Annotated in this window: 40 protein-coding genes (1 of these 40 only partly in view); 18 read left to right on the top strand and 22 right to left on the bottom strand. The window is 73.6% G+C overall.

The annotated features are described in order from the left end of the window. From ABTY59_RS12420 to ABTY59_RS12410, 3 genes are all read left to right on the top strand, one after another. Window positions 1-96 (top strand): acyl-CoA dehydrogenase family protein (locus ABTY59_RS12420; RefSeq protein WP_157849844.1); only part of this gene is annotated, 96 nt, incomplete at its 5' end. Between the two features lie 28 nt (window positions 97-124). Further along, a complete protein-coding gene (locus ABTY59_RS12415; RefSeq protein ID WP_352018863.1) occupies window positions 125-910 on the top strand; it encodes an electron transfer flavoprotein subunit beta/FixA family protein in 786 nt (261 codons plus the stop codon). A gap of 33 nt (window positions 911-943) precedes the next feature. Beyond that, window positions 944-1,900: an electron transfer flavoprotein subunit alpha/FixB family protein gene (locus tag ABTY59_RS12410; RefSeq protein ID WP_352018862.1), complete on the top strand. Its 957-nt coding sequence runs from the start codon at window positions 944-946 to the stop codon at window positions 1,898-1,900. A gap of 73 nt (window positions 1,901-1,973) precedes the next feature. Here ABTY59_RS12410 and ABTY59_RS12405 read toward each other — a convergent pair whose 3' ends face one another. From ABTY59_RS12405 to ABTY59_RS12385, 5 genes are all read right to left on the bottom strand, one after another. Further along, window positions 1,974-2,357, bottom strand: a complete 384-nt coding sequence (locus ABTY59_RS12405) for a zinc ribbon domain-containing protein (RefSeq protein ID WP_352018861.1) — start codon at window positions 2,355-2,357, stop codon at window positions 1,974-1,976. A gap of 131 nt (window positions 2,358-2,488) precedes the next feature. Next, window positions 2,489-3,196, bottom strand: coding sequence for a TetR family transcriptional regulator (locus ABTY59_RS12400; RefSeq protein WP_352018860.1), 708 nt, complete (start codon window positions 3,194-3,196; stop codon window positions 2,489-2,491). An 88-nt stretch (window positions 3,197-3,284) separates the two neighbouring features. Continuing rightward, entirely contained in the window at window positions 3,285-4,046 is a 762-nt protein-coding gene (locus ABTY59_RS12395) for an SDR family NAD(P)-dependent oxidoreductase (protein ID WP_352018859.1), read from the bottom strand. A gap of 230 nt (window positions 4,047-4,276) precedes the next feature. Next, entirely contained in the window at window positions 4,277-4,747 is a 471-nt protein-coding gene (cynS, locus tag ABTY59_RS12390; protein ID WP_352018858.1) for a cyanase, read from the bottom strand. Between the two features lie 47 nt (window positions 4,748-4,794). Further along, window positions 4,795-5,367 (bottom strand): carbonic anhydrase, encoded by a 573-nt coding sequence (locus tag ABTY59_RS12385; RefSeq protein ID WP_352018857.1) that lies wholly within the window; start codon window positions 5,365-5,367, stop codon window positions 4,795-4,797. 83 nt (window positions 5,368-5,450) lie between these two features. On the opposite strand from ABTY59_RS12385, the gene cynR reads away from it, so the two are divergent. The 5 genes from cynR (at window position 5,451) to ABTY59_RS12360 (ending at window position 8,364) form a co-directional block, all read left to right on the top strand. After that, on the top strand, window positions 5,451-6,359 hold the full coding sequence (gene cynR, locus ABTY59_RS12380) for a transcriptional regulator CynR (protein ID WP_352018856.1): 909 nt from the start codon (window positions 5,451-5,453) through the stop codon (window positions 6,357-6,359). A 152-nt stretch (window positions 6,360-6,511) separates the two neighbouring features. Then, window positions 6,512-7,078 carry a GlcG/HbpS family heme-binding protein gene (locus tag ABTY59_RS12375; RefSeq protein WP_352018878.1) on the top strand — a complete coding sequence of 189 codons (567 nt, stop codon included), beginning with the start codon at window positions 6,512-6,514 and terminating at the stop codon, window positions 7,076-7,078. Between the two features lie 36 nt (window positions 7,079-7,114). Then, a complete protein-coding gene (locus ABTY59_RS12370; protein ID WP_352018855.1) occupies window positions 7,115-7,738 on the top strand; it encodes an ankyrin repeat domain-containing protein in 624 nt (207 codons plus the stop codon). A gap of 90 nt (window positions 7,739-7,828) precedes the next feature. Beyond that, window positions 7,829-8,020, top strand: coding sequence for a hypothetical protein (locus ABTY59_RS12365; RefSeq protein ID WP_352018854.1), 192 nt, complete (start codon window positions 7,829-7,831; stop codon window positions 8,018-8,020). Between the two features lie 164 nt (window positions 8,021-8,184). After that, the gene (locus ABTY59_RS12360; RefSeq protein WP_352018853.1) at window positions 8,185-8,364 is read left to right on the top strand and encodes a hypothetical protein; all 180 of its coding nucleotides are present in this window, start codon (window positions 8,185-8,187) and stop codon (window positions 8,362-8,364) included. Between the two features lie 87 nt (window positions 8,365-8,451). Here ABTY59_RS12360 and ABTY59_RS12355 read toward each other — a convergent pair whose 3' ends face one another. Further along, the gene (locus ABTY59_RS12355; RefSeq protein ID WP_352018852.1) at window positions 8,452-9,597 is read right to left on the bottom strand and encodes an acyl-CoA dehydrogenase family protein; all 1,146 of its coding nucleotides are present in this window, start codon (window positions 9,595-9,597) and stop codon (window positions 8,452-8,454) included. Between the two features lie 115 nt (window positions 9,598-9,712). Between ABTY59_RS12355 and ABTY59_RS12350 the strand changes: the two genes are divergently transcribed. Both ABTY59_RS12350 and ABTY59_RS12345 read left to right on the top strand, forming a co-directional pair. Further along, on the top strand, window positions 9,713-10,318 hold the full coding sequence (locus ABTY59_RS12350; protein ID WP_352018851.1) for a TetR/AcrR family transcriptional regulator: 606 nt from the start codon (window positions 9,713-9,715) through the stop codon (window positions 10,316-10,318). A 173-nt stretch (window positions 10,319-10,491) separates the two neighbouring features. Beyond that, entirely contained in the window at window positions 10,492-11,802 is a 1,311-nt protein-coding gene (locus tag ABTY59_RS12345; protein WP_352018850.1) for an ROK family transcriptional regulator, read from the top strand. 49 nt (window positions 11,803-11,851) lie between these two features. Here the strand turns inward: ABTY59_RS12345 and ABTY59_RS12340 are convergent, their stop codons facing one another. From ABTY59_RS12340 to ABTY59_RS12320, 5 genes are all read right to left on the bottom strand, one after another. Further along, window positions 11,852-12,988, bottom strand: coding sequence for an XdhC family protein (locus tag ABTY59_RS12340; protein WP_352018849.1), 1,137 nt, complete (start codon window positions 12,986-12,988; stop codon window positions 11,852-11,854). 40 nt (window positions 12,989-13,028) lie between these two features. Further along, window positions 13,029-14,501 (bottom strand): NCS2 family permease, encoded by a 1,473-nt coding sequence (locus tag ABTY59_RS12335; RefSeq protein ID WP_352018848.1) that lies wholly within the window; start codon window positions 14,499-14,501, stop codon window positions 13,029-13,031. Between the two features lie 257 nt (window positions 14,502-14,758). After that, on the bottom strand, window positions 14,759-17,152 hold the full coding sequence (locus ABTY59_RS12330; RefSeq protein WP_352018847.1) for a xanthine dehydrogenase family protein molybdopterin-binding subunit: 2,394 nt from the start codon (window positions 17,150-17,152) through the stop codon (window positions 14,759-14,761). 2 nt (window positions 17,153-17,154) lie between these two features. Then, the gene (locus ABTY59_RS12325) at window positions 17,155-17,751 is read right to left on the bottom strand and encodes a (2Fe-2S)-binding protein (protein ID WP_352018846.1); all 597 of its coding nucleotides are present in this window, start codon (window positions 17,749-17,751) and stop codon (window positions 17,155-17,157) included. Between the two features lie 2 nt (window positions 17,752-17,753). Then, the gene (locus ABTY59_RS12320) at window positions 17,754-18,644 is read right to left on the bottom strand and encodes an FAD binding domain-containing protein (protein ID WP_352018845.1); all 891 of its coding nucleotides are present in this window, start codon (window positions 18,642-18,644) and stop codon (window positions 17,754-17,756) included. 305 nt (window positions 18,645-18,949) lie between these two features. Here ABTY59_RS12320 and ABTY59_RS12315 point away from each other — a divergent pair, with 305 nt between their 5' ends. Together ABTY59_RS12315 and ABTY59_RS12310 are read left to right on the top strand one after the other, a co-directional pair. After that, window positions 18,950-20,644 (top strand): PucR family transcriptional regulator, encoded by a 1,695-nt coding sequence (locus ABTY59_RS12315; protein WP_352018844.1) that lies wholly within the window; start codon window positions 18,950-18,952, stop codon window positions 20,642-20,644. 324 nt (window positions 20,645-20,968) lie between these two features. After that, window positions 20,969-21,757 carry a hypothetical protein gene (locus ABTY59_RS12310; protein ID WP_352018843.1) on the top strand — a complete coding sequence of 263 codons (789 nt, stop codon included), beginning with the start codon at window positions 20,969-20,971 and terminating at the stop codon, window positions 21,755-21,757. A gap of 33 nt (window positions 21,758-21,790) precedes the next feature. Here the strand turns inward: ABTY59_RS12310 and ABTY59_RS12305 are convergent, their stop codons facing one another. Continuing rightward, complete coding sequence (locus tag ABTY59_RS12305; protein ID WP_352018842.1) at window positions 21,791-23,446, bottom strand: WD40 repeat domain-containing protein; 1,656 nt, start codon at window positions 23,444-23,446, stop codon at window positions 21,791-21,793. A gap of 155 nt (window positions 23,447-23,601) precedes the next feature. Then, window positions 23,602-24,387 (bottom strand): GntR family transcriptional regulator, encoded by a 786-nt coding sequence (locus ABTY59_RS12300; protein WP_352018841.1) that lies wholly within the window; start codon window positions 24,385-24,387, stop codon window positions 23,602-23,604. Between the two features lie 193 nt (window positions 24,388-24,580). Here ABTY59_RS12300 and ABTY59_RS12295 point away from each other — a divergent pair, with 193 nt between their 5' ends. Then, window positions 24,581-25,447 (top strand): (2Fe-2S)-binding protein, encoded by an 867-nt coding sequence (locus ABTY59_RS12295; RefSeq protein WP_352018840.1) that lies wholly within the window; start codon window positions 24,581-24,583, stop codon window positions 25,445-25,447. A gap of 195 nt (window positions 25,448-25,642) precedes the next feature. Beyond that, window positions 25,643-26,755: a DUF2637 domain-containing protein gene (locus ABTY59_RS12290; RefSeq protein ID WP_352018839.1), complete on the top strand. Its 1,113-nt coding sequence runs from the start codon at window positions 25,643-25,645 to the stop codon at window positions 26,753-26,755. A gap of 36 nt (window positions 26,756-26,791) precedes the next feature. Here ABTY59_RS12290 and ABTY59_RS12285 read toward each other — a convergent pair whose 3' ends face one another. The 4 genes from ABTY59_RS12285 to ABTY59_RS12270 all read right to left on the bottom strand — a co-directional run bounded on the left by ABTY59_RS12285 (window position 26,792) and on the right by ABTY59_RS12270 (window position 34,277). Further along, window positions 26,792-27,241, bottom strand: coding sequence for an ATP-binding protein (locus tag ABTY59_RS12285; RefSeq protein WP_502995357.1), 450 nt, complete (start codon window positions 27,239-27,241; stop codon window positions 26,792-26,794). Window positions 27,242-27,290: 49 nt separating this feature from the next. Then, entirely contained in the window at window positions 27,291-29,033 is a 1,743-nt protein-coding gene (locus ABTY59_RS12280; RefSeq protein WP_352018837.1) for a pyruvate dehydrogenase, read from the bottom strand. A gap of 27 nt (window positions 29,034-29,060) precedes the next feature. Beyond that, window positions 29,061-30,386 (bottom strand): protein phosphatase 2C domain-containing protein, encoded by a 1,326-nt coding sequence (locus tag ABTY59_RS12275; protein ID WP_352018836.1) that lies wholly within the window; start codon window positions 30,384-30,386, stop codon window positions 29,061-29,063. Between the two features lie 123 nt (window positions 30,387-30,509). Beyond that, a complete protein-coding gene (locus ABTY59_RS12270; protein ID WP_352018835.1) occupies window positions 30,510-34,277 on the bottom strand; it encodes a S8 family serine peptidase in 3,768 nt (1,255 codons plus the stop codon). A gap of 232 nt (window positions 34,278-34,509) precedes the next feature. Between ABTY59_RS12270 and ABTY59_RS12265 the strand changes: the two genes are divergently transcribed. From ABTY59_RS12265 to ABTY59_RS12250, 4 genes are all read left to right on the top strand, one after another. Further along, window positions 34,510-35,493, top strand: coding sequence for a helix-turn-helix domain-containing protein (locus ABTY59_RS12265; RefSeq protein WP_352018834.1), 984 nt, complete (start codon window positions 34,510-34,512; stop codon window positions 35,491-35,493). 67 nt (window positions 35,494-35,560) lie between these two features. Continuing rightward, the gene (locus ABTY59_RS12260; RefSeq protein ID WP_352018833.1) at window positions 35,561-35,995 is read left to right on the top strand and encodes a hypothetical protein; all 435 of its coding nucleotides are present in this window, start codon (window positions 35,561-35,563) and stop codon (window positions 35,993-35,995) included. Between the two features lie 78 nt (window positions 35,996-36,073). Beyond that, window positions 36,074-36,556 carry a DUF456 domain-containing protein gene (locus ABTY59_RS12255; RefSeq protein ID WP_352018832.1) on the top strand — a complete coding sequence of 161 codons (483 nt, stop codon included), beginning with the start codon at window positions 36,074-36,076 and terminating at the stop codon, window positions 36,554-36,556. 81 nt (window positions 36,557-36,637) lie between these two features. Then, on the top strand, window positions 36,638-37,018 hold the full coding sequence (locus tag ABTY59_RS12250) for a PPOX class F420-dependent oxidoreductase (RefSeq protein WP_352018831.1): 381 nt from the start codon (window positions 36,638-36,640) through the stop codon (window positions 37,016-37,018). A 53-nt stretch (window positions 37,019-37,071) separates the two neighbouring features. Here ABTY59_RS12250 and ABTY59_RS12245 read toward each other — a convergent pair whose 3' ends face one another. From ABTY59_RS12245 to ABTY59_RS12225, 5 genes are all read right to left on the bottom strand, one after another. After that, window positions 37,072-38,424 carry a DNA-3-methyladenine glycosylase 2 family protein gene (locus tag ABTY59_RS12245; protein ID WP_352018830.1) on the bottom strand — a complete coding sequence of 451 codons (1,353 nt, stop codon included), beginning with the start codon at window positions 38,422-38,424 and terminating at the stop codon, window positions 37,072-37,074. A gap of 101 nt (window positions 38,425-38,525) precedes the next feature. Beyond that, on the bottom strand, window positions 38,526-39,641 hold the full coding sequence (rsgA, locus tag ABTY59_RS12240; RefSeq protein ID WP_352018829.1) for a ribosome small subunit-dependent GTPase A: 1,116 nt from the start codon (window positions 39,639-39,641) through the stop codon (window positions 38,526-38,528). 301 nt (window positions 39,642-39,942) lie between these two features. Further along, complete coding sequence (locus ABTY59_RS12235) at window positions 39,943-41,886, bottom strand: pentapeptide repeat-containing protein (protein ID WP_352018828.1); 1,944 nt, start codon at window positions 41,884-41,886, stop codon at window positions 39,943-39,945. Window positions 41,887-41,899: 13 nt separating this feature from the next. After that, window positions 41,900-43,279, bottom strand: coding sequence for a hypothetical protein (locus tag ABTY59_RS12230; RefSeq protein WP_352018827.1), 1,380 nt, complete (start codon window positions 43,277-43,279; stop codon window positions 41,900-41,902). Continuing rightward, window positions 43,280-44,354: the 3' end of an AAA family ATPase gene (locus ABTY59_RS12225; protein ID WP_352018826.1), read on the bottom strand. Its footprint extends 3,428 nt past the window's final position; only the last 1,075 of its 4,503 coding nucleotides appear in the window; its start codon lies off the right edge, out of view; its stop codon occupies window positions 43,280-43,282.

Genomic DNA, 44,354 nt, shown 5'->3' with positions numbered 1-44,354 from the left:
CCCGTCGAGCGCATGATGCGCGACGCCAAGATCACCCAGATCTACGAGGGCACCAACCAGGTCCAGCGCATCGTCATGGCCCGCAACCTCCCGTAACCACCCGCCTCTCGAAAGGAGACAGGCCGTGACCCTGAAGATCGCTGTCTGTGTGAAGTACGTCCCCGACGCGACCGGCGACCGCGGTTTCGCCGACGACCTGACGACCGACCGCGAGGCCGTCGACGGGCTCCTCTCGGAGCTCGACGAGTACGCGGTCGAGCAGGCCCTGCGCATCTCGGAGGAGTCCGACGACGCCGAGGTGACCGTCGTGACGGTCGGCCCGGACGACGCCAAGGACGCGCTGCGCAAGGCGCTGTCGATGGGCGCCGACAAGGCCGTCCACGTCAACGACGAGTCCATCCACGGCTCCGACGTCATCGGCACCTCGGCGATCCTGGCCAAGGCCCTGGAGAAGACCGGCTTCGACCTGGTCGTCTGCGGCATGGCCTCGACCGACGGCACGATGGGCGTCCTGCCCGCGCTGCTCGCCGAGCGCCTGAGCCTGCCGCAGGTCACCCTGCTGTCGGAGCTCTCCGTCGAGGACGGTCTCGTGAAGGGCCGCCGTGACGGCGACGCCGCGACCGAGCTCCTGGAGGCCCCGCTGCCGGCCGTCGTCTCGGTCACCGACCAGTCCGGCGAGGCCCGCTACCCCTCCTTCAAGGGGATCATGGCCGCCAAGAAGAAGCCGGTCGAGGAGCTGGACCTGGACGACCTGGACATCGACGCCGACGAGGTCGGTCTCGCCGGGTCCTGGACCCTGGTCGACGCCGTGGCCGCGCGCCCGGCCCGCACCCAGGGCACGATCGTCACGGACGAGGGCGACGGCGGCAAGCAGCTCGCCGCCTTCCTCGCCACCCAGAAGTTCATCTGATCCACCGTCACCCCACCTCAGGAGCAAGGAATCATGGCTGAGATCCTGGTTCTCGTGGACCACGCCGACGGTGCGGTCCGCAAGCCGGCCCTCGAACTGCTGACGCTGGCCCGCCGCATCGGCGAGCCCTCGGCGGTCGTCCTCGGCGCCGGCGAGGCCGCCGCCTCGATCGCCGCCGCGGCCGGCGAGTACGGCGCCGCCACCGTGTACGTCGCGGACGGCGCCGAGTTCACCGAGCAGCTCGTCGTCCCGAAGGTCGACGCGCTCACCCAGCTGGCCAAGGAGAAGGGGGCCGCCGCCGTCCTGGTGACCTCCTCCGGAGAGGGCAAGGAGATCGCGGCCCGCGTCGCGCTCCGTCTCGGGTCCGGTCTGATCACCGACGCGGTCGAGCTGGAGGCCGGCGAGAACGGCCCCGTCGCCACCCAGTCCGTCTTCGCCGCCTCGTACCAGGTGAAGTCGACGGTCTCGCACGGCGTCCCGGTCATCACCGTCAAGCCGAACTCCGCCGCCCCGGAGGCCGCCCCGGCCGCCGGCGCGGTCGAGAACGTCACCGTCGCCTTCACCGGCAACGCCGCCAAGGTCGTCTCGCGCACCCCGCGCGTCTCCACCGGCCGCCCCGAGCTGACCGAGTCCGCGATCGTGGTCTCCGGCGGCCGCGGCGTCGGCGCGGCCGAGGGCTTCGCGGTCGTCGAGAAGCTGGCCGACTCGCTCGGCGCGGCCGTCGGCGCCTCCCGCGCCGCCGTGGACGCCGGCTGGTACCCGCACTCCAACCAGGTCGGCCAGACGGGCAAGCAGGTCTCCCCGCAGCTGTACGTGGCGGCCGGCATCTCCGGCGCCATCCAGCACCGGGCCGGCATGCAGACCTCGAAGACGATCGTCGCGGTCAACAAGGACCCCGAGGCCCCGATCTTCGACCTGGTCGACTACGGCGTGGTCGGCGACCTCTTCGAGGTGCTGCCGCAGCTGACGGACGAGATCGGCGCGCGCTGACCTCGGCGCCCGCCTGAGACGCCGAAGGGGCGGGTGGCACTCTGTGCCACCCGCCCCTTCGGCGTGCCCAAGCTCAGTACCAGCCGTCGAGCGGGACCTCCTCGCACAGCCGGACGACCGGCCTGCGCCCGGAGACGGCCGTGCCGGAGACCTTGACCCGGACCCCGGGGCGCACCGCGTGCGGCGGTCCGTCGACCCGGCAGCGGACCACGAAGCCCTCCGCCATGTGGACCGGCCAGAGGTCGGCGTCGGCGGCCGCGACCCCGCGGCGCACCGAGATCACCCCCTCGCCCTCGCTCAGTTCGGGCGTGAGGTCGGTCGACCCGCAGGTCGGACAGAGCAGGCGCTGGAACGTGGTGGTCTGGCACCAGCGGCAGCGCTGGAAGTACAGCTCGGAGTCGGGGGCCGACTCCTCGGCCTGGACGGCGGTCCCGCTCCTCAGTCCCGTGTGGAACACGATGCCTTCTCCTTGCACTCGGCGGCTCAACCGTGCATGGAGCAAAGATATGGCACTGAGTGCCATCAAATAAAGACCTGAGTTCCCTCAATTCCAGATACTGAGGACCCTGGGGCGGGGCGGTGCGTCCCTCAGCCCTCGCCGAGGCTCGACTCCACCTCGCGCACCACCCGCCACATGGGGGTGGAGCGCTTGGTGATCACCACCACGACGTCCTCGGCCTCCTCGGCCGGCGCGTCCACGACCTGGCCGGTGGCCCAGGTGGAGCGGACGAACTCCAGGGCCCCGTCGACCTCGGCCAGCGGGTCGCCCTCGCCGCCCGAGCGCAGCCAGTGCCGCAGGGCGTGGTTGTGGGCGGCGACCACGGCCGCCGCGACCACGTTGGCGCGCAGGGTGCCGTCCCTGCGGTCGGCCCAGCGGGTGCGCAGGTAGTCGCCGAGGGTCTTCTCGTAGCGCCAGACGACCGACAGCTCGTAGGTGCGCAGTCCGGCCACCTCGCGGGTGAGCCGGTAGCGCTGCACGGAGAAGGTGGGGTTCTCGGCGTACATCCGCATGACGAGCCGGGCGGCGTCGCAGACCCGGACGACCGGGTCGTCGGAGTCGGCGCTCGCGGCGAGGAAGCGGGTCATGTCGGCGAGGCACTGCTCGTGGTCGGGGAAGACCACGTCCTCCTTCGACGGGAAGTACCGGAAGAAGGAGCGCCGGCCGACGCCCGCGAGCGTGACGATGTCGTCGACGGTGGTCTGCTCGTAGCCCCGCTCCAGGAAGAGCTGGAAGGCCGCGGCGATGAGGGAGTCCCGCATCGCGGGCTTCGTGGAGTTCGTCGACGCTGTTCCCATGGCCCGAACCTAACATTCACAGCGCCGCCGCGCGGCACTCGGTGCCGGATACTTCCGACACCGAGTGCTGCAACGGGGGTACGGAGGCTCAGCGGGCGGCCATCCGCAGGGCGCCGTCCATGCGGATCGTCTCGCCGTTGAGGTAGTCGTGCTCGGCGATCATCGTCACGAGCCGGGCGTACTCCTCCGGGCGCGCGAGGCGCTGCGGGAAGGTGACGCTCGCGGCGAGACCGGCCCGGACGTCCTCGCCGAAGCCGGCCATCATCGGGGTGTCGACGATGCCGGGGGCGATCGTGACGACCCGGATGCCGAACTGCGCCAGGTCGCGCGCGGCCGTCACGGTCATGCCGGCGACGCCCGCCTTGGAGGCGGCGTACGCGATCTGGCCGACCTGGCCCTCGAAGGCGGCGATCGAGGCGGTGTTGACGACGAGGCCGCGCTGCCCGTGCTCGTCGGGCTCATGGCGGGCGATGGCCTCGGCGGCGAGCCGCATCACGTTGAAGGTGCCGACCAGGTTGACCTGGAGGACCGTGCGGAACAGGTCGAGGTCGTGCGGTCCCTTGCGGCCCAGGATGCGGGCGGAGGGGGCGATGCCGGCGCAGTTCACGGCGAGCCGCAGCTCGGCGCCGTCGGCGTCGACCGCGGCCAGCGCCTCGCGGACCTGGTCCTCGTCGGTGACGTCCGCGGCGAGCAGCCGGACGCCCTCGGGCAGCTGCCCCGCGGCGGCCACGGCCTTGTCCAGGTCCAGGCCGTAGACGGTGGCGCCGCGCGCGGCGAGCGCGGCGGCGGTGGCGGCGCCGAGGCCGGAGGCGGCGCCGGTGACGAGAGCGGCGGAGCCGGCGATGTCCATGGAACTCCTCGTTCGTGTCGTGCGGGTGCGACCCTGCCGCCGGGATGGCCGCCGGATCGGGCGCGTGCCCGCGGAGGACCGCGCGGTCCGCGCGATCTGCGCCGCCCACCATAGAACCGTGCGCGGCGCCCCCGGAAGCGGAGGCCGCCGCGCGCGCTCCGGGCCGGTTTCCCGGACCTCCGCCGGGGCGGGGCAGGCCCGGGGGGGGCCGGCCCCGCCCCGGGGTTCCGTCAGAAGGGCTTGGTCGGCAGGTACTTGCCGTCCAGGGTGATGACGGCGCGCTCGCCGCCCTCGGGGTCGGCGACCTTCTTCACGTCGAGCCTGAAGTTGATCGCGGAGATGATCCCGTCGCCGAACTGCTCGTGCACGAGCTCCTTGAGCGTGGTGCCGTAGACCTGGAGCATCTCGTAGAACCGGTAGATGGTCGGGTCGGTGGGGACGGCGCCGTCGAGGGAGCCCCGGGTGGGGATCGTGCGCAGCAGCCGCACCGCGTCCTCGTCGAGGTCGAGGAGTCCTGCGACGGCCCGGGCGGCGTCCTCCGGCAGGGCGTGCTGGCCGAGGACGGCGGCGGTGGTGAAGGCGACGGAGAGGCCGGAGACGTCCGCGATCTGCTGCCAGCTCAGGTCCTTGCGGATCTTGGCGTCGACGGCGGCGATCGCGAGGGCGCGGCGGGCGGTGGGGTCGAACTGGGCGTGCACCATGAGAGGTACGTCCTTTCGGGAAGGGTCGTGCGGGTTGCGGGGGGGGATCAGGCGGGGAGTTCCTCGACGGTGCCGTCGGCGATGTCGAAGACCCAGCCGTGCAGCCGTACTTCGCCGGCGGCCAGGGCGCGGGCCACCGAGGGATGGGTGGCCAGGTTCGCCAGCTGCGCGGCGACGTTCTCCCGGACCAGGGCGGCCACGTCGACCGCCCCGCCGGCCGTCGCGCGGGCGACGGAGGCGTCGGCGTGCCGCAGCCAGGCGGCGACGGCGGGCGCGGCGGTCAGGTCGTGGCCCTCGGCGAGCGCGGTCATCGCGCCGCAGGCGGAGTGCCCGCAGACGACGATGTCCCGCACGCCCAGGACGGCGACGGCGTACTCGACACCGGCGGTGACGCCGTCGGTGCCCGGGGTGTGGGCGGGGACGAGGTTGCCGGCGGTGCGGATGACGAAGAGCTCGCCGGGGTCGGTCTGGGTGATGAGTTCGGGTACGACACGGGCGTCCGAGCAGCCGATGAACAGCGTGCCGGGCCGGTGGGCGGTGGCCAGGCGGGCGAAGAGACCCGCCTTGGCAGGGAAGACCTCCCGCTGGAAGCGGGCGATCCCCTCGGCGAAGTGAGGCATGTCCCTACCGTGCACGACCAGGACCTATAGCGTCCAAGACCTGCTGTCGATGTCTGCCATAGATGCGATCTATAGTCGGTCCCATGCAGCCGGAACTCCGCCATCTCCGCTATCTCCTCGCCGTCGCCGAGCACGCCGGCTTCACCCGCGCCGCCGAGGAACTCCGCATCGCGCAGCCGACCCTGTCCCAGCAGATCAAGCAGCTGGAGAAGGCCCTCGGGGCGCAGCTCCTGGACCGCAGCGGCCGCACCGTGCGCCTCACGGACGCCGGGGAGACGTACGCGCACTACGCCCGGCGCGCCCTGCGGGACCTGGCGGCGGGCGAACGGGCGCTGCTCGACGTGCACGACCTGTCGCGGGGCCATCTGCGGCTCGCCGTGACGCCGACGTTCACCGCGTACCTCACCGGCCCCCTGGTCGCCGGTCTCCACACCCGCCATCCGGGCATCGGCGTGGAGGTGCGGGAGCTGCCGCAGGACCGCATCGAGGCCGAACTGCTCGCCGACCGGCTTGACCTCGGCATCGCCTTCCACGGCGGGCACCTGCCGGGCGTCGAGGCGACGGAGCTGTTCACGGAGACCCTCGGCCTCGTGGTGGGACCCGGCCACCCCTTCGCGGGCCGCACGGAGCCGGTCCGGGCCGAGGAGCTGAACGGCAGTCGGCTGGCCCTGCTCGACCGGGACTTCGCGACCCGGCTGCACGTCGACGCCTACGTCGCCGAGCACCGCCTCGCGCCGGCGATCGCGGTGGAGGCCGACTCCGTGACCGCGCTCACCGAGATCGTCCGGCGCACCACGCTGGCCACCGTCCTGCCCGACGCCGTCACCCGGGACCACCCGTGGCTGAGTCCGGTGCCGCTCTCCCCCGCGCTGCCCGCCCGTGCGGTCGCCCTGCTGCGCCGCGCGGCCGGCTACCGGAGCGCGGCGGCCGGGGCCTTCACGGACCTGGCGGTCTCATGGGGCGAGGAGGGACGGGGTCAGCCGATCGGATGACCCCCGGGTCCACCGTTGCGGCAAACGGTCGCAGCCGGGACGACGACGGGCGGCGGCGGAGTGCGCGCCCAGGATGGAGAGCAGAGCGGGCCACGGCTTCCCGGCGGCCCCCGCGGTTCCCCGAGTCCACTGGAGCAGATCCCATGAAGCACGTGAAGAAGGCCCCCTCGCGCACCCGTGTCGTGACCGGTGGCGCGATCGTCGCCGCCCTCGCCCTCGGCGGCTTCGGGGCCTACTCCGCGAGCGCCACCGGCGAGGACACGGCGGCCGCGCCGGCCGCCGCCGTCGCCAAGGCCGACGCCAAGAACAAGAACACGACGCGCTCCACGCACCTGACGATCGAGGCCGCGACGAAGGCCGCGCAGGCGACGCTGGACGCCGCCGAGAAGGAGAACCAGCGGGTGTCCGTCGCGGTCGTCGACCGCAACGGCAACACCCTCGTCACCCTGCGCGGCGACGGCGCGGGCCCGCAGTCCTACGAGTCGGCCGAGAAGAAGGCGTACACCGCCGTCTCCTGGAACGCCCCGACCTCCGTCCTCGCGGGCCGCCTGGCCGACGCGCCGACCCTGAAGGACATCCCCGGCACCCTCTTCCTCGCCGGCGGCGCCCCCGTCACCGCCAAGGGCGCCCCCATCGCGGGCATCGGCGTCGCGGGTGCCCCGTCGGGCGACCTGGACGAGAAGTTCGCCCAGGCCGGCGTCGCCTCGCTCGGCAAGTAACCGGCGCCGCAGGCGCCCGCGTACGAGGAAACCGCCATGAACGCGCTGGACCACACCCTTCTGGCGGCCGCCGCGCACGGTGACACCGTCGCCGTCCGCGCGGCCCTCGACGCGGGCGCACGCGTCGACGCCCGCGACCGGCACCGCCGCACCCCGCTGCTGCGGGCCGCGCTGCGCGACCACGTCCCCGCCGCGCGCGTGCTGCTCGCGGCGGGCGCCGACCCGAACGCCCGGGACGACCGCGCGGACACCCCGTGGCTGGTCACCGGCGTCACGGGCGGCGTCGCCATGATGCGGGCCCTGCTCCCGTCGGGCCCCGACCTGCGGCTGACCAACCGCTACGGCGGGACCGCCCTCATCCCCGCCGCCGAACGCGGCCACGTGCCGTACGTCCGCGCCGTGCTCCGCGAGACGGCGATCGACGTCGACCACGTCAACCGGCTCGGCTGGACCGCGCTCCTGGAGGCCGTGATCCTCGGCTCGGGCGCCCGCGCCCACCAGGACGTCGTCGCCCTGCTCCTCGCGGCGGGCGCCGACCCCGAACTCCCCGACCCGCACGGCCGCACGGCCCTCCACCACGCCGAACGCCACGGCCTCACGGAGATCGCGGCACTGCTCAGGGGAGCCGGGTCACGCGGGGGGCTGCGCGGCGCCGCCTGAAGCCACCACGGAGTGCCGCCCGGCGGGCGCTGCCGAAACCTTGACGGCGACCGCGTGGCGTAGTGCCATGTATGCGGGGGGTGGTGGGCAATGAGCGACGCCGAACGCGACACCGAGGACCGGGACGATGTTCCTCCGCGGCGCCTGAGTCCCACGGATCTGCCGGGCACCGTCTGGACCGTGCTGCTCGCGCTGATCGTGTTGGGGCTGTTCCTCTACGGCCTCACGCACGACGGAGGCGGCGGCGGGCACTCCGACGGGTACACCCCCGGTTGGCACTGAGCCGGCCGGCGCGAGCCGAGCGCGTGACATCCGTCGCATCAGCCGGCGCAGGCGGCGGCACGGCCGCTCTGGGGCGGCCTTCCCCGGCTCCGCCTCGGCGACGTGGCGGGGCCCACGTCGGTTCCGTGCCTGCTTTGTCAGACGTGGGCCCTAGCCTTGACGTCATGTCCGCTGCACACAGAGAGACCCCGAGTCCCGCCGCCCTGAACAACGCCATCCGCACCCTGTGGGCCCGCGCCGGCGAGCAGCGACGCCCGCTGACGTCCGACGAGCAGCGGATCTACCAGGTGCTCGTGGCGGCGTGGACCGAGGCGACGCAGGCCGGGCAGGGGCTGGCGGCCTGAGCCACGGCCACCGGCCGCTCGTCGCGGCGGGCGCGGTGGCCGCCGTACGGCGGGGCCGGGACGCGGCGGGTCCCTGCGAGAGCGCGGCTACCGCGCGAGCCCGCGGCTGATCACGAGCCGCTGGATCTGGTTCGTGCCCTCGAAGATCTGCATGATCTTGGCCTCCCGCATGTAGCGCTCGACCGGGAAGTCGCGGGTGTACCCGTAGCCGCCGAAGACCTGCACGGCGTCCGTGGTGACCTTCATGGCCGTGTCCGTGGCGATGAGCTTGGCCGCGCTGGCCTGCCGGCTGAACGGGCGGCCGAGGTCGCGTCGGCGGGCCGCGTCCAGGTAGGTGGCGCGGGCCGCGTCGACGGCGGCGGCCATGTCGGCGAGGAGGAAGCCGAGGCCCTGGTGGTCGACGATCCTGCGGCCGAAGGTGGTGCGCTCGTTGGCGTACGCCACGGCGGCGTCCAGGGCGGCCTGGGCCAGGCCCGTGGCGCAGGCGGCGATGCCGAGGCGGCCGCTGTCGAGGGCGCTGAAGGCGATCTGGAGGCCCTGGCCCTCGTCCCCGACGAGCCGGTCCTCCTCGATGAGGGCGCCGTCCCAGTACGCGGCCGTCGTCGGCACGGCCTGGAGGCCCATCTTGCGCTCGGGCGCCCCGAAGCTCAGGCCCTCGGTGGCGCCGGGGGCGAGGAAGCAGGAGATGCCGTGGCTGCCGGGGGCGGTGCGGGCGAAGAGGGCGTAGAAGTCGGCCCGGCCTCCGTGGGTGATCCACGCCTTGGTGCCGGTGACCTTGTAGCCGGTGCCGTCGTCCTGGCGCTCGGCCTTGCAGGTGAGTGCGGCGGCGTCGGAGCCGGCTTGCGGCTCGGAGAGGCTGTAGCCGCCGATGGTGCGGCCCTCCAGCATCGCGGGCAGCCACCGCTCCTTCTGCTCCGCGGTGCCGAAGGTGTGCAGCGGGTGGCAGGCGAGGGTGTGGACGCTGGTGGCGACGGCGACGGCGGCCCAGCGGGCGGCCAGCTCCTCCAGGACCTGGAGGTAGACCTCGTAGGGCTGGCCTCCGCCGCCGTACTCCTCGGGGTACGGGAGGCCGAGGAGGCCCGCCTCGCCGAGGGTCGTGAAGAGGCCCTCCGGATAGGTCTCGGCGGCCTCGTGCTCGTCCACCCGGGGCGACAGCTCCTTGTCGGCGATCTCCCGGGTGAGGGCGATGAGGTCCGCTGCCTCGGGGGTGGGAAGCAGGCGGTCGACATCCATGGCGACTCCAGCGGCGCGCAAAGTGGTACTGGGGGGGGTACTGCAGTACCGGTTAGCGTAGCGCAGAAGGGTGCCGCCGCAACCCCCCGGAACACCGGCCTGGAATACTGGCGGGGTGATCGAGACCTCCGCCGCCGACGCCCCCCAGCTGACGGGCCGCGGAGCGGCGCGCCGCTCCGCCCTCTTCGAGGAGCTCGTCGCGCTCCTCGTCGGCGAGGGTTTCGCCCGGCTCACCCTCGACGACCTCGCCGCGCGGCTGCGCTGCTCGAAGCGGACCCTGTACGGCCTGGCCGGCAGCAAGGAGCAGCTGGTCCGGGCGGCGGTCGTGCACTTCTTCCGGCGCGCCACGGCACGGGTCGAGGCGGTCCTGGACGCCGCGACGGATCCGGCCGAGCGGCTCGCCGCCTATCTGCGGGCGGTCTCGGCGGAGCTGGCGCCCGTCTCGCCGCAGTTCTTCGACGACGTGGCGGCCTTCGAGCCGGCGGCGGAGGTCTACGAGCGCAACACGCGCGCGGCGGCCGGCCGGGTGCAGCAGCTCATCGAGGAGGGCGTGCGGGCCGGGGTGTTCCGCGAGGTCCACGTGACCTTCGCGGCGGACGTCATCTCCTCGGTGATGGTCCGCATCCAGCGGCGCCAGGTGGCCGCGGCGACGGGCCTCGCCGACGCCGAGGCGTACGAGCAGCTGGCCGAGCTGCTGCTGAGCGGCCTCCGCAGGGCCTGAGACACCGCGGGCTCCCGCGCGGGGTTCCCCTCGTCCCGCGTTCAGGAGGTGAAGGCGCCGACGGCCTGGACCCGGCTTATTTCAGGACGTGAGTTAAACCTCAAAAGAAGGGCGCGGTCGCCGTGCCCGCAGAGGTATGTTGCGGTGAGGACTATTTCACCCAGGGGGCCCAAGTGACCATGCGGAACGGCCGCACCGTGCGCGACCTGCGACGCGAGAACCGCACCGCCGTCCTCCAGCGCCTGTACTTCGACGGCCCCATGAGCCGCTTCTCGCTGGGCCCCGCCACCGGACTGAGCTCCGGCTCCGTCAGCAACGTGGTCGCGGAGCTCGTGGCGGAGGGCCTGGTGGAGGAGGCGGGGAGCGTCGACTCGGCCGGCGGACGCCCCCGCACGCTGCTGCGGATCACCCCCGGCAGCGGCTGCATGATCGGCGTGGACGTCGGCGAGACCCGGGTCAGGATCGAGCTGTTCGACCTCACCCTCACCGAACTCGCCCGCACCGAGCGCCCCCTGGCGGTCGACGGCGCGGACCCGCACGCACGGTACGAGGTCGGGGTCGTCGTCGACCACGTCCGCGCGGGCATCGCGGAGGTGCTGCGCCTCGCCGACGTCCCCGCCGGGCAGCTGCTCGGCGTCGGCGTCGGCGTGCCCGGCATCGTCGAGCGCGACCCCGAGGACGGCGCCGTCGTGCACGGCCAGACCATCGGCTGGGACGCCGTGCCGCTGGAGCGGCTGCTCCGCGCGAGCGTGGACCTCCCGGCCTCGGTGCCGTACTGGATCGACAACGGCGCCAAGACCCTCGGCCAGGCCGAGATGTGGTTCGGCGCGGGCCGGGGTGCGCGCAGCGCCGTGGTCGTGCTCTTCGGCTCGGGCGTCGGCGCGTGCGTGGTGACGGACCCGATGGGGCCCGGACGCGCCCTCGAATGGGGCCATCTGACGGTCCGGGTCAGGGGACGCCGCTGCCGCTGCGGCGCGCAGGGCTGTCTGGAGGCGTACGCGGGAGCCGAGGCGCTCCTGGACCGCTGGCGCGAGGCCGGTGGGGAGCCGCCGACGGGCACGGACGAGGAGACGGCCCTCACCGCGATGCTCGCGGCGGCGTACCCCACGGACCCCGCGGCGGTGCCCGACGCGCGGGCGCTTGCCGTCCTGGAGGAGACCGCCGAGTACCTGGGCGCCGGCTTCTCCGACCTCATCAACCTCTTCCAGCCCGAGCGCATCCTCGTCGGCGGCTGGGCGGGCCTCCAGCTCGGAGCCCGCTTCCTGGAGACGGTGAAGGGGTACGCGACGGAGTACGCGCTGCGCTACCCGGCGGCCCGGGTCGGCATCGGCCTGGGCACCCTGGGCCCCGACGCGGTCACGGTCGGGGCGGCGATCCTGCCGCTCGCGGACTTCTTCGCCCGGGGCGGACGCCGGGCCGAGACGGAGACCGTGGAGGAGCAGCCGGCGTGGACGTCGACCGTACGGGACCGCGAGGCGCACTGACCGTACGGCCGGCATCGGAGCGCGGCCGCGAGGGTCCGGGGAGCGGGGGTTACGCGACGGAGCCTATGCGTCCGGCCGGTGCGCGCGGGCCGTCGTGGTGGATCGGGGTGTGGGCGCCGGTGAGGGAGAGGCCGCTGCCGCCGCGGCGGTTGGCGACGATCTCCGCGCCGATCGAGAGGGCCGTCTCCTCGGGGGTGCGCGCGCCGAGGTCGAGGCCGATCGGCGAGCGCAGGCGGGCCAGTTCGAGCTCGGTGACGCCGACCTCGCGGAGGCGCTTGTTGCGGTCCTCGTGGGTGCGCCGGGAGCCCATCGCGCCGACGTAGGCGACGGGGAGCCGCAGGGCGACCTGGAGGAGCGGCACGTCGAACTTGGCGTCGTGCGTGAGGACGCAGAGCACGGTCCGGCCGTCGACCTCGGTCGACGCCAGGTAGCGGTGGGGCCAGTCGACGACGATCTCGTCGGCCTCGGGGAACCGGACCTTCGTCGCGAAGACCGGCCGGGCGTCGCAGACGGTGACGTGGTAGCCGAGGAACTTGCCGACGCGGACGAGGGCGGAGGCGAAGTCGATGGCGCCGAAGACGATCATGCGGGGGGCGGGGACGGAGGACTCGACGAGCAGGGTCAGCGGCTGTCCGCAGCGGCTGCCGTCCTCGCCGATCTCCACGGTGCCGGTGCGGCCCGCGTCGAGCATGGCGCGCGCCTCGCCGGCCGCGGTGCGGTCCAGCTCGGGGTGGCCGCCGAGCTTCCCCTCGTACGAGCCGTCGGGGCGGACGAGGAGGGCCTGGCCCATCAGCTCGTCCGGGCCGCCGACGATCCGGGTCAGGGCTGCCGCCTCCCCCGTGGCGGCGGCCGAGAGCGCGGCGGGGTAGACCCCGCCGCGGACCGGGGTGACGAGGATGTCGATGATGCCGCCGCAGGTCAGACCGACCGCGAAGGCGTCCTCGTCGCTGTAGCCGAAGCGCTCGACGACGGGCTTGCCGTCCTCCAGCGCCTGGACGCACAGGTCGTAGACCGCCCCCTCCACACAACCGCCGGAGACCGATCCGATCGCCGTGCCCTCGCTGTCGACGGCGAGTGCGGCTCCCGGCTGCCGGGGCGCGCTGCCGCCGACCGCCACCACGGTGGCGACGGCGAACGTGCGTCCCTGCTCGACCCACCGGTGAAGCTCTTCGGCGATGTCCAGCATGTCGGTCTCCTTGGGTGTGTACGGAGGTGGCGGCCGGGCGTCAGCTGACGCCGAGCCACCCCTCGATCGGGTGGAGGGCGAAGAACACGATGAAGATCGCGGTCAGCGCCCACATGAACGCTCCGACCTCGCGGGCCTTGCCCTGCGCCACCTTGATGACGGTGAAGGCGATGACGCCGGCCGCGACGCCCGGGGTGATGCTGTAGGTGAACGGCATCAGCACGACGGTCAGGAAGACCGGGATGGCGACGGAGCTGTCGCCCCAGTTCACGTGCTTGGCGTTCATCATCATCATCGCGCCGATGACGACAAGGGCGGCGGAGCCGACCTCACGGGGGACGATCTGGGTGATCGGGGTGAAGAAGATCGCGGCCGCGAAGAACAGGCCGGTGATGACCGAGGAGAAGCCGGTGCGGGCACCCTCGCCGACGCCGGTGGCGGACTCGACGAACACGGTCTGGCCGGAGGCACCGGAGACGCCGCCGATCGCGCCGCCCGCGCCGTCGATGAACAGCGCCTTGGACAGGCCGGGCATCCGGCCCTTGTCGTCGGCGAGGTTGGCCTCGGTGCCGACGCCGATGATGGTGGCCATGGCGTCGAAGAAGCCGGCGAGGACCAGGGTGAAGACGATGACGCCGACGGTGATGTAGCCGACGTCGCCCCAGCCGCCGAAGGAGACGTCGCCGAAGAGCGAGAAGTCCGGGCTGGAGACCGCGCTGCCCTTGAGCTCGGGGGCGCCGTTGGCCCAGGAGCCCGGGCCCTTGGCCGGGATGTCGGCGACGGCGTTGACGATCAGGGAGATGACGGTGCCGGCGACGATGCCGATGAGGATCGCGCCCGGGATCTTGCGGGCCTGGAGGGCGAAGATCGCGAGCAGGGTGACCGCGAAGATCAGGACGGGCCAGCCGACGAGCTCGCCGCCGGCGCCCATGGTGACGGGCGGGCCGAACTGCGGACCGGCGCCGACGAAGCCGGCCTTGTTGAAGCCGATCAGCGCGATGAACAGGCCGATGCCGATGGTGATGCCGTGCTTGAGCGGCAGCGGGATCGCGTTCATGATCATCTCACGGAGGCCGGTGACCACCAGGAGGCAGATCACGACACCGTAGACGACGCACATGCCCATGGCCTGCGGCCATGTCATCTGGGGCACGACCTGGGTCGCGAGCACACCGGAGACGCTGAGCCCCGCCGCGAGGACGAGCGGGACCTTGCCGACGAAGCCCATCAGCAGGGTGGTCACCGCCGCCGCGAAGGCGGTCGCCGTGATGACGGCGGAGGTGGCGAGGACGTGCTTGTCGACGTCCGGACCACCGAGGAGGATCGGGTTGAGCAGGAGAATGTACGCCATCGCCATGAAGGTGGTGATGCCGCCGCGGATCTCCGTCGCGACGGTGGATCCTCTCTCCGAGATGTGAAAGTACCGGTCGAGCCAAGAGCGCCCGGCGGGGGTGCGCGAGCCGGAGCCCGCGTCCTCAGCGGCGGTCTTGGGCTCCACAGACGACTGGGTCATGGGGCCTACTCCCAAGGTTCAAAGGGGCACCCGCATCAGACTTCTGAGCTCTGACGTAAAAGCTGCGGGATTTGGGATATTTCGTTGGCTGCACGACCCGGGGGACGGCCCGAGACGAACGGGGTACTGCAGTGATGCGGGTACTGCCGTGACGCGGGTACTGCGGTGGTGCGGGGTACTGCCGTGGGGGGATGCTCCGGGCGGTGCGGGCGGGGGAAGTGTGACGTTCCTGGGAGGCACGCACCGCCCGGAGAGTCCTAGAGGGTGCCGGTGAGCGCCTCGGGGCGGACCGGCGTCTTGTTGAGCTCCAGGCCCGTCGCCGCCCGGATCGCCGCGAGGACGGCCGGGGTGGACGACAGGGTCGGGGCCTCGCCGATGCCCCGGACGCCGTACGGCGCGTTGGGGTCGGCCAGCTCGAGGTAGTCGACCGGGATGGTCGGCGTGTCGAGGATCGTGGGGATCAGGTAGTCCGTGAAGGAGGGGTTGCGCACCTTCGCGGTCTTCGGGTCGACGATGATCTCCTCCATCACCGCGACGCCCAGGCCCTGGGTGGTGCCACCCTGGATCTGGCCGACCACGGAGAGCGGGTTGACCGCCTTGCCGACGTCCTGCGCGCAGGCCAGCTCGATCACCTTCACGAGGCCGAGCTCGGTGTCCACCTCCACCACCGCGCGGTGCGCGGCGAAGGCGTACTGGACGTGGCCGTCGCCCTGGCCGGTGACGAGGTCGAAGGCCTGGGTCGGACGGTGCCGCCACTCCTCCTCGACCTCCACGGCCTGGTCCTCCAGGACGTCCGCGATGGTGGCGAGGGCCTCGCCGCCGTCGGTGACGACCTTGCCGCCCTCCAGGAGGAGTTCGGCGTTGGCCCAGGCCGGGTGGTACGAGCCGAACTTGCGCCGGCCGATCTCCAGGACCTTCTCGCGGACGATCTCGCAGGAGTTCTTGATGGCGCCGCCGGTCATGTACGTCTGGCGGCCCGCGGAGGTCGAACCGGCCGAGCCCACCTGCGTGTCCGCGGGGTGGATGGTGACCTGCTGGACACCCAGCTCGGTGCGGGCGATCTGCGCGTGGATCGTGACGCCGCCCTGGCCGACCTCCGCCATGGCGGTGTGGACCGTGGCGACGGCCTCGCCGTTGATGACCTCGATGCGGATCTTGGCGGTCGAGTAGTCGTCGAAGCCCTCGGAGAAGCCGACGTTCTTGATGCCGACGGCGTAGCCGACGCCCCGCACGACGCCCTCGCCGTGCGAGGTGTTGGACAGGCCGCCCGGCAGCGCGCGGACGTCCGCGCCCTCGCCGGCGGTCTCCCACTGGCGCTCCGGCGGGAGCGGGCGGGCCTTGACCCGGCGCAGGAGCTCGGCGACCGGGGCCGGCGAGTCCACGACCTGGCCGGTCGGCATGATCGTGCCCTGCTCCATGGCGTTGAGCTGGCGCAGCTCCACGGGGTCCATGCCCAGCTTGGCCGCGAGCTTGTCCATCTGCGCCTCGTAGGCGAAGCAGGCCTGGACCGCGCCGAAGCCGCGCATGGCGCCGCAGGGCGGGTTGTTGGTGTAGAGGCCGATCGCCTCGATCTCGACGTCCTCGATGACGTACGGGCCGACCGAGAGGGAGGAGGCGTTGCCGACGACCGAGGCCGTGGACGAGGCGTACGCGCCGCCGTCCAGCACGATCTTGCACTTCATGTGCGTGAGCTTGCCGTCCTTGGTGGCGCCGTGCTCGTAGTAGAGCTTCGCCGGGTGCCGGTGGACGTGTCCGAAGAAGGACTCGAACCGGTTGTAGACCATCTTGACCGGCTTGCCGGTGCGCAGCGCGAGGACGGAGGCGAGGATCTGCATGGAGATGTCCTCGCGGCCGCCGAAGGCGCCGCCGACACCGGCCATGGTCATCCGGACCTTCTCCTCGGGCAGGCCGAGGCAGGGCGCGATCTGCTTGAGGTCCGAGTGCAGCCACTGGGTGGCGACGTAGAGGTCGACGCCGCCGTCCTCGGAGGGCACGGCGAGGCCGGACTCGGGGCCGAGGAAGGCCTGGTCCTGCATGCCGAAGGTGTACTCGCCCGTGACGATGACGTCGGCGCGCTTGGCGGCCTCGTCGGCGTTGCCGCGGATGATCGGCTGGCGGTGCACGATGTTCGGGTGCGGGACGTGGCCGGAGTGGTGGTCGTCGCGGTTCTCGTGGACCAGGATCGCGTCCGGGGCGAGGGCGGAGGCCTCGTCCGTGATGAGCGGGAGCTCCCGGTACTCGATCTTGATCTTCGCGGCGGCGCGGCGGGCGGTCTCCGGGTGGTCGGCACCCACGAGGGCGACCGGCTCACCGTGGTGACGGACCTTGCCGTAGGCGAGGACCGGGGTGTCCTGGAACTCCATGCCGTAGTTCTTCGCGGCGGGCAGGTCCTCGTGGGTCAGGACGGCGTAGACGCCGTCCATCGCGAGGGCCTCGGAGATGTCGATGGACACGATCTCGGCGTGCGCGACGGTGGAGCGCAGGATCTGGCCCCACAGCATGTCCTCGTGCCACATGTCCGAGGAGTACGCGAACTCGCCGGTGACCTTGAGGGTGCCGTCCGGGCGGAGCGTGGACTCGCCGATGCCGCCCTTGACGTGGTTCTGGGTGACGTCGGTGGGCGTACCCACCGGCAGTGTGTTCTGAGCCATCGTCAGACCGCCTCTCCCTGACGCTCCTGGCGAGCGGCCGCGAGGCGGACCGCGTCGAGGATCTTCTCGTAACCGGTGCAGCGGCAGAGGTTGCCGGAGAGCGCCTCGCGGATGTCCGCGTCCGTCGGGGACGGGTTGCGCTCCAGCATCTCGTCGGCCGCGACGAGCAGGCCGGGGGTGCAGAAGCCGCACTGGACGGCTCCGGCGTCGATGAACGCCTGCTGGATCGGCGAGAGTTCGATGCCCTCACCGGTCTGCGAGTCCTGGGGCTTGGCCTCCCACTTCCTGGCGGCGTCCACCGAGGTGCCGCCGCAGGCGCCGGTGGCGCAACCGCTGTGGGCCTCGCGCTCCTTGGCGAACTCCGCCAGGCCCTCGACCGTGACGACCTCGCGGCCCTCGACCTGGCCGGCGGCGACGAGGCACGAGCAGACCGGCACGCCGTCGAGACGGACGGTGCAGGAACCGCACTCGCCCTGCTCGCACGCGTTCTTGGAGCCGGGCAGACCCAGGCGCTCACGCAGAACGTAGAGGAGGGACTCGCCCTCCCAGACGTCGTCGGCTTCCTGCGGACGACCGTTGACCGTGAAATTGACGCGCATGGTTATGCAGCTCCCTCAAGCGTGCGGCCGGCGCCGCGGTACTGCTCCCAGGTCCAGCCGAGCTGGCGGCGAGCCATGATGCCGACGGCGTGGCGCCGGTACTTGGCGGTGCCGCGGACGTCGTCGATCGGGTTGGCGGCGGCCGAGCAGAGGTCGGCGAACTGCTTCGCGATCGAAGGGGTGATGATCTTGCCGTTGTCCCAGAAGCCGCCCTCCTCCAGGGCCGCGTTCAGGAAGGCCTCGGCCTCCTTGGCGCGGATCGGGGTCGGCGCGGCGGAACCGATGCCGGTGCGCACGGTCCGGGTCTCCGGGTGCAGGGCCAGGCCGAAGGCGCAGACGGCGATGACCATCGCGTTGCGGGTGCCGACCTTGGAGTACTGCTGGGGGCCGTCCGCCTTCTTGACGTGGACGGTCTTGATGAGCTCGTCGGGCGCGAGCGCGTTGCGCTTCACGCCGGTGTAGAACTCGTCGATCGGAATGAGGCGACTGCCGCGCACCGACTCGACCTCGACCTCGGCGCCCGCGGCGAGCAGGGCCGGGTGGGCGTCACCGGCGGGCGAGGCCGTGCCGAGGTTGCCACCGACGCCGCCGCGGTTGCGGATCTGCGGGGAGGCGACCGTGTGCGAGGCCAGCGCCAGACCCGGGAGTTCCGCGCGGAGGTTCTCCATGATCTGCGTGTACGGGACGGAGGCGCCGAGGCGGACGTCCTCCTCGCCGACCTCCCACTCGCGCAGCAGCTCGATACGGTTCAGGTCCAGGAGGTACTCGGGGCGCCGGTGGTCGAAGTTGATCTCGACCATGACGTCGGTACCACCGGCGATGGGCACGGCCGTGGGGTGCTCGGCCTTGGCGGCGAGCGCCTCCTCCCAGCTGGCGGGGCGAAGGAAGTCCATGGTGGCTCTCTTCTAGTGATTCTGGTGATCGGGGGTCGAGCTAGTGGGTCCGGGGGGACGGCCGGCCCTCGACATCGTGTTCATGTGCTGTTCACGCGGTGTGTGGCCTAGTACACAAGCCACGATCGCCCGGGTGCAGTCACCGAAAACATGAAGGAGTTGGCTGGTGCCCTTGGTCGTCTTGTAGATTCGAACGAAAGGCGGGGAACAGTAACCTCGCCGTTTTCCCCTGGAAACGGTGGCACCACCCCACCGTCGACAACGCGACACCCACCCACACCGAACGAAGGAACGGCGGCGACACGATGCGGCTGCGCGCACTGCTGGAGAACGACGCGCTCGGGCTGCGCCTGCTCGGCGGCGAGGACGAGCTGGACCGGACCGTCCGAGGCGTGATGACGACGGACCTCAAGGACCCCAGCCGGTACCTCTCCGGCGGCGAGCTGGTGCTGACCGGCCTCGCCTGGCGGACGGACCCGGCCGACGCCGAGCCCTTCGTCCGGATCCTGGCCTCGGCCGGCGTGGCCGCCCTGGCGGCGGGCGAGGCCGAGCTGGGCGACATCCCCGACGATCTCGTACAGGCGTGTTTGCGCCATCGGCTTCCGCTCTTCGCTGTGAACGAGTCCGTTGCGTTCGCGACGATCACCGAGCACGTTGTTCGACAGGTCTCCGGCGAGCGGGCCGGCGACCTGGCGGCCGTCGTCGACCGGCACAGGCGGCTCATGACCTCCGGACCGGCGGGCGGCGGACCCGAGGTCGTCCTCGACCTCCTCGGCTCCGACCTCGACCTCCGGGCCTGGGTCCTCTCCCCCACCGGGCGCCAGATCGCGGGTGCGGGCGAGCCCCTGGACGCCGGGCTCGCCGCCACCCTGGCCGGCGAGCACCTGGCCGCCACCCGCACCGGCCGGCGCGGCCCGCACCGGCTGAGCGTCGCCGGGGCCACGTACTCGCTCTTCCCGATCCGCAACACCGGCCGGGGCGCCGCGCCCGCCGCCCGGGACGTGCGCGAGACGGTCCTGTCGGACTGGCTGCTCGCCGTCGACGCCGACGCCGGGGACTGGCCGGCCGCCCGCCTGGACCTGCTCCAGGGCGTCACGCAGCTGATCGCCGTCGAGCGGGACCGGCGCGACGCGGCCCGCACGGTACGGCGCCGGCTCGCCCAGGAGGTCCTGGAGCTGGTCCAGACGGGCGCCGCGCCCGCCGAGATCGCGGCCCGGCTGCGCGTCGCCGCCCCGGTGCTGCTGCCCGGGCTCGGCACGGCCCCGCACTGGCAGGTGGTCGTCGCCCGGGTGGAGTGGGACCAGGAGGCCGGTCAGGCCCCCGTGGACAGCGGTCCGGTCGCGCAGGCCCTCCTGGAGGAGGTCCTCGTCGACCCGGCGACCGTCGGCGCCGAGTCGGCCGACCGGATCGCGGTCGCGCACAGCGGCGACGAGGCGATCGCCCTGGTCCCGCTGGCGGCGGGCCCGCTGCCGGAGAGCGAGGACGACGGCCCGGCCCCCGCCCTGGGCCTCCACGCGGACGCGCTGCTGGCCTCCGTACGGGCTCCGCTCTCCTCGGGCCTCGCCGACGACGGCCGCCTCACGCTGGGCGTCAGCGCGGCCGTGCACTCGGCGGAGGGCCTGCGCGGGGCCCTGGAGGAGGCCCGGCACGCCCGCCGGGTGGCCGCCGCCCGTCCGGGCCGGGTCTGCGCCGCGGGGCACCACGAGCTGGCCTCGCACGTGCTGCTGCTGCCCTTCGTCCCGGACGACGTCCGGCGCGCCTTCACGGCCCGGCTGCTCGACCCGCTGCGCGACTACGACCGGCGTCACCGGGCGGAGCTCATCCCGACCCTGGAAGCCTTCCTGGACTGCGACGGCTCCTGGACGCGCTGCGCGACCCGCCTGCACCTGCACGTGAACACGCTGCGCTACCGGGTGGGCCGGATCGAGCAGCTCACCGGACGCGACCTCTCCCGCCTGGAGGACAAGCTCGACTTCTTCCTGGCGCTGCGGATGAGCTGATCCGGAAGGGCCGGTTCGAACGCTTCGAGACCCTGACGGTTCACTCCTTCGGGCGAGTCCGGAGGAGTGGCGTCGGGGCCTTCCGCGCCCCCTCCGCGGCGGGGCCCGGGAATCGGGTCCGGCGCTGTTCACCCGCTTGATCACGGGCCGATCGGCGCTCCCGCGGCCCGTCGCGCGGGATCGCGGCGGGACTCCCCGCCCCGGCGCGAGTTTGTGAAATTTTTCACCCGACCCCTTGGCCGGGTGCTCCCGTTCATGCTGAGATGCCGTCCTACTCAACAGCTCGATGGCGCGCTCGGGGAGGGCAATGTGGCGGATACCGCCATGTCTGGTTCCGAATCAAGGGGTGGCGAAGATCCGCCCCTCGCCTACGGCAAGGAGACACCCGTGGAGACCGCCATATGGCGTCTCCGCTCCCGAGGTTGCTGGACGGACGCGGCCGCGCTGCTCGCGCCGCACGCGACCGAACCGGCGGCCGCACTCGAACGGGCGGCGCTGCTCATCGAGCGCTGCCTCTACACCGAGAAGGGCTGGGCCGACGCCGAGGAGGCGCTCCGGGCGGCCGAGGCGGTGGCCGGCACCGACGAGGAACGCGGGGCCGCGGCCTGCGAACGCGGCTATCTCGCCTACGCCTCCACCCTGTTGGGGGTGCGCGACCGGGCCGACGAGGCCCGGATGGCGCTGGGCCGGGCGGCGGCGCTGATCGCCCCCTCCGCGGCCGGCCGGCCGCTCCTGGACTTCCGGCGCGGGCTCATCGCGCAGAACCTCGGCGACTCCCCGCAGGCGGCCCGCGCCGCGTACCGCAGGGCGCACGCGGGGGCCACCGCGCAGGGGGACTCGCTGCTGCTCTCCTTCACCTGGCGGCACCTCGCCGGACTGGCCCTGCGCGAGGGCGAGTTGGCGGAGGCGCGGCACGGTTTCGCGGAGTCCCTGCGGATCCGCGAGGAGCTGGGCTACCTGGTCGGCACGGCGCCGGCGCTCACGGCCCTGGCGACCACGGAGACCGAGCCGGAGGCGGGCCGTCTGCGCGCCGAGGCGAGACGCCTGTTCCAGCTGCTCGGCGGGGTCCCGACCTGGCTGTCGTCCCAGCTGACACCGCGGGCGGCGACCTGAACCCGCTGCCGCACAGCCCTTGGTGATGCCTCGTCACCTCTCCTTCGGTGCGAGGCACACCAGGCTCTCGTCGGTGCCGACGAGGAGTGAGCCGGCGCCGGTGACCGCGACCGCGCGCACCGGGGGCCCCGGGCGGAAGGAGAGCGTGGGGCCGCCCTCCGGCCGGTGGAGCTCGACGAGGCCGTCGGCCCAGGCCGCGGCGACCAGCGGTCCGTGCGGGGTCTCCGTCGCGTGCAGGGAGACCACCGGCGAGGGGCGCTCGGCCAGGGGCTCGGGCCGGGCGTCGCGGCCGGGCGTCCACAGGTGGACGCTCCCGTCGGCGCCGCCGGAGCAGACGAACGGCGTCTCGGACTCGACCGCCGCGACGGCCGTGACCCGGCCGCTGTGCGAGGCCGACTGGTACAGGCCGGTCAGACCGAAGGCGTGGACCGAGCCGAGCCGGTCCCCCACCACCACCGAGCCGGCGATCGCCGCGAGGGCCGTGCCCGGGTGACGGGCCAGGGTCGCCGAGACCGCCTCGGTGAGCCGCTCCAGATACGGGGGCCGGGGCGCCGTTCCCCGCACGGCGTGCAGCCGGCCCCGGTCGTCCAGGAGCAGCACCGTGCCGTCGGGGGCGGGCGCGAGCGCGGTGATCCGGCCGGGCACGGTGTGCGCGAGGCGCCCGGCGGGGCTCGCGTCGGCCTCGTGGAGGAGTCGTACGGTGCCGGTGGGGTCGCCGACGAGGAGGGTGCCCTCCAGGGGGCCGCCCGCCGCGCCGAGCACGGTGACGGGGCCCGGCCAGGGCGGGTTGAGGTCGCCGCGGTGCCGGGCCCACCGGACCCGCCAGGGCGCGCCGTCCGCGAGCGCGGCGAGGGCCGGCCGCAGCCGGGGGTCGGCGCCGTCGCCGAGCGCGGCGAGGAGGACCAACGCCCGCTCGGACGGGGCCTGTTCGCGGCAGAGCGACTGTCCGGCGCGCATCCAGGCGGTCCTCAGTCCGCCGTGCTCGTCCGCGGTGCCCTCGCCGGGCCGGGCGGACGGCTCGGGCCCGTCGAGGGTGCCCGGCACTCCGGCGAGCGCGGCGCCGGTGACGTACGCCGTGGTGACGAGCAGCGGGTCGGCCGCGCAGACGGCCGACGGGTCGGAGAGGTCCGGCAGCGGCGGGGCCGGCTGCGCGGCGTCGCCGTCGGCGGTCTCGGGCTCGCCGTCGAGGTCGACGACGGTGACCCGGTCCTCGGTGCGCAGGACGGCCGGGGCGGGAGTGCCGCTCCGGGCCTCGACCACGAGCCGGATCCTGCCGACGCCGGCCAGCTCCGCGATGAGGCGGGTGAGGGCGGCGGGTTCGGCGGCGGCGTGGAGGTCCGTGAGGAGGAGGACGACCCGGCCGGAGGGCCGCGCCTCGCTGGTGGCGAGGGCATGGACGAGGTCGCCCGGCGTCCGGGCCACGACGCCGAGGCGGTCGGCGATCGTCCAGGCCGCGCCGAGGGCGCTCTGCCCGGCGAGCGGGACGAGGACCCGGGCCGAGCGGCGGCGGGAGCGGTTGGAGCGCGGGCCGTGGGCGGCGAGCCAGCCGAGGAGCCCCGTCTTGCCGCTGCCGGGGGCACCGGTGACGAGGCAGAGCCGTGGCGCCTCGGGATCGGTGAGCCAGCCGAGCAGCGCGGCGGCCTCGGCTTCCGTGCCGTCCCATGCCGGGGACGGGGTCGCGGACGGCATGGGTACACCTCACGGGCGACGCGGTGCGAACGGCTGACGCCTTCGACCTTAGTCGCCCGGGGCGCTCAGGAACCCGATCCGGCGAAGTGCTCTCGCGGCAGGGCCCCGACGGGCGCTGCCCGCACCGGTCCGGCGAAGGGCCCGGCGGCGGGCGCTCAGGCGTCCGAGCCGGTGAAGTGCTCCCGTACCAGCGCCTGGACGACCGTCAGGTCCTGGGCGACCAGGGCGTCGAGGAGGGCCGTGTGCTCGGCGGCGTCGGCGACGAGGACGCCGTGGCGCAGGGCGGGGGCGCTGATCAGGGGCCACTGCGAGCGGCGGTGGAGGTCGTCGGCGACGGCGAGCAGTTGCTCGTTCCCCGCGAGGGAGAGGACGGCCCGGTGGAACGCCCGGTCGGCCTCGGCGTAGTGGGCGCGGTCGCCCCGCGCGGCCGCGGTCGCGGTGGCCTCGGCGAGCGGCCGCAGCTCGGCCCAGCGGGCGGCGGGGACCGTGCGGGCGAGGCGCAGCATGACGGGGACCTCGATGAGCGCGCGGACCTCGGCGAGCTCGGCGAGCTCGCGGGGCGTGCGCTCGGTGACGCGGAAGCCGCGGTTCGGCACGACCTCGACGGCCCCCTCGACGGCGAGGCGCTGCATGGCCTCGCGGACGGGGGTGGCGGAGACGCCGAAGCGGTCGGCGAGCGCGGGGGCCGAGTACACCTCGCCGGGGCGCAGCTCGCCGCCGACCAGGGCGCTGCGGAGGGCTTCGAGGATCTGACCGCGGACGGAGTGCCGGCGCACGGTGCGGGGGCCGGGGGCGGCCGGTTCGCCGTGGGTGTGCTCGCCGCGGGCCTGTTCGGGCACCCGTACGGATCCGGTGTACGGCCCGCGGAGGGGTTCCGCGGCGTCGCCTGGGGGCGGGGACGGTCTCTCCGTCGCCCGCTCGCGCGCTGCGCCCTGCTCCACCCGGGTCCTCCTGCGGCCTCGTGCCGGGCCCGGCTCGCGTCGCCCGGGTCCTCTGTGCACCATAGGCGAACGGACCGACATCCGGGGCATACGGGCTGCCGCGCAGGTGGGAGGGGTCCTCCGGTGGTGAGAGGCGACCCCGAATCGGGTAAGGTAAGGCTAACCTGCCAACGCTCGCGATTCGGTGGTCCGCATGACCGTCCCCGCCCTGCTGCCCACGCCCCTCACCTCGCCCGTCGCGGCCTCCTACGCCCGGCTCGCCGAGGTCTTCCCCGGCCTGCGCATAGAGGAAGCCGTCCCGGGCGAGCGGCTGCCGAGCGGCGCGGGCTGGGTCGGCGCCGAGGACCTCGCGGCCGGCGGCCCCCACCTCGACGCCTTCCTGGCCTGGGACGACGCGCAGGTGCTGCGGGACTACGGCGCCCGGGCCCGCCCCGACGTCGTCGCGAGCTTCGGGCTGCACCGGTACGCCTGGCCCGCCTGCCTCCTCGTCACCGTCCCGTGGTTCCTGGACCGCCGGGTGCCCCGGCTGCCCGCCGGGAACGTGGCCTTCCAGCGCGCGCTGGGCCGCATGACGGTCCGGGTGGAGGAGTTCGCCTGTCTGCCCGGCGACCCCGCGGCGGCGCTGCCGGGCGCCCGGGTCGTCGACGGTGAGGAGGCCCTGCGCGCCGAGGTGCGCGCCTCGCTCGCCGAGCACTTCGAGGCGATCCTCGACGGCTTCGGGTCCCGGATGCGGCGCGGCCGCCGGGCGCTGTGGGGGATGGCCACGGACGAGATCGTCGAGGGCCTCTGGTACGTCGCGGCCCTGCTCGGCGAGGAGCCGCGCGCGATGGGCGAGCTCGAACTCCTCCTGCCGGGCACCCCGAAGCCGTACAAGCCGTACGCGGGCGGGGCCGGTTTCCGTGAACTCGCGGGCTCCGAGGGGGCGGACGGCGCTCCGCGCGCCACCCGCGACCGGGCCACCTGCTGCTTCTTCTACACCCTGCGCCCCGAGGACACCTGCCTCACCTGCCCGCGCACCTGCGACGCCGAGCGCGTCCGCCGGCTGGCCGCGACGGCCTGACCGATTACGCCACCCGTACGGGTGGCGCCGTTCGAACTCAATCCTGTTCCCCTGCACGGGCGTTCGACCAGATCGCACCTATTCGCATGCCCCGCGACCCCGATGGCGTGCTCTTGCCCGGAAACCCCTTGAGCGCCCCACGGGGTCGGCCAGTATGGGCCGCCAAACGCCCTACTGCGATGCAAGGGACACCGCATGAGACTGACCGACATATCGCTGGACTGGCTGCTTCCGGGCGGCGTGATGGTGGCCGGGGTCCTGACGGCGGTGGCGGTGCTCGCGCGCGGGAAGCGCGCCGGTGACCAGGCCGCGGCCGACGACTCCTGGGAACGCAGCGAGGAGCGTCGCAGACGCAAGGAGGCCGTCTACGGATTCGCCTCGTACGGGCTGCTCTTCCTCTGCGCGGCCGTCGCGGCGGCGCTCTCCTTCCACGGCCTCGTCGGCTTCGGCCGGCAGAACCTGAACCTCGCCGGGGGCTGGGAGTACCTCGTCCCCTTCGGCCTCGACGGCGCCGCCATGTTCTGCTCGGTGCTCGCCGTCCGCGAGGCCAGCCACGGCGACGCGGCCCTCGGCTCGCGCCTGCTCGTCTGGCTGTTCGCGGGCGCGGCGGCCTGGTTCAACTGGGTGCACGCGCCGCGCGGCATGGGCCACGACGGGGCCCCGCACTTCTTCGCGGGCATGTCGCTCTCGGCGGCGGTCCTCTTCGACCGGGCGCTGAAGCAGACCCGGAGGGCGGCGCTGCGCGAGCAGGGCCTGGTGCCCCGCCCGTTGCCGCAGATCCGCATCGTGCGGTGGCTGAGGGCGCCCCGGGAGACCTTCGCGGCCTGGTCGCTGATGCTCCTTGAGGGCGTACGGACGCTGGACGAAGCGGTCGACGAGGTGCGCGAGGACCGGCGGGAGAAGGAGCAGAACCGGCTCCGCCGGCGGGACCAGGTCAAGCTGGACCGGGCGAGACTCAAGGCGATCAACCGTCAGCACCGCGCCTTCGGGCTCGGCCGCGGCGGTGGACGCCAGGTCGAGATGGCCGCGCTGGGCGCCTCGCCCGGTGCGGGACCCGGTCCGGGTACGGGTGGCGGTTCGGGCTCCGCGCCGACGGCCGTGCAGGCCGCCGTCGCGGAGCCCGCCATAGCGGACCCCGGACAACTGCCGCTTCGACCCCGGCCCTCCCTGCAGGCCGTGCGGGGCGATGAGCCCCGCCCCGGCGACTCCCGGACGGTGGACCTCACCGCCGAGGACGACACCCAGGCGCTGCCCCGCCTCGACTCCCTGGAGCGCAAGCTCAAGGACCTGGAGCAGCAGTTCGGCTGAGAACGGGAAGACGAGACCGATCGGCGGGGCCGCCCCTCAGGCGGCCCCGCCGTTCAGTTCGAACCACACCACCTTGCCCACCTCGTGGTCCTCGACGCCCCAGGAGTCGGCGAGTGCCTGGACGAGGACGAGTCCCCTGCCGTTCGTACCGTCGTCGGCGGGCGGTGCGGGCGGCTTCGTGAGTCCGGGCACGAAGTCGCGGACCTCGACCCTGAGCTGCTCGGGGACGACCGTCGCGGTCACGACGGCCCCGTGTTCGGTGTGCACCAGGGCATTGGTCACCAGTTCGCTGGTGAGGAGTTCGGCCACGTCGGAGGCGCCCGGTCCGCCCCATTGCCGCAGCAGTTCACGCAGGGCGTGCCGCACCTCCGGCACCGCGGTGAGATCCGCGCATCCCACCTTTCTGAGCAGTTGAGTCGGCTGTCGTGCCTCCCCGGCCATATCCCCCACCCACAGGTCGCGTCGAACAGGCTCACGGGGATGCATGCCCCGCCTCACCGTCCGCATTCATGAGGTGGGGCTTTCCGGACACCGCTCAGGGCCTGGGGACGTTCCGCAGGTTGGAGCGGGCCATCTGGAGCATCCGGCCCACTCCCCCGTCCAGGACGATCTTGCTGGCGGAGAGGGCGAAGCCGGTCACCATGTCGGCGCTGATCTTGGGCGGGATGGAGAGCGCGTTGGGGTCGGTGACGACGTCGACGAGCGCCGGCCCCTTGTGCCGGAAGGCGTCCTTGAGGGCGCCCGCGAGCTGTTTGGGCTTCTCGACGCGGACGCCGTAGGCCCCGGCGGCGCGGGCGATGGCGGCGAAGTCCGGGTTCTTGTTCGTCGTCCCGTACGAGGGGAGGCCGGCGACCAGCATCTCCAGCTCGACCATGCCGAGGGACGAGTTGTCGAACAGCACGACCTTCACGGGCAGGTCGTACTGGACGAGGGTCAGGAAGTCGCCCATGAGCATCGAGAAGCCGCCGTCGCCGGAGAGGGAGACGACCTGGCGGTTCCGGTCGGTGAACTGGGCGCCGATCGCCTGCGGCAGGGCGTTCGCCATGGAGCCGTGGCTGAACGAACCGATGATCCTGCGCCGCCCGTTGGGCGAGAGGTAACGGGCCGCCCAGACGTTGCACATGCCGGTGTCGACGGTGAACACGGCGTCGTCGTCGGCGAGGTCGTCGAGGACGGAGGCGACGTACTCGGGGTGGATCGGGGTGTGCTTCTCGACCTTGCGGGTGTAGGCCTTGACGACGCCCTCCAGCGCGTCGGCGTGCTTCTTCAGCATCTTGTCGAGGAACCGGCGGTCGGTCTTGGCGCGGACGCGCGGGATCACGGCCCGCAGGGTCTCGCGGACGTCGCCCCAGACGGCCAGGTCGAGCCGGGAGCGGCGGCCGAGGTGCTCGGGCCGGACGTCCACCTGCACGATCCTGACGTCGTCGGGCAGGAAGGCGTTGTACGGGAAGTCGGTGCCGAGCAGGATCAGCAGGTCGCACTCGTGGGTGGCCTCGTAGGCGGCGCCGTACCCGAGCAGACCGCTCATGCCGACGTCGTACGGGTTGTCGTACTGGATCCATTCCTTGCCGCGGAGGGCGTGGCCGACCGGGGCCTTGATCCGCTCGGCGAACTGCATCACCTCCGGGTGCGCCCCGGCGGTCCCACTGCCGCAGAAGAGCGTCACCCGGTCGGCTTCGTCGATCATCCGGACCAGGGCGTCGATCTCGGTGTCGCCGGGGCGGACGGTGGGCCGGGTGGTGACGAGCGCGGTCGCGGCGGACTTCTCCGGGGCGGGCTGGGAGGCGATGTCGCCGGGGAGCGCGACGACGCTGACCCCGCCGCGGCCGACGGCGTGCTGGATCGCGGTGTGCACCAGCCGGGGCATCTGCCGCGGGGTGGAGATGAGTTCGCTGTAGTGGCTGCACTCGCGGAACAGCTGGTCGGGGTGGGTCTCCTGGAAGTAGGAGAGGCCGATCTCGCCGGACGGGATGTGCGAAGCGAGCGCGAGGACCGGGGCCATGGAGCGGTGGGCGTCGTACAGGCCGTTGATGAGGTGGAGGTTGCCGGGCCCGCAGGAGCCGGCGCAGGCGGCGAGGCCGCCGGTGATCTGGGCCTCGGCGCCCGCGGCGAAGGCGGCGGTCTCCTCGTGCCGTACCTGGATCCAGTCGATCGCCGGAGTACGGCGGATCGCGTCGACGACCGGGTTGAGGCTGTCACCGACCACTCCGTACAGACGCCGGACGCCCGCGCGGACGAGGATGTCGACGAACTGTTCCGCCACGTTCTGTTTGGCCATGGCTCCATCAACACACGGCCCGGCGGGTTACGCCTCCCAGACGGCCACCCCCGTACGGTCGTCGGCGTAGCCGGTGACCCTCAGCTGGGTGTCGGCGAGGAAGGCGGCGAGACCGGGCGGCTCCGTGTCGGCCCAGCGCGCGGCGAGCTCGTGGGCGAGGGCGGGTTCGCCGCGCATCGGCTCGGCCAGACCGGGCGAGGCGAGGAGCAGGGTGTCGCCCGCACGGGCCACGGAGGCGCGGAAGCGGAACGGCTCCGCGGGCGGCGGGACGGGCTCCTCGACGAGCGGCGGTGCGGTGGTGATGCCGAGGTCCATGGTGAGCCTGTCCCCCTCCTCGGTCGCCTCCGGGGCGGCGGGCGGCGAGCCGAAGCCGACGACGGGGGCGCCGGTGACGGCGGACGGTTCGGGCAGGAGCGGTTCGAGGTCCTGCCAGGAGCCGTCGCGGAGCCGGAAGAGACCGCCTCCGCCGATGCCGAAGAAGACCCGGGTGCGGCACTCGGGGTCGGCGGGGACGAGCAGGCAGCGCAGGGTCGCGGTGTACTCGTCGGGCGCGAGGCCCCGCTCGGCGGCGCGGGCCCGCAGCTTGCCGTAGGTCCGGTCGGTGAGCCGGTGCAGTCCGGACTTGAGGTCGCCGCGGCGGCCGGACCTGATGTCCTCGGAGAGCCGGGCGTGGCTGCGGCAGACGGCCTCGGCGATCCAGTGGCAGGCGTCGGCGGCGGCGAGGTGGGCGTCCTCGGCGGCGCGGCCGCCCGCGGCGACGGCGACGAGGACGAGGGCGCTCTCGTCGTGCCCGAAGCGGGCGGTGAGCAGGGCGTCGCGGCGGGGTTCGCCCCGGTAGCGGGCGGAGTCGCCGCGTACGGAGGCGGCGCGCAGGGTGCAGGTGCCGTAGCGGGCGCCGTCGAGGACGGTGTCGGCGACCAGCTCGGCGAGTTCGCCGGGGCGGGCGACGGGCAGTGCGGTGGGCTCGGCCTCGTAGGTGGGCGGCCTGCTGCCGACGAAGCCGGTCCTGGGCCGGGGCACCGACACCTCGACGGTGAGGTCGGGGTCGGAGGCGGCGTCCGCGAGCGGCACCTGGACGGTGGGCGTCTCGACGGGCGGGGCGGCGGGCGGCGGAGCGGCGGGAAAGGTCCGGGGCCCGCCCGCCCCGGACGCCTCCCAGGGCGCGGGGCCGGGTCCGGCCGGCGGCGGCGCGGGGGGAACCGAGACCTTCGGCGGCACCGGGTCCCGGCCCGGCACCGCTCGGGGTGTCGTGTCGAAGTGGTCGTCGAGCGTGTCACCCGAGACCGTCGGGGCCGTGTCCGGCGCCGACTCGTCGTAGAGCTTGTCCCACCAGTTGTCCCCCTGCTGAGTCATGCCCTTATTGTCCACCGCGCACGGCGCCCGAAAACGGGACATCAGGAAAACCGTTGCTGCGAATGGGTGGTCCGCCGGGCGGCCCCACCCCCCACGGGAAGGACGCCCGGCGGACCGGCGTGATCAGCGCACGTCGTAGGCGCGGACCACGGTCTGGGTGACGGAGTTGCCGTTGGCGTCCGTCAGTTCGGTCCTCAGTGTGACCTGCTTGCCGGTCGCGCCCGCGTGGTTCACGGTCGCGGTCCAGCCGCCGCCCTGCTGAGAGACCCGCGCTTCGGTCCAGGTCGTGCCCCCGTCGTAGGAGTACGAGAGCTTCGCCGAGGTGAGCGCTGCGGGGGTGTAGCCCGCGTGACCCGTCGCGGTGAGGCCGATGTGCTGGCCGTCGGTCGCGGCGAGGGTCTTGAGTCCGTCCTCCGGAAGGTCGTACCGGGGGAAGAGAATCGGGATGCCCTGAGAATAGACGCTCTCGTCAAGCTTGGAGGTGAATTTCCACACCGAATTGACGGACGTGGAGCGGGCCCACACCTTGCTGCCGATCTTCATGGTGTTCTGTTCGAGCGTGTACGTCCCGGCTTCGGCCGGTACCTCGAAGACGCCGAACGGCCAGCCGGTCTCGCCGATGAGCTCGCCGTCGCGGCTCAGGCTCAGGTTGCCGATGTCGCCGAAGGAGCCGGGCTCGGCGTGGTGGGTGCGGTCGCCCCACATGGCGTTCGCGAAGCCGATGAGGTTGCCCTGCCGCTCGGAGACCAGGACCGGCTTCCCGGTGGTGTCGCGCGGGGCGGTGGGGGCGATGACCCCGTCGTACCAGGTTTCGGTGCGCTTCTCGCCGGGCGCGTACGCGTGCCGGGCGCCGATCATGATCTCCCCGAACGGGAAGCTGCTGTTGACCATCTGCTGCCAGACGGTGTCACCGGCCGAGTAGTACTCGGTGCGGGTGCCGGGCGCCGGGACGGTCTCCAGGGAGCCGAAGGAGATGCCGACGCCGTTCGGGCGGTAGGCGGCCGGGAAGTCCGTGAAGTCGGTGGTGACGCCGGCCGAGCCGTAGGCCGAGTCCGTGCGGCCGAGCTTGGCGTCGTGGACGCGGTACTCCTCGTCGGTGCGGATCGCGCCGGTCTCGGGGAAGGCCAGGTTGTAGAGGTAGGGGGTCTTCGCGGTGGCCTTCCAGGCGAGGGTGACCTCGCCGGCGGCCAGCCTGCCGAGGAGCGCGGTCGCCTCCGTGGACGGGACGGAGAGGACGGGGAGGCCGAGGCCGGTGAACCCGCCGGTCGGGTACCAGCGGCCGGGGCCGGAGTGGTACGTGACGACGGCGACGGCGCCGGCGGCCTTGGCGTCCCGGGCGAGGGTGCCCGCGCCGGTGGAGTCGTCCGGGAGGCGGACGAGGGCCACGCGGCCCTGGACCCCGGCGGCCTTCAGCTCGTCCGGCGTGCCCGTGCCGGCGTCGACGAGGCGGGCGGAGCCCGTGCCGTCGAGGTTGTCGGAGCCGAGGGAGGCGGTCAGCGGGTGCAGGGCGAGGCCGTCGCCGGTGCGCAGCGAGGCGATCTGCGGGGCGGCGGCCCGCCAGTAGCTGCCGAACTCGAAGTCGCCCTCGTCGGCGGCGCCTTCGACCGAGGCGTAGTAGCCGCGGATGGTCCGCGGTCCCGTGGCGGTTCCGGCGTGCAGCCAGAAGTCGTCCCAGGAGCGGGCGAACGCGAGGGTGGCTCCCCGGAGTTCGGAGGCCTTGTCGGTCCTGACCGACAGCTTGTGGGCCTTGCGGGCGTCGAGGACGACCGTGGTGTCCTTCTTCAGCTCCAGCTGCGGGCGGCCGAGGTAGCTGAGCGAGTCGTTCAGCGTGGCGCCCTCACCCGCGTCGGGCGTGGTGACGAAGGAGGAGAGGAAGTAGCTGCCGGGGCGCAGGCGGTAGACCTGGTCGGCGGCCCCCTCGTTGAAGCGGCGCTCGCCAGTGGCGGTGTCGGTGCCGATGACGTCGAGGGAGGAGGCGCCGTCGGCCGGCTCGCCCTGACGGTCGATCAGCTTGACGCGCAGGGTGACGGTCTCGGGCTCCACGTGGAGGGAGAACGGGGTGGAGACGTGGATGCCGCCCTTGCCGGTGGCGACGACGCGGCCGGTGACGTCGCCGTACTGGGCGCGCTCCAGGCGGGCGTCGGGGGCGAGGTCGAGCGGGACCTCGACGGTGGCGCCGGCCGGGACGGTGACCGTCCGCTTCCCGAGGCGGGCCACGGTCGACCGGACGGCGGAGCCGTCGTTGCCGGTGACCTTCTCGACGGCGAGGCTCAGGGTGACCGGGGCGCCGGACGTGTTGGTGTACGGCACGGAGACCGTGGTGCGGTCGCTCTTGTCCTGGGGCCAGTTGAAGGTGCCGCCCTGGACGGCGGGCGCGCCGAGGACCGTCTGGTCGATCGCGGCCTTGACGTCGAGGCGGCCGCCGCCCACCTCGCGGACGTCGCCGGGGACGCCGCTGTCGGCGGAGGCGACCAGGGCGGACTTGATCTCCTGGGCGGTCCAGTCGGGGTGGCGCTGCTTGACGATGGCGGCGGCGCCCGCGACGTGCGGGGTGGCCATCGACGTACCGGACATGGACTGGTAGGCGTACGCGCCGCGGCCGCCGGCCGCGGCGGCGGAGATGCCGACGCCGGGCGCGGCTATCTCGGGCTTGAGGGTGTGGTGGACGATCGTCGGGCCGCGGCTGGAGAACCAGGCGGTGGAGTCGTCGCGGTCGGTGGCGCCGACGGTGAGCACGCTGGGCGCGCAGCCGGGCGAGGAGACCGTGTTGAGCGTGGGACCCGAGTTGCCGGCGGCGATGACGAACAGCGTGCCCTCGTTCCGGGCGAGTTCCTCGGCCGCGACGCTCATCGGGTCGGTGCAGTCGGTGGGTACGGAGCTGCCGAGGCTCATGGAGACGACGTCGGCGCCCTGGGCGACGGCCCACTCCATGCCCGCGATGATCCAGGAGGCGGCGCCGGAGCCGGAGTCGTTGAGGACCTTGCCGTTGAGAAGGTCCGCGCCGGGGGCGACGCCCTTCTTCTTCCCGTCGCTCGCGGCGCCGGAGCCGCCGACGGTGGAGATGGTGTGGGTGCCGTGGCCCTGGTGGTCGTCGGTGGTGTCGGAGTCGGTGAAGTTCTCCGAGGCGACGATGCGGCCCTTGAGGTCGGGGTGCTCGGCGTCGGCACCGGTGTCGAGGACGGCGACCTTGGTGCCCGAGCCGTCGTAGCCGGCGGCCCAGGCCTCGGGGGCGTGGATCTGCTTCGTCGACTGCTCCAGGGTGGCCTCGACCTTGCGGTCGAGCCAGAGCTTCTTCAGGCCGGAGGCGGAGCGGGCGGCCGGGGCGCCGATCTCGGCCCAGAAGGTGGCGGCCTGCTTCTTGTCCGTCTTGAGCGCGACGCCGTCGACGGCCTTGAGGACCTGGCCGCGCCGGGCGCCGCGGGGGGCGGCGGGGACGGAGCGGGTGAGGTCGGAGCCGTAGACCGCGATCAGGGGCAGCGTGGTGGTGGCGGCGTCGTCGTAGCCCTGGCGGATCAGGCCGGTGACGTTGAAGAGTTCCTCGTCGACGCGGCCGGCGGCGAGGGCGGCGGTGGCGTCCTCGGGGTAGACGTACAGGTCCTGGCCGGAGCGGCGGGTCTGGACCAGGGGGACGGTCCCGTCCTCGCGGGGCAGGGCCGTGGCCGCCGGGTTGCCGTCGACGTCGCGGGTGACCAGGACGCGGTCGCCGGTGACCAGGGTCACCGTGGCGGTCCTGGCTCCGTCGCCGGCGCGGGCCGGGGCCTCGCTGCCGACCAGCGGTCGCTTGCCGGCCGAGTCGTCCTGTGGCTCATTCGCCATGGACGGCGCGACCGCGGTGACGGCCAGGACGACGGCGGTCGCCGCCCCCAGGGCCGTACGCGAAATCGGGCGCATCGCTCTCCCCATCTGAATCCGGAAAAAGGGCACAAGGCACCCATCGCCGGAGGCTGTTGGTGCTGCGGTGGCGCCACATTGGCAGAGGTGAGGGCGGTACAGGGATGATGGGACAGGCGGGAATACGCCGTGGCCGTTTCCCGCCAGGTCACCAACGGAACGAATGCCTCCGGTGAACGTCCCCGGAAGATCGGGGACGCTCCCCGGAGGTGCGGCGAGGGGTGGGGCATCCATGCTGGGAGCGATAGGTCTCGACGAGCGCCAGGAGTCCGCTTACCGCGCCCTGGTCGCGCTGGGCGCGGCCGAGGTCACCGATCTCGCGCACCGGCTCGCCCTGCCCGAGCAGGACACCGAGCGGGCCTTGCGCCGCCTGGAGTCCCAGGGGCTCGCGGCCCAGTCCTCGGCCCGCACCGGCCGCTGGGTCGCCGCGCCGCCCGGCGTCGCGCTCGGCGCGCTGCTCACCCAGCAGCGCCACGAGCTGGAGCAGGCCGAGCTGGCGGCCAAGCTGCTCGCCGAGGAGTACCGCGCGGAAGCCGCGGAGGCGGCCGTGCACGACCTGGTGGAGGTGGTGACCGGTGCGAGCGCGGTCACCCACCGCTTCCTCCAGCTCCAGCTCGGCGCCCAGGAGGAGGTCTGCGCCCTGGTGACCGGCAAGCCGATCGCGGTCTCCGGCATGGAGAACGACGCCGAGGAGCAGGCGGCGGGGCGCGGCGTCCGCTACCGGGTGGTCCTGGAGCGCGAGGTGCTCACCCTCCCGACCGGGCTGCTCGAACTGTCGGCGGCGCTCGGCCGCGAGGAGAAGGTCCGGGTGGCCGACCGGGTCCCCACGAAGCTGGTCGTCGCCGACCGGTCGCTCGCCATGGTCCCGCTGACCGGCCGGGGCGCCGAGCCCGCGGCGATCGTCGTCCACGCGAGCGGGCTCCTCGAATCGCTGATGGGCCTGTTCGAGTCGGTCTGGCGGGACGCGCTGCCGCTGCGGCTCGGGGCGGGCGCGCAGGTCACCGAGGACGAGGCGCCGGGGCCGGACGTGATGGACCTGGAGATCCTCTCGCTGCTGCTGGCCGGGATGACGGACGCGAGCGTCGCCAAGCAGCTGGACCTGGGGCTGCGGACCGTGCAGCGGAGGGTGAAGGGGCTGATGGAGCTGACCGGGGTGACGACCCGGCTGCAGCTGGGCTGGCACGCGTACGAGAAGGGCTGGGTCGCCCGCGGCTGAGGCGGGGGCGTGTGGGAGGGTGAGCGGCTGATTCCGCTTGCCTCCCGACCCCTGGAGTTCCGCCCCGATGAACGGACGACGCCGTCGTGCCCTGCTGGTCGCCGTGACCCCGATGCTGGAGCCCGGTGAGCGGGTGGAGGTGACGACCGTCATCAACCTGAGCAGCGTCTCCGTGCGGCGGACCACGGCGTTCGCGGTGGCCTCCGCGATCGCGTCCGGCGGCGCGATGGCGGTGGTACCGACCCCCGTGCCGATGTACCTGACGATGACCGACCGCCGGATCATCATCCACCGGGCCGACCCGGTTTTCGCCAAGCCGGTGGAGCACACCGTGACGGTGCCGCGCGCGGGCCTCGTCCGCTCGGAGATCAAGGAGCGGATCGTCAACTCCTCCTTCGTCGTCTCCCCCGCGGAGGGCGGGACGGGCCTCAAGCTGGTCTTCCCGCTGCTCGGCCGCAGGGAACGCGACCTGGTGGCCGCGGCGCTGCCCGTCGCGGCCTGACGGCCCGGCCCCCCGCCCAGTACCCCGTACGCCCCGTGCGACCTGCGGGAATCCGGGGCATCGTGCACGCTGGGCAGCGTGGGTGTGTGGCAGCTCCTGATGATCGCGACGGTGATGCTGCTCGGTCTGTTCGGGGTCCTCGCACCCGGCGTACCGGGGACATGGCTGGTGTGGGCGGCGATGCTCTGGTGGGCGCTGCACGAGCGGACCGACCTCGCCTGGATCCTGCTCGCCTCCTCGACCGGCCTGCTGCTCCTCACCCAGGTGATCGTCTGGCAACTGCCGCCGCGCCGCCTCCGGGGCGTCGGCATCACCCGGCGGATGGTGACGTACGCCGGGGTGGGCGCCGTCCTCGGCTTCGTCCTGATCCCGGTGCTCGGCGCGATCCCCGGCTTCGTCGGCGGGATCTACCTCTCGGAGCGGCTCCGGCTCGGCGGCCACGGCCAGGCGCGGGCGGCGACCCGGGCCGTGATGCGGGCGGCGGGCACGAGCGTCCTCGTCGAGCTCTTCGCCTGCCTGCTGATCGTGGGGGCGTGGGCGGGGGCGGTGGTCTGGGGCTAGGGGGTGTGGAGGTCCGAGGTCCCGGGCCGGACCCGTCCCGGGACCGATCCGCCGGGGGCGGGACCGCGCGATGCTGGACGCATGAGGGACTTCGAGGGCTTCAGCGAGGCCGAGCTCGCCTATCTCACGGAGGGCCGCAGGCTCGCGCGGATGGCGACCGTCGACCCGTCCGGGCAGCCGCAGGCCAATCCGGTGGGGTTCTTCCCGCAGGAGGACGGAACCGTCCTGGTGGGCGGGCTCCGCATGGGCCGGACGAAGAAGTGGCGCAATCTCCGGGCCAACCCGAAGGTGGCCCTGGTCGTCGACGACCTCGCGAGCGTCCGCCCCTGGCGGGTGCGGGGCGTCGAGATCCGCGGCGAGGCGGAACTGCTGGTCGGCCCGCACGAGCTGGGCCCGCACTTCAGCCCGGAGGTCATCCGGATCCATCCGCGCAGGATCCACAGCTGGGGTCTCGGGGACTAGGGGGTGTTTCGACAGTCCTGCGCGGGTGCTGTGCGGGACTTCCGAAACACCCCCTAGAGGGCGGCCGGGGCCGCGCCGAGGTACCGCGCCGCGTAGGACCGCCACGGGCGCCACTCGTCCGTCTCCGGGGTGCCCGTCGGCGGCACGTCCGGGTCGCCGAGGGCCCGCATCCGGATCAGCGCGGCGGCTTCGGCGGTCACTCCGGGGACGCCGAGCAGGGCGCGCTCGGCCTCGTCGCGGTCGGCGCCGGGGTCGAGGCGTACGGCTCCGTCGGTGAGGGCGCGGGCCAGGGGGCCCGCGACGGGGTGGCCGGTCAGGGCGGCCGGCTCGGGGAAGACGTGGGTGAGCGTGCCGCAGGCGGTGGCCAGGGGCGTGCCGTGGAGTTCGACGAGCCGTGCGGACTCCTCGGCGCCGAGGACCGTCCGCAGCGCGAACTCCTCGGGCTCGGCCGTGCCCGGGGAGCGCACGCCGGGCCGGGCGGCGACCTCGGCGGCGAGCCCGGGGGCGGCCCCGAGGCGCTCGGCGACCGCGTACGGGTCGGCGTCGAGGTCGAAGAGCCGCCGCAGCCGGTGCACGGCGGTGGTCAGGTCGCGGAGCTCGGTGAGGTGGATCCGGGCCTCCAGCCAGCGCCCGCCGGAGCGCTCGTCGACGGAGACGACGCCGGTGCCGTACGGGAGGCGGAGCGTGCGCCGGTAGGTGCGGGCGCCGGGTGCGCCGACGACCTCCTCGACGCGCGGTACGGCCTCGGCGGCGAGCAGGTCGAAGACCTCGCCGGCCGCGTAGGGACCCCGGTGCGCGAGCCGCAGCGGCACTCCGGCGGCGAGCGCGGTACGGGCTCCCGCGCCGCTGCCGGCCTCGGCGCGCAGGGCGGTGGGGGTGCGGGCGTAGACGGCGCGGATCGTCTCGTTGAACTGGCGGACGCTGGCGAATCCGGCCGCGAAGGCGATCTCGGTGACGGGCAGACCGGTGGTCTGGAGCAGCAGCCGGGCGGTGTGCGCGCGCTGGGCGCGGGCGAGCGCGACGGGCCCGGCGCCCAGCTCGGCGGTGAGCTGGCGCTGGACCTGCCGGGTGCTGTAGCCGAGCCGCCCGGCGAGTCCGGGCACGCCCTCGCGGTCGACGACGCCGTCGCCGATCATCCGCATGGCGCGTCCGACGACGTCGGCCCGGACGTTCCACTCGGCGGAGCCGGGCACGGCGTCGGGGCGGCAGCGGCGGCAGGCGCGGAAGCCGTGGCCCTGGGCGGCGGCTGCCGTCGGGTAGAAGGAGACGTTCTGCCGTTTGGGGGTGACGGCGGGGCAGCTGGGCCGGCAGTAGATGCCGGTGGTCCGGACGGCGAAGAAGAACTCTCCGTCGAACCGGGCGTCCCTGCTGCTGACCGCCTCGTAGCGGGTGTCGTCGTCCCTCATGGCTCCCAGTGTGCGGGAGCCGTCCCGGCCCGGCTCGCGGTTTTCGGACACCACGGTCGGGCGCGGGACGGTGACGCCTCCAGGGACATTCCGGACCGGCCCTAGCGGCCCCGGCCGCCGCGCTTGAGCTCCATGGCGGTGCGCCCCTCCCGGCCCATGCGCTTCCACTCCTTGAGCATCTCGTTGCGGACGCGGGCGTCGGTCTTGGCCACGATCCGCCGGTTCTCGCGGATCAGCTTGTGGTAGCTCTCCAGCCGGCGCACGGGCAGGGAGCCGTCCTCGATCGCCGCCGCCACCGCGCAGCCCGGCTCGGACGCGTGGGAGCAGTCGTGGAAGCGGCAGTCGGCGGCCAGCTCCTCGATCTCCGAGAAGACCTGCCCGACGCCGGCCTCGGCGTCCCAGAGGCCGACCCCGCGCAGTCCGGGGGTGTCGATGAGGACTCCCCCGCCGGGCAGGACGAAGAGGTTGCGGGTGGTCGTGGTGTGGCGGCCCTTGCCGTCGACGTCACGGGCGGCCTGGACGTCCATGACGTCCTCGCCGACGAGGGCGTTGGCGAGGGTCGACTTGCCGGCGCCGGAGGCACCGAGCAGCACGGTCGTGCCGCCCGAGACGGTCGCGGCGAGCACGTCGAGCCCTTCTCCGGTGCTGGAGCTGACGGGCAGCACCTGCACGCCGGGCGCGACGGTCTCCACGTCCTCGACGAGGTAGGAGAGTCCGACCGGGTCGGGCACGAGGTCGGCCTTGCTGAGGACGACGATCGGCTGGGCACCGGACTCCCAGGCCAGGGCGAGGAAGCGTTCGATCCGGCCGAGGTCGAGCTCGACGGCGAGCGAGACCGTGATGACGGCGTGGTCCACGTTGGCCGCGAGGATCTGGCCCTCGGACCGCTTGGAGGAGGTGGAGCGCGCGAAGGCGGTCCGGCGCGGCAGGCAGGCCCGCACGTACCGGGGGTCGCTCACGCCCTCCGGGTCGACGGCGGCCCAGTCGCCGGTGCAGACGACCCGGAGCGGGTCGTGCGGGGTCACGAACGCCGTGTCGGCGCGGAGGACCCCTTCGGCGGTGGCGACGTCGCACTGGCCGCGGTCGACGCGGATCACGCGTCCGGGGACGAGTCCCCGGGCGGCGTACGGCGCGAAGGCGGTGGCCCAGCCGGAGTCCCAGCCGTGGGCGTCGAGCGAGGAGGAGGAAGAGGTGACGGAGGAAAGCGGGAAAGACAAGGGGGACCCTTCAGAGGGGTGGCCCCGGCAGCGCGCTCCGAGTGCGCGCAGGTCGAGTGGGTGTCAGCCGGAGACCACAGGGGTGGGAACGATGAACTCCTGAATGCGGGCAGAGCCCGTCACCGTGACAGTCATCAATGTCCTCACCTCCTGCTTCTTCTCGACGCACTGACACCGTGCCCCTCGGGAACGGATGAGCAGCACCATAGCCCCGCCCGGGGGCACGGCACCACCGAATTGAATCCGGACGTCTCCACCCGGCGGCCCGGAGCGACGGCGGGCCCGGCAGACACCCGGGGCGTCAGCGCTTCACGCGGCTGCGTACGGCCAGGAAGGCCAGTCCGAGCAGGGCCGGTTCGACGAGGCGGGCGGTCATCTCGACGTACGTCCCGACGGTGGTCAGGTCCTGCCCGGAGGCCCGGAAGATCACCGAATTGGCCACCACCCTGAGGGACTTCTCGAACCGCGCGGCCGACAGACGCTTCGCGTACGGCCCTTGGGGTGCGGCGGGCTCCGGTTTCCTGGTCGTCAGGGTGATCCGGCGGCCGTCGGTGGTCCCGGCGCTGACCGGGTCCGGATCGGCCCGCGGCAGCCCCCACAGCATCATCGCGAGCACGGTCGCCGTCATCGCGAGGAGCAGCCAGACCAGGGCGCGCACGGCGCGCAGACCGTAGCCGGAGAGTGCCCAGTACAGCCGCAGCAGCATGCGCTCGCCCCGGGGTGCCGCGGCGTCGTGGCGGCGCATCTCCATCTCGCCGTAGTAGAAGTCGGCCGCGCCCGGCTCGTTCCGGCCGTCCTCAAGGGCCTTGCGGAGCTGCCGGTAGACCGGCGCGAGCACGCCGGGGTCCGGTATCCCGACACCCGGTGGCGCGGGCGTCCAGCCGTCGCCGTACCGGCTCGCCCGCCAGTGGTGCTCCTCGGCGAGGGTCCGGCGGCGTATCCGGCGCGGCCCGGGCGGTGGCACCGCCAGGTGGCAGCGGCCTTCGAGCCGCAGCTGGTCCAGGTGCACCGCCTCCGTGAAGAGGCAGCCGGTCAGGTCGACGTCCGCCAGCACCAGGTGCGCGGCGTCCACGCCCTGGACCGAGGTGACGCGCACCCGGTCGTCGGTGAGCCCCGGCTCGGCGATCGCCTGGCCCTCCGGCGAGACGAACCGGCGGGGCCGGCCGACGACGGTCACCGGGAGCTCCAGCACGGCGTCGCTCATGTCCACCCGGGCGTACCGCAGCCGCAGCGCGGCCGTGGACGCCCACCGTGTCCGCCGGCAGCGGACCTCCCGCGCGGCGGCCTCCAGCGTCACCGGGGTCTCGAAGACGGCGTCGGAGAGGTCCACCGTCCCCGGGCAGACCAGCGGGCCGATCCGGGCCGTACGGCGGAAGACCGCCCGTCGGAAGCCCACGCCGGCCTCCAGACGGGCCCCGGAGAACGACAGGTCACCGCTGATCGCGGCGCCGTCGAAGGTGGCCTCCGACGCGAAGTGGGCCTCGGCGAACGGCATGTCCCCGCCGATGTCCGCCCCGTCGAAGCGGGCGCCGCCCCGGTGGAAGTGCGCTCCGTCGAAGCCGGCACGGCCGCTGATCCGGATCCTCGCGAAGTCGGCGCCTTCCTCGAAGACCACGCCGTCGAAGGCGGCTTCCCCCTCGACGACCGCCTCGTCGAAGGAGGCGGCGCCCCGCAGCCGGGCTCCCGAGAAGTAGGCGTCCCCGCACGTCATGCGCCGGAACATCGCACTGCCGCCGACCTCGCGGGCGCAGAACCGCAACGCGCCCCGGATCCGGGCCTCGTAGAACCAGGCGTCACCGCCCACGTCGCTGTCGTCGAGCCACATCTCTCCCTCGATCCGCGCCGCGCCCATGCGGAGATCGCCCCCGGTCCGCACGTCCTGGAGGTACACGCCCCCGCCGAAGACGGCCGAGGCGAAGGAGCAGAAGCCGCCGAAGTCGATCCCCGTCAGTTCCGCGTCCCCGGTGAACCGCACCTCGTCGAACGACGCCTCCCCCACGCGCGCCCGCCCGCTCCCCGGATCCCTGAGCGGTGCGAGGAGCTCGTCGAGCAGGCTCTGGGTGAAGGGGGTGCCCCGGTGGTCGAGGTCGGTGCCGGGGGTCAGCGAGGCCAGATGGGCGGCCCTTTCCGCGCCGTCCAGATGCGCCAGGCAGGCGGTGTGCGCGTTCACCCTCCGTCCCCGGCAGGCCTCACCGGTGTCGAGGTGTCCGCAGTGCGGCCACGCGGAGGTGTCGGTTCCGTTCATCCCAGCTCTCTTCTCATGCCGCCACGACCGTCACGTCCCTCCGGTCGCGCCCCTTCGGCCGGTCGACCAGCGCCTCGACCACCCATCGCCCGGGAGGGACCACCAGTTCCGCCCGGTAGCGGTCGGGCCCGTGCTGCCGGAAGGCGACCGGGTGCCTGTCGTTGCGGCCCGAACGCCACACGAACGTCCGCAGATTGCGCCGGGGCAGGTCGTGCCCGAGCAGCTCGACCACGAACGGGCGGCCGGCGGCGACCACGTCGCCGGGGAAGTACAGGACGATGCCCTCCTCACCGGCGAGCGTGCCGCCGGGCGGGCGTCCCGCGCGGATCGCGAGCATCGCGTCCCGGAGCGCGGGACCGCTCGCCAGGTCCGCGTTCCGGAAGCCGGTCCACAGCATGGGGTCCGTACCGGTCCAGTCCGCGAGGGCCGACCGGCGCGGCACCGTGCCGTCGCCGGGGCCGGGCAGTGCGCCGGAGATCCGTGCCCCGTCGGAGGAGAGGACGAGCGCCTCGGGACTCGGGAAGTCGGCGCTGCCCAGGCAGTGGACGGCGTACGGGAGGGGGCCGGCGCCGCGGTGCTCGTCGCACGCCGAGCGGAACTCCTCCTGGAAGGCCAGCGCCTCACGGACGGCGTCGCCCGGCAGTCCCGGAACCGGGTACCGGCCGTCGGTGACGTGCCGCTCGCGGCTCTTTCCCTCGACCCGCACGGCGGGGTACACCGGCAGCATCTCGACGACGGCCGGGAGGTGGAGCGCCCAGTCGCGCAGCGCCCCGTTCAGCCGGGCGGCCACGTCCGCGCCGGGACCGGCGTCGACGGGGACCGCGTGGCCGGCCAGCAGCCGGGCGGTCTGGACCAGCCCGTGCTGCGGGGTGCCGAGGGTGACCAGGGTCCGTGCGGTCTCCCGGCCCTCCTCCCGTTCCAGATAGTGACGTCCGATCAGACCGCCCGTCGCGTGGCACACCAGGATGACGCGCGGATCGTCGGCGCGGTCCGGGTAGTACGCGTCGACCTCCGCGCGCCACCGTTCGAGCTCGCGCGCCACCCGCTCCTTCAGCTGCCGGGCCACCAGCCGGTGGGACAGCCGCCAGTCGTACCCGAAGGGCACGAACTGCGCGTCGAGCGGGTCGGCGAGGGCGGCGCGGAGATCGGGGTACCCCATGCAGGACAGCAGCCCGGGCACGGAGTCCGGGATCCGCAGCAGTGTGTCGGCGTCGAGCCGGAAGGGGCCTTCGGGCAGGGCGTCCCCCAGTCCCGGAGGGAGGGCCGCCTCCGTGAGCGCCGCGGCCCCCGAGCTCATCAGCCGCTCCCCGCAGCGCGCCCAGACGTCCCGGCCGTCCCGGCACAGCCGGGTCCCCAGGAATCCCGGTACGAACACCACCAGGTCGTGCTCCACTCACCCTCCCCATGTCCCGTCGCCGAAGAACGTGCGCGGCAGCCGGATCAGATCGCAGCGGTCCTCCCCCTGCAGCGCCATCACGAGCCCCTCCGGGTCCCTCGCGGTGCGGACGGCGTGCACGTCGTACCCCCGTGTGGGGATCCCCGGTCCGTCCAGCCATCGCCGGGACCAGACGTCCCAGGCGCGCGAGACCGACCGCGGCATGCAGAGCAACAGCACGGGCCGTTCCACGGGGCCGGCGAACACGAGGGACGTCACGTCGGGGAAGTCCCCCGGCAGCCGCTCCGGGGGGTGCGGGCTCCCCTCGCCGGAGCAGTCCTTGACGTACACGCTGCCGTGGTCCGCCCAGGCCAGCAGCGGCATCGAGGCGTCGTCCTCGTCGTCGTACAGCTCCCCGAGGGCGAGGCAGGAGGGAACGGCCGTGAGCAGGACGCGCTGCTCGACGCCGTGCTCGCCCTCGGTCCAGACCCGCAGCTGGTCGCTCAGATCGCCGGCCATCCAGTACGAACCGTCCCGCAGGACCCTCGTGTCGATCCCGCAGAACCCGCGGTCGGTCCGGATCTCGCGGACCTCGGTCCCGCCGGACGAGACGTCGGCCGGGACCTCGTGGCGCACCAGCCGCCGGCCGTCCGCCACGCTCAGCCGCAGCGTGGCGGCGGCCGGGTCGCCGACCAGGCTCAGCGCGCGGGCCGGCTGTCCGGCGTCCCCGCCGAGCGGGAGGTCACGGTGGGTGACGACCGACAGGCCGCCGTCGAGCCGCCACAGCCGTACGGTCCGGCCGGCCGCGGCGGCCACCGTCCAGCCGTCCGCGGCCCGCACCGCGGCCACCGCCGTCACCGTGCGTCCGTCGTGGCCGAGCTCCACGGCCGGAAGGAGGGCCGGGTCCCCCTGCTTCGGCCGGGAGACCCGTATCCGGTCGTGCCAGGCCCGGCACAGCAGCGGCGGACCGTCCGGCGCGCCGGCGAGGGCGAGGACCGGGCGCTCGTTGCTCGGCCGGCGCTGGGTCCCGTAGCCGGCCTCCAGCGCGGGGACCACGTCCACGACCCGGATGTACGGGCCGTCGGCGACCGCG

The organism is Streptomyces sp. NPDC096079 (assembly GCF_040303145.1).
GTDB lineage: Bacteria > Actinomycetota > Actinomycetes > Streptomycetales > Streptomycetaceae > Streptomyces.
This window is presented reverse-complemented; position numbering and strand designations above follow the sequence as displayed.

Bases quoted from the DNA above. Each gene is read 5' to 3' on its own strand.
- ABTY59_RS12340 (WP_352018849.1), bottom strand. From the start codon at position 12,988: ATGCTGGACATCGCCGAAGAGCTTCACCGGTGGGTCGAGCAGGGACGC.
- ABTY59_RS12365 (WP_352018854.1), top strand. From the start codon at position 7,829: ATGAGCGACGCCGAACGCGACACCGAGGACCGGGACGATGTTCCTCCG.
- ABTY59_RS12335 (WP_352018848.1), bottom strand. From the start codon at position 14,501: ATGACCCAGTCGTCTGTGGAGCCCAAGACCGCCGCTGAGGACGCGGGC.
- ABTY59_RS12310 (WP_352018843.1), top strand. From the start codon at position 20,969: ATGTCTGGTTCCGAATCAAGGGGTGGCGAAGATCCGCCCCTCGCCTAC.
- cynS (WP_352018858.1), bottom strand. From the start codon at position 4,747: ATGGTGCACGCCCAGTTCGACCCCACCGCCCGCCGCGCCCTCGCGATC.
- ABTY59_RS12400 (WP_352018860.1), bottom strand. From the start codon at position 3,196: ATGGGAACAGCGTCGACGAACTCCACGAAGCCCGCGATGCGGGACTCC.
- ABTY59_RS12290 (WP_352018839.1), top strand. From the start codon at position 25,643: ATGAGACTGACCGACATATCGCTGGACTGGCTGCTTCCGGGCGGCGTG.
- ABTY59_RS12250 (WP_352018831.1), top strand. From the start codon at position 36,638: ATGAGGGACTTCGAGGGCTTCAGCGAGGCCGAGCTCGCCTATCTCACG.
- ABTY59_RS12260 (WP_352018833.1), top strand. From the start codon at position 35,561: ATGAACGGACGACGCCGTCGTGCCCTGCTGGTCGCCGTGACCCCGATG.
- ABTY59_RS12265 (WP_352018834.1), top strand. From the start codon at position 34,510: ATGCTGGGAGCGATAGGTCTCGACGAGCGCCAGGAGTCCGCTTACCGC.
- ABTY59_RS12325 (WP_352018846.1), bottom strand. From the start codon at position 17,751: ATGCGCGTCAATTTCACGGTCAACGGTCGTCCGCAGGAAGCCGACGAC.
- ABTY59_RS12360 (WP_352018853.1), top strand. From the start codon at position 8,185: ATGTCCGCTGCACACAGAGAGACCCCGAGTCCCGCCGCCCTGAACAAC.
- ABTY59_RS12395 (WP_352018859.1), bottom strand. From the start codon at position 4,046: ATGGACATCGCCGGCTCCGCCGCTCTCGTCACCGGCGCCGCCTCCGGC.
- ABTY59_RS12305 (WP_352018842.1), bottom strand. From the start codon at position 23,446: ATGCCGTCCGCGACCCCGTCCCCGGCATGGGACGGCACGGAAGCCGAG.
- ABTY59_RS12295 (WP_352018840.1), top strand. From the start codon at position 24,581: ATGACCGTCCCCGCCCTGCTGCCCACGCCCCTCACCTCGCCCGTCGCG.
- ABTY59_RS12355 (WP_352018852.1), bottom strand. From the start codon at position 9,597: ATGGATGTCGACCGCCTGCTTCCCACCCCCGAGGCAGCGGACCTCATC.
- ABTY59_RS12285 (WP_502995357.1), bottom strand. From the start codon at position 27,241: ATGCATCCCCGTGAGCCTGTTCGACGCGACCTGTGGGTGGGGGATATG.
- ABTY59_RS12270 (WP_352018835.1), bottom strand. From the start codon at position 34,277: ATGCGCCCGATTTCGCGTACGGCCCTGGGGGCGGCGACCGCCGTCGTC.
- ABTY59_RS12280 (WP_352018837.1), bottom strand. From the start codon at position 29,033: ATGGCCAAACAGAACGTGGCGGAACAGTTCGTCGACATCCTCGTCCGC.
- ABTY59_RS12275 (WP_352018836.1), bottom strand. From the start codon at position 30,386: ATGACTCAGCAGGGGGACAACTGGTGGGACAAGCTCTACGACGAGTCG.
- ABTY59_RS12320 (WP_352018845.1), bottom strand. From the start codon at position 18,644: ATGGACTTCCTTCGCCCCGCCAGCTGGGAGGAGGCGCTCGCCGCCAAG.
- cynR (WP_352018856.1), top strand. From the start codon at position 5,451: ATGCAGCCGGAACTCCGCCATCTCCGCTATCTCCTCGCCGTCGCCGAG.
- ABTY59_RS12385 (WP_352018857.1), bottom strand. From the start codon at position 5,367: ATGCCTCACTTCGCCGAGGGGATCGCCCGCTTCCAGCGGGAGGTCTTC.
- ABTY59_RS12235 (WP_352018828.1), bottom strand. From the start codon at position 41,886: ATGAACGGAACCGACACCTCCGCGTGGCCGCACTGCGGACACCTCGAC.
- ABTY59_RS12410 (WP_352018862.1), top strand. From the start codon at position 944: ATGGCTGAGATCCTGGTTCTCGTGGACCACGCCGACGGTGCGGTCCGC.
- ABTY59_RS12370 (WP_352018855.1), top strand. From the start codon at position 7,115: ATGAACGCGCTGGACCACACCCTTCTGGCGGCCGCCGCGCACGGTGAC.
- ABTY59_RS12330 (WP_352018847.1), bottom strand. From the start codon at position 17,152: ATGGCTCAGAACACACTGCCGGTGGGTACGCCCACCGACGTCACCCAG.
- ABTY59_RS12315 (WP_352018844.1), top strand. From the start codon at position 18,950: ATGCGGCTGCGCGCACTGCTGGAGAACGACGCGCTCGGGCTGCGCCTG.
- ABTY59_RS12245 (WP_352018830.1), bottom strand. From the start codon at position 38,424: ATGAGGGACGACGACACCCGCTACGAGGCGGTCAGCAGCAGGGACGCC.